63 protein-coding genes and 1 tRNA gene (2 of these 64 only partly in view) are annotated in these 54,592 nt (G+C 70.7%); 8 read left to right on the top strand and 56 right to left on the bottom strand.

Going from position 1 to position 54,592, the window contains the following annotated elements; translation table 11 throughout:
* The 36 genes from rplQ to rfbB all read right to left on the bottom strand — a co-directional run.
* Window positions 1–301, bottom strand: the 5' portion of a protein-coding gene (rplQ, locus tag ABT093_RS08975; protein ID WP_350561935.1) for a 50S ribosomal protein L17. 182 nt of this gene lie to the left of the window's left edge; the window shows 301 of its 483 coding nt (coding positions 1–301); it begins with the start codon at window positions 299–301; its stop codon lies off the left edge, out of view.
* A gap of 127 nt (window positions 302–428) precedes the next feature.
* Complete coding sequence (locus ABT093_RS08970) at window positions 429–1,451, bottom strand: DNA-directed RNA polymerase subunit alpha (protein WP_030055844.1); 1,023 nt, start codon at window positions 1,449–1,451, stop codon at window positions 429–431.
* A 131-nt stretch (window positions 1,452–1,582) separates the two neighbouring features.
* On the bottom strand, window positions 1,583–1,990 hold the full coding sequence (gene rpsK, locus ABT093_RS08965) for a 30S ribosomal protein S11 (RefSeq protein ID WP_030232513.1): 408 nt from the start codon (window positions 1,988–1,990) through the stop codon (window positions 1,583–1,585).
* 72 nt (window positions 1,991–2,062) lie between these two features.
* Window positions 2,063–2,443, bottom strand: coding sequence for a 30S ribosomal protein S13 (gene rpsM / locus ABT093_RS08960; protein ID WP_344338008.1), 381 nt, complete (start codon window positions 2,441–2,443; stop codon window positions 2,063–2,065).
* Window positions 2,444–2,616: 173 nt separating this feature from the next.
* Window positions 2,617–2,730: a 50S ribosomal protein L36 gene (gene rpmJ, locus ABT093_RS08955; protein WP_003956441.1), complete on the bottom strand. Its 114-nt coding sequence runs from the start codon at window positions 2,728–2,730 to the stop codon at window positions 2,617–2,619.
* Window positions 2,731–2,763: 33 nt separating this feature from the next.
* Window positions 2,764–2,985 carry a translation initiation factor IF-1 gene (gene infA / locus ABT093_RS08950; protein ID WP_003956442.1) on the bottom strand — a complete coding sequence of 74 codons (222 nt, stop codon included), beginning with the start codon at window positions 2,983–2,985 and terminating at the stop codon, window positions 2,764–2,766.
* A 172-nt stretch (window positions 2,986–3,157) separates the two neighbouring features.
* Window positions 3,158–3,583: a large conductance mechanosensitive channel protein MscL gene (gene mscL, locus ABT093_RS08945; protein ID WP_350561933.1), complete on the bottom strand. Its 426-nt coding sequence runs from the start codon at window positions 3,581–3,583 to the stop codon at window positions 3,158–3,160.
* Window positions 3,584–3,726: 143 nt separating this feature from the next.
* Entirely contained in the window at window positions 3,727–4,566 is an 840-nt protein-coding gene (gene map, locus ABT093_RS08940; RefSeq protein ID WP_350561931.1) for a type I methionyl aminopeptidase, read from the bottom strand.
* A gap of 129 nt (window positions 4,567–4,695) precedes the next feature.
* Window positions 4,696–5,349: an adenylate kinase gene (locus ABT093_RS08935; RefSeq protein ID WP_350561929.1), complete on the bottom strand. Its 654-nt coding sequence runs from the start codon at window positions 5,347–5,349 to the stop codon at window positions 4,696–4,698.
* Entirely contained in the window at window positions 5,349–6,659 is a 1,311-nt protein-coding gene (secY, locus tag ABT093_RS08930) for a preprotein translocase subunit SecY (RefSeq protein WP_350561927.1), read from the bottom strand. The genes ABT093_RS08935 and secY overlap by 1 nt, the downstream gene beginning before the upstream one ends.
* Window positions 6,660–6,988: 329 nt before the next feature.
* Window positions 6,989–7,441: a 50S ribosomal protein L15 gene (gene rplO / locus ABT093_RS08925; protein WP_255752515.1), complete on the bottom strand. Its 453-nt coding sequence runs from the start codon at window positions 7,439–7,441 to the stop codon at window positions 6,989–6,991.
* A gap of 2 nt (window positions 7,442–7,443) precedes the next feature.
* On the bottom strand, window positions 7,444–7,626 hold the full coding sequence (rpmD, locus tag ABT093_RS08920) for a 50S ribosomal protein L30 (protein WP_030055835.1): 183 nt from the start codon (window positions 7,624–7,626) through the stop codon (window positions 7,444–7,446).
* Window positions 7,626–8,249 (bottom strand): 30S ribosomal protein S5, encoded by a 624-nt coding sequence (rpsE, locus tag ABT093_RS08915; protein WP_350542294.1) that lies wholly within the window; start codon window positions 8,247–8,249, stop codon window positions 7,626–7,628. Before rpsE ends, rpmD begins: the two co-directional genes overlap by 1 nt.
* A gap of 48 nt (window positions 8,250–8,297) precedes the next feature.
* Entirely contained in the window at window positions 8,298–8,681 is a 384-nt protein-coding gene (rplR, locus tag ABT093_RS08910; RefSeq protein WP_350561925.1) for a 50S ribosomal protein L18, read from the bottom strand.
* A 3-nt stretch (window positions 8,682–8,684) separates the two neighbouring features.
* Window positions 8,685–9,224, bottom strand: coding sequence for a 50S ribosomal protein L6 (rplF, locus tag ABT093_RS08905; protein ID WP_350561923.1), 540 nt, complete (start codon window positions 9,222–9,224; stop codon window positions 8,685–8,687).
* A gap of 22 nt (window positions 9,225–9,246) precedes the next feature.
* Complete coding sequence (gene rpsH / locus ABT093_RS08900; RefSeq protein ID WP_030055831.1) at window positions 9,247–9,654, bottom strand: 30S ribosomal protein S8; 408 nt, start codon at window positions 9,652–9,654, stop codon at window positions 9,247–9,249.
* A gap of 272 nt (window positions 9,655–9,926) precedes the next feature.
* The gene (locus ABT093_RS08895) at window positions 9,927–10,112 is read right to left on the bottom strand and encodes a type Z 30S ribosomal protein S14 (RefSeq protein ID WP_030055830.1); all 186 of its coding nucleotides are present in this window, start codon (window positions 10,110–10,112) and stop codon (window positions 9,927–9,929) included.
* A 4-nt stretch (window positions 10,113–10,116) separates the two neighbouring features.
* Window positions 10,117–10,686, bottom strand: a complete 570-nt coding sequence (gene rplE, locus ABT093_RS08890; protein ID WP_350561921.1) for a 50S ribosomal protein L5 — start codon at window positions 10,684–10,686, stop codon at window positions 10,117–10,119.
* Window positions 10,686–10,997 carry a 50S ribosomal protein L24 gene (rplX, locus tag ABT093_RS08885; protein WP_100892787.1) on the bottom strand — a complete coding sequence of 104 codons (312 nt, stop codon included), beginning with the start codon at window positions 10,995–10,997 and terminating at the stop codon, window positions 10,686–10,688. Before rplX ends, rplE begins: the two co-directional genes overlap by 1 nt.
* A 15-nt stretch (window positions 10,998–11,012) precedes the next feature.
* On the bottom strand, window positions 11,013–11,384 hold the full coding sequence (gene rplN, locus ABT093_RS08880; RefSeq protein WP_030232481.1) for a 50S ribosomal protein L14: 372 nt from the start codon (window positions 11,382–11,384) through the stop codon (window positions 11,013–11,015).
* A 102-nt stretch (window positions 11,385–11,486) separates the two neighbouring features.
* Window positions 11,487–11,759: a 30S ribosomal protein S17 gene (gene rpsQ, locus ABT093_RS08875; RefSeq protein ID WP_014136278.1), complete on the bottom strand. Its 273-nt coding sequence runs from the start codon at window positions 11,757–11,759 to the stop codon at window positions 11,487–11,489.
* A complete protein-coding gene (gene rpmC / locus ABT093_RS08870) occupies window positions 11,759–11,983 on the bottom strand; it encodes a 50S ribosomal protein L29 (RefSeq protein WP_350561919.1) in 225 nt (74 codons plus the stop codon). Before rpmC ends, rpsQ begins: the two co-directional genes overlap by 1 nt.
* Complete coding sequence (rplP, locus tag ABT093_RS08865; protein ID WP_030232476.1) at window positions 11,983–12,402, bottom strand: 50S ribosomal protein L16; 420 nt, start codon at window positions 12,400–12,402, stop codon at window positions 11,983–11,985. Before rplP ends, rpmC begins: the two co-directional genes overlap by 1 nt.
* A gap of 5 nt (window positions 12,403–12,407) precedes the next feature.
* Window positions 12,408–13,232, bottom strand: a complete 825-nt coding sequence (rpsC, locus tag ABT093_RS08860; protein ID WP_097237487.1) for a 30S ribosomal protein S3 — start codon at window positions 13,230–13,232, stop codon at window positions 12,408–12,410.
* The gene (gene rplV, locus ABT093_RS08855; RefSeq protein WP_095874452.1) at window positions 13,232–13,579 is read right to left on the bottom strand and encodes a 50S ribosomal protein L22; all 348 of its coding nucleotides are present in this window, start codon (window positions 13,577–13,579) and stop codon (window positions 13,232–13,234) included. Before rplV ends, rpsC begins: the two co-directional genes overlap by 1 nt.
* A gap of 57 nt (window positions 13,580–13,636) precedes the next feature.
* Complete coding sequence (gene rpsS, locus ABT093_RS08850) at window positions 13,637–13,918, bottom strand: 30S ribosomal protein S19 (RefSeq protein WP_035848164.1); 282 nt, start codon at window positions 13,916–13,918, stop codon at window positions 13,637–13,639.
* 11 nt (window positions 13,919–13,929) lie between these two features.
* Window positions 13,930–14,766 carry a 50S ribosomal protein L2 gene (rplB, locus tag ABT093_RS08845; protein WP_030232466.1) on the bottom strand — a complete coding sequence of 279 codons (837 nt, stop codon included), beginning with the start codon at window positions 14,764–14,766 and terminating at the stop codon, window positions 13,930–13,932.
* A 36-nt stretch (window positions 14,767–14,802) separates the two neighbouring features.
* A complete protein-coding gene (rplW, locus tag ABT093_RS08840) occupies window positions 14,803–15,120 on the bottom strand; it encodes a 50S ribosomal protein L23 (protein ID WP_030300381.1) in 318 nt (105 codons plus the stop codon).
* Window positions 15,120–15,797: a 50S ribosomal protein L4 gene (rplD, locus tag ABT093_RS08835; protein ID WP_350561916.1), complete on the bottom strand. Its 678-nt coding sequence runs from the start codon at window positions 15,795–15,797 to the stop codon at window positions 15,120–15,122. The genes rplW and rplD overlap by 1 nt, the downstream gene beginning before the upstream one ends.
* Window positions 15,798–15,801: 4 nt before the next feature.
* The gene (rplC, locus tag ABT093_RS08830; protein ID WP_350561914.1) at window positions 15,802–16,449 is read right to left on the bottom strand and encodes a 50S ribosomal protein L3; all 648 of its coding nucleotides are present in this window, start codon (window positions 16,447–16,449) and stop codon (window positions 15,802–15,804) included.
* A gap of 14 nt (window positions 16,450–16,463) precedes the next feature.
* Window positions 16,464–16,772, bottom strand: a complete 309-nt coding sequence (gene rpsJ / locus ABT093_RS08825) for a 30S ribosomal protein S10 (protein ID WP_012785157.1) — start codon at window positions 16,770–16,772, stop codon at window positions 16,464–16,466.
* Window positions 16,773–17,169: 397 nt separating this feature from the next.
* Window positions 17,170–18,975, bottom strand: a complete 1,806-nt coding sequence (locus tag ABT093_RS08820) for a hypothetical protein (protein ID WP_350561912.1) — start codon at window positions 18,973–18,975, stop codon at window positions 17,170–17,172.
* Window positions 18,976–19,029: 54 nt separating this feature from the next.
* The gene (locus ABT093_RS08815) at window positions 19,030–19,422 is read right to left on the bottom strand and encodes a DUF2304 domain-containing protein (protein WP_350561910.1); all 393 of its coding nucleotides are present in this window, start codon (window positions 19,420–19,422) and stop codon (window positions 19,030–19,032) included.
* Window positions 19,419–20,108 (bottom strand): glycosyltransferase family 2 protein, encoded by a 690-nt coding sequence (locus ABT093_RS08810; RefSeq protein WP_350561908.1) that lies wholly within the window; start codon window positions 20,106–20,108, stop codon window positions 19,419–19,421. Before ABT093_RS08810 ends, ABT093_RS08815 begins: the two co-directional genes overlap by 4 nt.
* A 75-nt stretch (window positions 20,109–20,183) precedes the next feature.
* A complete protein-coding gene (locus ABT093_RS08805; RefSeq protein WP_350561906.1) occupies window positions 20,184–21,533 on the bottom strand; it encodes a lipopolysaccharide biosynthesis protein in 1,350 nt (449 codons plus the stop codon).
* Window positions 21,530–22,507 carry a dTDP-glucose 4,6-dehydratase gene (gene rfbB, locus ABT093_RS08800; RefSeq protein WP_350561904.1) on the bottom strand — a complete coding sequence of 326 codons (978 nt, stop codon included), beginning with the start codon at window positions 22,505–22,507 and terminating at the stop codon, window positions 21,530–21,532. Before rfbB ends, ABT093_RS08805 begins: the two co-directional genes overlap by 4 nt.
* A gap of 117 nt (window positions 22,508–22,624) precedes the next feature.
* Between rfbB and rfbA the strand changes: the two genes are divergently transcribed.
* The 4 genes from rfbA to ABT093_RS08780 are packed head-to-tail and all read left to right on the top strand — an operon-like array spanning window position 22,625 to window position 26,056.
* Window positions 22,625–23,500 carry a glucose-1-phosphate thymidylyltransferase RfbA gene (gene rfbA / locus ABT093_RS08795; RefSeq protein ID WP_350561902.1) on the top strand — a complete coding sequence of 292 codons (876 nt, stop codon included), beginning with the start codon at window positions 22,625–22,627 and terminating at the stop codon, window positions 23,498–23,500.
* Window positions 23,497–24,096, top strand: coding sequence for a dTDP-4-dehydrorhamnose 3,5-epimerase family protein (locus ABT093_RS08790; protein ID WP_350561900.1), 600 nt, complete (start codon window positions 23,497–23,499; stop codon window positions 24,094–24,096). Before rfbA ends, ABT093_RS08790 begins: the two co-directional genes overlap by 4 nt.
* A 47-nt stretch (window positions 24,097–24,143) precedes the next feature.
* Window positions 24,144–25,040 carry a glycosyltransferase family 2 protein gene (locus ABT093_RS08785; RefSeq protein ID WP_350561898.1) on the top strand — a complete coding sequence of 299 codons (897 nt, stop codon included), beginning with the start codon at window positions 24,144–24,146 and terminating at the stop codon, window positions 25,038–25,040.
* A gap of 50 nt (window positions 25,041–25,090) precedes the next feature.
* Window positions 25,091–26,056 (top strand): NAD-dependent epimerase/dehydratase family protein, encoded by a 966-nt coding sequence (locus ABT093_RS08780; protein WP_350561896.1) that lies wholly within the window; start codon window positions 25,091–25,093, stop codon window positions 26,054–26,056.
* 104 nt (window positions 26,057–26,160) lie between these two features.
* On the opposite strand, the gene ABT093_RS08775 is transcribed toward ABT093_RS08780, so the two are convergent.
* The 10 genes from ABT093_RS08775 to ABT093_RS08730 form a co-directional block, all read right to left on the bottom strand.
* Window positions 26,161–26,640 carry a GtrA family protein gene (locus ABT093_RS08775; protein WP_350561894.1) on the bottom strand — a complete coding sequence of 160 codons (480 nt, stop codon included), beginning with the start codon at window positions 26,638–26,640 and terminating at the stop codon, window positions 26,161–26,163.
* 11 nt (window positions 26,641–26,651) lie between these two features.
* Window positions 26,652–29,015, bottom strand: a complete 2,364-nt coding sequence (locus ABT093_RS08770) for a hypothetical protein (protein ID WP_350561892.1) — start codon at window positions 29,013–29,015, stop codon at window positions 26,652–26,654.
* A gap of 86 nt (window positions 29,016–29,101) precedes the next feature.
* On the bottom strand, window positions 29,102–30,115 hold the full coding sequence (locus tag ABT093_RS08765) for a glycosyltransferase family 2 protein (RefSeq protein ID WP_350561890.1): 1,014 nt from the start codon (window positions 30,113–30,115) through the stop codon (window positions 29,102–29,104).
* A 60-nt stretch (window positions 30,116–30,175) separates the two neighbouring features.
* Complete coding sequence (locus tag ABT093_RS08760; RefSeq protein ID WP_350561888.1) at window positions 30,176–31,324, bottom strand: acyltransferase family protein; 1,149 nt, start codon at window positions 31,322–31,324, stop codon at window positions 30,176–30,178.
* A 176-nt stretch (window positions 31,325–31,500) separates the two neighbouring features.
* Window positions 31,501–33,576: a hypothetical protein gene (locus tag ABT093_RS08755; protein ID WP_350561886.1), complete on the bottom strand. Its 2,076-nt coding sequence runs from the start codon at window positions 33,574–33,576 to the stop codon at window positions 31,501–31,503.
* Window positions 33,577–33,758: 182 nt separating this feature from the next.
* Window positions 33,759–34,952 carry an elongation factor Tu gene (gene tuf / locus ABT093_RS08750; protein ID WP_030280743.1) on the bottom strand — a complete coding sequence of 398 codons (1,194 nt, stop codon included), beginning with the start codon at window positions 34,950–34,952 and terminating at the stop codon, window positions 33,759–33,761.
* 199 nt (window positions 34,953–35,151) lie between these two features.
* Window positions 35,152–37,257: an elongation factor G gene (gene fusA / locus ABT093_RS08745; protein WP_350561884.1), complete on the bottom strand. Its 2,106-nt coding sequence runs from the start codon at window positions 37,255–37,257 to the stop codon at window positions 35,152–35,154.
* 39 nt (window positions 37,258–37,296) lie between these two features.
* Window positions 37,297–37,767 (bottom strand): 30S ribosomal protein S7, encoded by a 471-nt coding sequence (gene rpsG, locus ABT093_RS08740; protein WP_030055803.1) that lies wholly within the window; start codon window positions 37,765–37,767, stop codon window positions 37,297–37,299.
* Window positions 37,768–37,769: 2 nt separating this feature from the next.
* A complete protein-coding gene (gene rpsL, locus ABT093_RS08735; protein WP_014144289.1) occupies window positions 37,770–38,141 on the bottom strand; it encodes a 30S ribosomal protein S12 in 372 nt (123 codons plus the stop codon).
* 420 nt (window positions 38,142–38,561) lie between these two features.
* A complete protein-coding gene (locus tag ABT093_RS08730) occupies window positions 38,562–39,155 on the bottom strand; it encodes a DUF1707 and DUF4190 domain-containing protein (RefSeq protein ID WP_350561882.1) in 594 nt (197 codons plus the stop codon).
* 292 nt (window positions 39,156–39,447) lie between these two features.
* Between ABT093_RS08730 and ABT093_RS08725 the strand changes: the two genes are divergently transcribed.
* From ABT093_RS08725 to ABT093_RS08710, 4 genes are all read left to right on the top strand, one after another.
* Window positions 39,448–40,257: an ABC transporter ATP-binding protein gene (locus ABT093_RS08725; protein WP_350561880.1), complete on the top strand. Its 810-nt coding sequence runs from the start codon at window positions 39,448–39,450 to the stop codon at window positions 40,255–40,257.
* Window positions 40,254–41,894 carry a GumC domain-containing protein gene (locus ABT093_RS08720; RefSeq protein WP_350561878.1) on the top strand — a complete coding sequence of 547 codons (1,641 nt, stop codon included), beginning with the start codon at window positions 40,254–40,256 and terminating at the stop codon, window positions 41,892–41,894. The genes ABT093_RS08725 and ABT093_RS08720 overlap by 4 nt, the downstream gene beginning before the upstream one ends.
* A 247-nt stretch (window positions 41,895–42,141) precedes the next feature.
* Window positions 42,142–43,443, top strand: coding sequence for a DUF2786 domain-containing protein (locus ABT093_RS08715; protein WP_350561876.1), 1,302 nt, complete (start codon window positions 42,142–42,144; stop codon window positions 43,441–43,443).
* Between the two features lie 65 nt (window positions 43,444–43,508).
* The gene (locus ABT093_RS08710) at window positions 43,509–44,612 is read left to right on the top strand and encodes an ADP-ribosylglycohydrolase family protein (RefSeq protein ID WP_350561874.1); all 1,104 of its coding nucleotides are present in this window, start codon (window positions 43,509–43,511) and stop codon (window positions 44,610–44,612) included.
* 21 nt (window positions 44,613–44,633) lie between these two features.
* On the opposite strand, the gene ABT093_RS08705 is transcribed toward ABT093_RS08710, so the two are convergent.
* From ABT093_RS08705 to ABT093_RS08660, 10 genes are all read right to left on the bottom strand, one after another.
* Window positions 44,634–45,947 (bottom strand): serpin family protein, encoded by a 1,314-nt coding sequence (locus ABT093_RS08705; RefSeq protein ID WP_350561872.1) that lies wholly within the window; start codon window positions 45,945–45,947, stop codon window positions 44,634–44,636.
* A gap of 88 nt (window positions 45,948–46,035) precedes the next feature.
* Window positions 46,036–47,250, bottom strand: coding sequence for a cytochrome P450 (locus tag ABT093_RS08700; RefSeq protein ID WP_350561870.1), 1,215 nt, complete (start codon window positions 47,248–47,250; stop codon window positions 46,036–46,038).
* Between the two features lie 77 nt (window positions 47,251–47,327).
* Window positions 47,328–48,317, bottom strand: a complete 990-nt coding sequence (locus tag ABT093_RS08695) for a hypothetical protein (protein ID WP_350561868.1) — start codon at window positions 48,315–48,317, stop codon at window positions 47,328–47,330.
* Window positions 48,314–49,585, bottom strand: coding sequence for a protein phosphatase 2C domain-containing protein (locus ABT093_RS08690; protein WP_350561866.1), 1,272 nt, complete (start codon window positions 49,583–49,585; stop codon window positions 48,314–48,316). Before ABT093_RS08690 ends, ABT093_RS08695 begins: the two co-directional genes overlap by 4 nt.
* Before the next feature lie 14 nt (window positions 49,586–49,599).
* The gene (locus ABT093_RS08685) at window positions 49,600–50,259 is read right to left on the bottom strand and encodes a vWA domain-containing protein (RefSeq protein WP_350561864.1); all 660 of its coding nucleotides are present in this window, start codon (window positions 50,257–50,259) and stop codon (window positions 49,600–49,602) included.
* Between the two features lie 33 nt (window positions 50,260–50,292).
* Window positions 50,293–50,808, bottom strand: a complete 516-nt coding sequence (locus tag ABT093_RS08680; RefSeq protein ID WP_350561862.1) for a hypothetical protein — start codon at window positions 50,806–50,808, stop codon at window positions 50,293–50,295.
* A complete protein-coding gene (locus tag ABT093_RS08675) occupies window positions 50,805–52,196 on the bottom strand; it encodes a methyl-accepting chemotaxis protein (protein ID WP_350561860.1) in 1,392 nt (463 codons plus the stop codon). The genes ABT093_RS08680 and ABT093_RS08675 overlap by 4 nt, the downstream gene beginning before the upstream one ends.
* Window positions 52,197–52,415: 219 nt before the next feature.
* Entirely contained in the window at window positions 52,416–53,156 is a 741-nt protein-coding gene (locus tag ABT093_RS08670) for an SIR2 family NAD-dependent protein deacylase (RefSeq protein WP_350561858.1), read from the bottom strand.
* 156 nt (window positions 53,157–53,312) lie between these two features.
* Window positions 53,313–53,386: transfer RNA gene (locus ABT093_RS08665), tRNA-Met, on the bottom strand.
* A 136-nt stretch (window positions 53,387–53,522) separates the two neighbouring features.
* Window positions 53,523–54,592, bottom strand: partial view of a DNA-directed RNA polymerase subunit beta' gene (locus ABT093_RS08660; protein WP_350561856.1) — the end only. It continues 2,824 nt past the right edge of the window; only the last 1,070 of its 3,894 coding nucleotides appear in the window; the start codon falls outside the window, past its right edge; it ends in the stop codon at window positions 53,523–53,525.

Genomic DNA, 54,592 nt, shown 5'->3' with positions numbered 1-54,592 from the left:
CGATCTTGGTGATGCGGGTGTAGCCACCCGGGCGGTTCTCGTAGCGCGGCGCGATCTCGGTGAAGAGGGTGTGCAGCACCGAGATGTCGGTGATGGTCTTGCGCACCAGGCGACGGTTGTGGATGTCGCCCTTCTTCGCCTTGGTGATCAGCTTCTCCGCCAGCGGGCGCAGGCGGCGGGCCTTGGCCTCGGTGGTGGTGATGCGGCCGTACTGGAACAGCTCACGGGCCAGACCGGCGAGCAGCAGGGGCTCGTGGGACGGGCCGCCGCCGAGGCGGGCACCCTTGGTGGGACGCGGCATGGAATTACTCCTCGAATCTCCGACTGCGGCCGTACCAGGTACCGCAGCGGGCGTACGGGCACGGTGCCCGCACGGCTTTCACGACGACGGGGGCGGTTCCGGGGAACCGCCCCCGCGGTCAAGTCTTTCAGTACTGCTCGGTCTCCGCGTAACCCGCGTCGTCCAGGTCGTCGGCGCCGAAGGCGTCGGCGGCGGCGGTCGGGTCGAACCCGGGCGGGCTGTCCTTGAGGGCCAGGCCCATGCCGGCCAGCTTCGCCTTGACCTCGTCGATCGACTTCGCGCCGAAGTTGCGGATGTCGAGCAGGTCGGCCTCGGAGCGGGCGACGAGCTCACCCACGGTGTGGATGCCCTCGCGCTTGAGGCAGTTGTAGGAGCGGACGGTGAGCTCCAGCTCCTCGATCGGCAGCGCCAGGTCGGCGGCCAGGGCGGCGTCCGTCGGGGACGGGCCCATGTCGATGCCCTCGGCGTCGATGTTCAGCTCGCGGGCGAGGCCGAACAGCTCCACCAGGGTCTTGCCGGCCGAGGCCATGGCGTCGCGCGGACGCATGGCGGGCTTGGTCTCGACGTCGACGATCAGCTTGTCGAAGTCGGTCCGCTGCTCGACACGGGTGGCCTCGACCTTGTAGGTGACCTTCAGCACGGGGCTGTAGATCGAGTCGACCGGGATGCGGCCGATCTCCTGGCCGGAGGCCTTGTTCTGCACGGCGGAGACGTAGCCGCGACCGCGCTCGACGGTCAGCTCCATCTCCAGCTTGCCCTTGCCGTTCAGGGTGGCGAGGACCAGCTCGGGGTTGTGCACCTCGACACCGGCCGGCGGCGCGATGTCGGCGGCGGTGACCACACCCGGGCCCTGCTTGCGCAGGTACATCACGACCGGCTCGTCGTGCTCCGAGGAGACGACCAGCTGCTTGATGTTGAGGATGAGGTCGGTGACGTCCTCCTTGACGCCCGGCACGGTGGTGAACTCGTGCAGGACACCGTCGATGCGGATGCTGGTGACAGCGGCACCCGGGATCGACGACAGGAGCGTGCGACGCAGAGAGTTGCCGAGGGTGTAGCCGAAGCCCGGCTCCAGCGGCTCGATCACGAACCGCGAGCGGAACTCGTCGACGACCTCTTCGGTCAGCGAGGGACGCTGAGCGATCAGCATGTTTTCAGATCCTCCAGTGATCTTCGGCACCCACTATTTGATGCCGAACAGAACCAGCGTACGGGGTCCCGCACGAAACGGGACCCCGTACGAGGTTTAAAGCAGAACCCAGCGTGCCCGAAGGCGCTGCGTCAGACGCGGCGGCGCTTCGGCGGACGGCAGCCGTTGTGCGGGGTGGGGGTGACGTCCTGGATCGAGCCGACCTCGAGGCCGGTGGCCTGGAGCGAGCGGATCGCGGTCTCGCGGCCGGAGCCCGGACCCTTCACGAAGACGTCGACCTTGCGCATGCCGTGCTCCTGCGCGCGACGGGCAGCGGCCTCGGCGGCCATCTGCGCGGCGAACGGGGTGGACTTGCGCGAGCCCTTGAAGCCGACGTGGCCGGCGGAGGCCCAGGAGATCACGTTGCCCGCGGGGTCGGTGATCGAAACGATGGTGTTGTTGAACGTGCTCTTGATGTGCGCGTGGCCGTGAGCGACGTTCTTCTTTTCCTTGCGGCGGATCTTCTTCGCGCCGGCAGCCTGACGACCCTTGGGGGGCATAAGTCTGTTCTCCTACTGAGGTGGTCGGTCCGCTGACCCGCGGGCCGGAGGGATGTCCGGTTACGGGACGGACTACTTCTTGCCCGGCTTCTTCTTACCGGCGATCGCGCGACGCGGGCCCTTGCGGGTACGCGCGTTGGTGTGGGTGCGCTGACCGCGGACCGGCAGGCCGCGGCGGTGACGCAGACCCTCGTAGCAGCCGATCTCGACCTTGCGGCGGATGTCGGCGGCCACCTCGCGGCGGAGGTCACCCTCGACCGTGAAGTTGGCGTCGATGTACTGGCTCAGCTTGACCAGGTCTTCCTCGGCGATGTCGCGAACGCGGACATCCGGGTTGACGCCGGTCTCGGCGAGGGTCTGCTGGGCGCGGGTACGGCCGATGCCGTACACGTAGGTGAGGGCGATCTCGATCCGCTTCTCACGGGGGAGATCAACGCCGGCGAGGCGTGCCATTCAAGGCTCCTGTGGTTCTTCAGAGGTCTGGCGTGCCACCTACTCCGACACCTCACGGTGAGGGAGCCCCGGCCTCTGACCGGGGGCGGCAGTCCGTCCGGGGGACGGATCGGGTGGCCCGCTTATGACGTTTTCGCGTCGCGCGAAGTACTACGAGAAATGCTGGGGGACGATCAGCCCTGGCGCTGCTTGTGGCGCAGGTTGTCGCAGATCACCATGACCCGGCCGTGACGGCGGATCACCTTGCACTTGTCGCAGATCTTCTTGACGCTCGGCTTGACCTTCATGCTTCAGGTTCTCCGGGTCTAGATCTGACGTTCTTACTTGTAGCGGTAGACGATCCGGCCGCGCGTGAGGTCGTAGGGGCTGAGCTCCACCACGACCCGGTCGTCCGGCAGGATGCGGATGTAGTGCATGCGCATCTTGCCACTGATGTGCGCGAGGACCTTGTGACCGTTCTGCAGCTCGACCTTGAACATCGCGTTCGGAAGAGACTCGATCACGGTGCCCTCGATCTCAATGGCGCCTTGCTTCTTAGCCATGAACTGCGAGATCCACCTTCCGGGACCGGCTACCGTATGCGGAACGCTCGTGCGAACCTGGGTCCACCCCGACCCCGGCGAGGGGGAAGAGGGCGTGCTGGAGCACGCTACGAGTGAGCCGACGGTCCATCCTACGCCAGCGCCCGGGCTGCTCCAAAACGGGGGTACCCGATCAGCGGGCGACCGGAACGGTCAGCGGCTCCACGTGGGCGGTGCAGGCCGAGCAGCGGCGGGCGGCCTCGGGGATCTCGGTCAGGCACTCGGGGCACGGGCGCTTCGGGGTCTTCGGCTTCTTCGGCATGTAGCGGGCGGTGGCCTTGGTCACCGGCAGGACGACGCAGAAGTACAGCACGGCCGCGGTCATGAGGAACGCGATCAGCACGTTGAGGAACTGCCCGTACGGGAAGGTCACGCCGGCGATGGTCGCCTTGTAGGAGCCGAAGTCGCCCGCGGCGCCGACCACCACGCCCACCAGCGGGGTGAGGAAGGCGGAGACGAAGCCGGTGACCACCGCGGTGAACGCGGCGCCGATCACCACACCGACCGCCATGTCGACGACGTTGCCGCGCATCATGAAGTCGCGGAATCCCTTGAGCACTGCTCTCTCCTGCTCGCTCGTAGCCACTGCCGGCGCATAAAAATAGGACAAAAGCCCTGGAAGTCCAAACTCCCAGGGCCCTGATCCCTTGTCAGCAGCGGCAGTTGATCACGTCGAGCCGCTCCCGCGCGAGTCCCGCGCGACTACGCCAGCGGGTCCGGCGCGGCCGTCACACCCAGCCTGGCCAGCATCTCCTTGCCGCCGTCGAAGGCGGTCAGCACGACCGGTCCCTGCTCGGTGACGGCCACCGAGTGCTCCCAGTGCGAGGCCCAGGTGCCGTCGTTGGTGACGACGGTCCAGTCGTCCTCCAGCACGCTGGTGTGCGGGGTGCCGAGCGAGACCATCGGCTCGATCGCCAGCACGGTGCCGGGGATCAGCTTCGGGCCCTTGCCCCGGCCGCGCTCGACGTAGTTCAGCACGTGCGGCTCCATGTGCATCGCGGTGCCGATGCCGTGGCCGCCGTAGCCCTCGGTGATGCCCCACTTGCCCTTCGGCGGCAGCGGCTGGCGGCGGATGTAGCCCTCGATCGCCTTGGAGACGTCGACCAGGCGGTTGCCCTTCTTCATCTGGGCGATGCCGGCCCACATGGAGCCCTCGGTGACCTTGCTCAGCATCTCGACCTCGGGGGCGACCTCGCCGACCGCGACGGTGATCGCCGCGTCGCCGTGCCAGCCGTCCAGGATCGCGCCGCAGTCGATCGAGATGAGGTCGCCCTCCTGCAGCACCCGCTCGCCGGGGATGCCGTGCACGACCTCGTTGTTCACCGAGGCGCAGATCACGCCCGGGAACCAGAGGCCGCCGTGGTGGGCCCGGAAGTTCGAGGTGGCGCCGTGGCCGGTGATGACCTTGTCGGCGATGTCGTTGAGCTCCTGGGTGGTGATGCCCGGGGCGACCGCCTCCCGGCATGCCTTGAGCGCCTCGGCGACGACCAGCCCGGCCGCTCGCATCTTCGCGATCTGCTCGGGGGTCTTGATCTCCACCATCTGGTCACGCCTTCCTTGGGTACCCGCCCGGTCCTTGCCGGGCGGCCGTGCACTCGTTCCACCGTACGACGCCGTACGGCCGCGCTGCCCTGGAGCGGGCAGCGCGGCCGTACGGACGTCGCTAAGAAATCAGCTGTCCTGCTTCAGCGCCTCGATCGCGCGCCGGGTGACCTCGTCGACCTTGCCGAGGGCCGGGATCGTGGCGATCAGGCCCTGCTGGCGGTAGTAGTCGATGATCGGCTCGGTCTCCGTGTGGTAGACCTCCAGCCGGGTGCGCACGGCCTCCTCGGTGTCGTCCGAGCGCTGGTACAGCTCGCCGCCGCACTCGTCGCAGACGCCCTCGGTCTTCGGCGCGTTGTAGTCCACGTGGAAGACGTGGCCGCCGTCGTTGCGGCACAGCCGGCGGCCGGCGATCCGGCGCACGACCTCGTCCTCGGGGACCTCCAGGTCGAGCACGCCGTCGAGCTTGATGCCCTGCTCGGCGAGGAACTCGTCCAGTGCCTTGGCCTGGCCCAGGTTCCGCGGGAAGCCGTCCAGCAGGAAGCCGTGGGCGGCGTCCTCCTGGAGCATGCGGTCCTTGGCCATCCCGATCGTGACCTCGTCGGGCACCAGGCGGCCCGCGTCCATGTAGCTCTTGGCCTCGACACCCAGCGGGGTGCCCTGACCGATGTTGGCGCGGAACAGGTCGCCGGTGGAGATGTGGGGGATGGACAGGGTCTTGGCGAGCAGGTGCGCCTGAGTACCCTTCCCGGCCCCGGGGGGTCCGACGAGGACGATACGCATCAGCGGAGGAACCCTTCGTAATTGCGCTGCTGGAGCTGGCTCTCGATCTGCTTCACAGTTTCGAGTCCGACGCCGACGACGATGAGCACGCTGGTGCCGCCGAACGGGAAGTTGGTCTGCTGTCCGAAGGCGACCAGGGCGATCATCGGGATCAACGCGATCAGGCCCAGGTAGAGCGAACCCGGCCACGTGATTCGGGTGAGCACGTAGTTCAGGTACTCGGCCGTCGGGCGGCCGGCCCGGATACCCGGGATGAACCCACCATACTTCTTCATGTTGTCGGCAACTTCTTCGGGGTTGAAGGAGATGGCGACGTAGAAGAAGGCGAAGAAGACGATCAGCAGGAAGTAGGTGGCCATGTAGATCGGGTGGTCACCGCGCACGAAGTGCTGGTTGATCCACACCGCCCAGCCTGCCTGGCTGTTGGTCAGCTGGACCACGAGAGCCGGGATGTACAGCAGCGACGAGGCGAAGATGACCGGGATGACACCGGCCTGGTTCACCTTGAGCGGGATGTAGGTCGACGTCCCGCCGAACGCCCGGCGCCCGATCATCCGCTTCGCGTACTGGACCGGGATCCGGCGCTGGGCCTGCTCGACGAAGATGACCAGCATCACAACGATGACGCCGATCGCGATGACCGAGAGGAACTCGACCCAGCCGCCGCCGATGGTGCCGGACTGCTTGATCGCCCACATCGAGGTGGGGAACTGCGCCGCGATCGACGTGAAGATCAGCAGCGACATGCCGTTGCCGATGCCGCGGTCGGTGATGAGCTCGCCGAGCCACATGATCACCGTGGTGCCGGCGGTCATGGTCAGGACCATGACCGCGATCCGGAAGACGCCGGTGTCCGGCACGATCTGGTTCGCGTAGACACAGCCCGAGAACAGGGCGCCGCTGGACGCGGTCGCCACGATGCCGGTGCCCTGGAGCACCGCCAGCGCGATGGTCAGGTACCGGGTGTACTGGGTGATCTTCGCCTGGCCGGCCTGGCCCTCCTTCTTCAGCGCCTCGAGTCGTGGGATCACGACGGTGAGGAGCTGGAGGATGATGCTCGCCGTGATGTACGGCATGATGCCGAGGGCGAAGATCGTCAGCTGGAGCAGTGCGCCACCGGAGAACAGATTCACCAGCCCGAACAGGCCGTTGTTCTTGGTCTCCTTGATGCAGGCGTGAACCGCCTCGAAGTCGACCCCTGGTACGGGAACGTGCGAGCCCAGCCGGAACAGCACCATGATGCCCAGCGTGAACAGCAGCTTCTTGCGCAGGTCGGGCGTCTGGAACGCCCGCGCGAACGCACTGAGCACGGTGCCTCCTGCGCCTCCCGCGCGTCGTCGGCGGGAGGGTCGGTCCTGAATGGGGAGTTTGCGGTTCGGGCTCCCGTACAGACGGCACAGGCGAGCCTACGCGCAGCCTACAAGGGAACTCCACGGACTCTAACAGTGCACGGCCACTCGAAAGAAGCGCGTACGGCCGCTCCCCCACTCACGGGGTACGGGATGCCCGGATTTGCCACACAAAAGAACGAGAGCCCCGCCACCGCATTCCGGCCGTCCGCGCACGGAAACACCGGGAAACGACGCGAGCCCCGCGCCTCCCGGAACGGGAGACGCGGGGCTCGCTCGGGTCAGCGGGCTCAGACGAGCTCGGTGACGGTACCGCCGGCGGCGGTGATCTTCTCGGCGGCCGAGCCGGAGACGGCGTCGACCGTCACCTGCAGGGCAACCGAGATCTCGCCGGTGCCGAGCACCTTGACGAGGGAGTTCTTGCGAACCGCGCCCTTGGCGACCAGGTCCTCGACGGTGACCTCGCCACCCTGCGGGTAGAGCTCGGCCAGCTTGTCGAGGTTGACAACCTGGAACGTGATCTTGAACGGGTTCTTGAAGCCCTTCAGCTTCGGCAGACGCATGTGGAGCGGCATCTGGCCACCCTCGAAGCGCTGCGGAACCTGGTAGCGGGCCTTGGTGCCCTTGGTACCACGACCGGCGGTCTTACCCTTGGAGCCCTCACCACGACCCACACGGATCTTGTCGGTCTTGGCACCCGGGGCGGGACGCAGGTTGTGGATCTTGATCGGGTTGTCGCCCATGATCAGTCCACCTCCTCAACCGTCACCAGGTGACGGACCGTGTGGGCCATCCCGCGGATCTCGGGACGGTCCTCCTTCACCACGACGTCGTGCATCCGCTTGAGGCCAAGCGAGCGCAGGGTGTCGCGGTGGTTCTGCTTGCTGCCGATGTACGACTTGGTCTGCGTGATCTTCAGGCGAGCCATCAGGCGCTCACCCCGGCAGCGGCACGGGCACGCAGCAGACCGGCCGGAGCCACGTCCTCGAGCGGCAGGCCACGGCGGGCCGCGACCTCCTCGGGACGCTGGATCTGCTTGAGCGCGGCAACGGTGGCGTGCACGATGTTGATCGCGTTGTCCGAGCCGAGCGACTTCGACAGGATGTCGTGAACGCCGGCGCACTCCAGGACGGCGCGCACCGGACCACCGGCGATAACACCGGTACCGGGGGCGGCGGGCTTCAGCAGCACGACGCCGGCGGCCTTCTCACCCTGGACGGGGTGAGCGATGGTGCCCTGGATACGGGGAACCTTGAAGAAGTTCTTCTTGGCCTCCTCAACGCCCTTGGCGATGGCGGCCGGAACCTCCTTCGCCTTCCCGTAACCGACACCCACGGTGCCCTCGCCATCGCCCACCACGACCAGCGCGGTGAAGGAGAAGCGACGACCACCCTTGACAACCTTGGCGACGCGGTTGATCGCGACGACGCGCTCGACGTAAGCGGTCTTCTCGACGGCGGGGGCGTTGCCCCGGTCGTCGCGCTTACGGTCGCGCCGCTCGCCACCGGTGCCGCCGCCGGCGCCGCTACCGCGGCGCTGGGGTCCAGCCATTGGAATTACCTCTCTCGATTACGTCCGCCGACAGAGTCGACGAGCGGCTTAGAAGTCGAGCCCGGCCTCACGGGCCGCGTCCGCCAGGGCGGCGATGCGGCCGGCGTACCGGTTGCCCGCGCGGTCGAAGACGACCGACTCGATGCCGGCGGCCTTGGCGCGCTCGGCGACCAGGCTTCCGACCTTCTTGGCCAGCTCGGTCTTGTCGCCCTCGGTGCCCTTGATGGACACGTCGAGGGTGGACGCCGACGCCAGGGTGTGACCCTTGGCGTCGTCGATGACCTGGGCGACCATGTGGCGGTTCGAGCGCGTCACGACGAGACGCGGACGCACCTCGGTGCCGACGATGCGCTTGCGAACGCGGATCGCGCGGCGCTTGCGAGCGGCGCTCTTGTAGGCGTTGCCCTTGCCGATCTTGACAGAGACGCTCATCGCTTACTTACCACTCTTTCCGACCTTGCGGCGGATGACCTCGCCCGCGTACTTGACGCCCTTGGCCTTGTACGGGTCGGGCTTGCGCAGCTTGCGGATGTTCGCGGCGATCTCGCCGACCTTCTGCTTGTCGATGCCGTCCACGTGGAACTTGGTGGGGGACTCGACGACGAAGGAGATGCCCTCCGGCGCGGTGACCAGGATGGGGTGGCTGTAGCCGAGCGAGAACTCCATGTCGGAGCCCTTCGCCGCGACGCGGTAGCCGACACCGCTGATCTCCAGCGACTTGCGGTAGCCCGCGGTCACGCCGGTGATCATGTTCGCCACCAGCGTGCGGGTCAGGCCGTGCAGGGCCTTCGAGCGACGCTCGTCGTTCGGGCGGGTGACGACAACGGTGCCGTCCTCGCCCTTGCCGATCTCGATCGGCTCGGCGACGAAGTGGGTGAGCGAGCCCTTCGGGCCCTTCACCGAGACCGCCTGGCCATCGATGGTGACGTCCACACCAGCGGGAACCTGGATGGGCAGCCGTCCAATGCGCGACATTGCTGTACCTCCCTTTCCCGAATTACCAGACGTAGGCGAGAACTTCTCCGCCTACGCCCTTCTTGGCGGCCTGCTTGTCAGTGAGGAGACCCGAGGACGTGGAGATGATCGCCACGCCCAGGCCGCCGAGCACCTTCGGCAGGTTGGTGGACTTTGCGTAAACGCGCAGACCCGGCTTGCTGATGCGCTTGATGCCGGCGATGGAGCGCTCACGGTTGGGGCCGAACTTGAGCTCGATGGTCAGCTTCTTGCCGACCTCGCCCTCAACGGGCTCCTCAACCTTGTAGGAGGAGATGTAACCCTCCTGCTGCAGGATCTCGGCGACGTGCGCCTTGATCTTGCTGGCCGGCATCGCCACGGAGTCGTGGTACGCCGAGTTCGCGTTACGCAGACGCGTGAGCATGTCTGCGATGGGGTCGGTCATGGTCATGATGGCCTCAGGCCTCTCTCGCCGTGGTTTCTCCGCACCAGGTCCCCCTGCCGCACTCCGAGGAGTCCGACAGGGGCACAAGCGCAGGGGACCTGCGACGTAGTAAGACTGGGATGCGAGCCCTCCCCCGGGGGGAAGGCCACGGTCGCCCATGGAGACGCCGTGACAGGGGGCCCGACCCCACAACCTTACGGGATTCCGTACGGCAGCCCAAAAATGAGCGGTGTGGGATCGGGCACCTCTGTGTCGCTGGTGTGCCTAGGGCTGCTGGATTACCAGGAGCTCTTGGTCACGCCCGGCAGCTCGCCGCGGTGCGCCATCTCACGGAGGCAGACACGGCACAGGCCGAACTTGCGGTACACCGAGTGCGGACGGCCGCAGCGCTGGCACCGGGTGTAGGCCCGGACGCCGAACTTCGGCTTGCGCTCGGACTTCGCGATGAGGGACTTCTTCGCCATTGGCTCACGCCTCCTTGAACGGGAAGCCCAGGGCGCGCAGGAGCGCCCGGCCCTCGTCGTCGGTCTGAGCGGTGGTCACGACGGTGATGTCCATACCGCGCTGACGGTCGACCTTGTCCTGGTCGATCTCGTGGAACATAACCTGCTCGGTCAGACCGAAGGTGTAGTTGCCACGGCCGTCGAACTGCTTCGGGGAGAGGCCACGGAAGTCACGGATACGCGGCAGGGCCAGCGACACCAGACGGTCCAGGAACTCCCACATGCGGTCACCACGGAGGGTGACGTGGGTGCCGATCGGCTGGCCCTCGCGCAGCTTGAACTGCGCGATGGACTTACGAGCCTTGGTCACGGCCGGCTTCTGACCCGTGATGGCGGTCAGGTCGCGGATCGCGCCCTCGATCAGCTTGCTGTCACGGGCGGCCTCGCCGACACCCATGTTGACGACGACCTTGACCAGGCCCGGCGTCAGCATGACGTTCTCGTACGAGAACTGCTCCTGCAGCTGGCCCTTGACCTCGGAGTTGTACTTCTCCTTGAGGCGGGGGGCCACCTTCTCAACAGACGTCTCAGACATCAGATGTCCTCACCGGTTCGCTTGGCAACGCGGATCTTGTTGCCCTCGTCGTCGAAGCGGTAGCCAACGCGGGTGACGACCTTCTTGCCGTCCTTCTCCACGACCAGCTGGACGTTGGAGACGTGCACCGGGGCCTCGACGGTGACGATGCCACCCTGAGTGCCCGGACCCGGCTTGGTGTGCTTCTTGACCCGGTTCACACCCTCGACCAGGACCTTGTTCTCGGCCGGCAGGGCCTGGATGACCTTGCCCTGCTTGCCCTTGTCCTTGCCGGTGATGACCTGAACCAGGTCACCCTTCTTGATCTTCATGCTGTTCGCCATGGGTTAGAGCACCTCCGGCGCCAGCGAGATGATCTTCATGAACTTCTTGTCGCGCAGCTCGCGGCCCACCGGGCCGAAGATGCGGGTACCGCGGGGGTCACCCTCGGTGTTCTTGAGGACGACGGCGGCGTTCTCGTCGAACCGGATGTAGGAACCGTCCGGACGACGGCGCTCCTTCACGGTGCGGACGACGACGCACTTGACGACGTCACCCTTCTTCACCGAACCACCGGGGATCGCGTCCTTGACGGTCGCGACGATGACGTCCCCGATGCCGGCGTAGCGGCGACCGGAGCCACCGAGAACACGGATGCAAAGGATCTCCTTGGCACCAGTGTTGTCGGCAACACGCAGTCGCGACTCCTGCTGGATCACAACGTTCTCCTGATCGTCAACGAGAGTCGACGGGCCGGCCGCTGCTCACACCGGCGCCCGCGCGGGGCCCGCTGCACATACGGCCGTACCTCATCGGCTTCGTTACTTGGCCTTCTCGAGGATCTCGACGACGCGCCAGCGCTTCGTCGCGGACAGCGGCCGGGTCTCCATGAGGAGGACACGGTCGCCGACACCGCACGCGTTCTGCTCGTCGTGCGCCTTCAGCTTGTTCGTACGGCGGATGACCTTGCCGTACAGAGCGTGCTTGACGCGGTCCTCGACGGCGACGACGACGGTCTTGTCCATCTTGTCGCTGACGACGAGACCCTCACGGGTCTTGCGGAAACCGCGCGTCTCGTTGGTGTTCTCAGTCATCAGGCGCTCTCCACCGTCTCGATGCCCAGCTCGCGCTCGCGCATCAGGGTGTAGATCCGCGCGATGTCCTTACGGACGAGCTTGAGCCGTCCGTGGTTGTCGAGCTGCCCGGTCGCCGCCTGGAAGCGGAGGTTGAACAGCTCCTCCTTGGCCTCGCGCAGCTTGGCAACGAGACCCTCGTTGTCCAGCTGGCGGAGGTCAGCAGCCTTGGTAGCGGCCGACATCAGCTCTCACCGTCCTCGCGCCGGACGATCCGGCACTTCATCGGCAGCTTGTGGGCGGCGCGGGTGAGCGCCTCACGAGCGACCTTCTCGTTCGGGTACGACAGCTCGAACATGACCCGACCCGGGTGCACGTTCGCGATCCACCACTCCGGCGAACCCTTACCGGAACCCATGCGGGTCTCGGCCGGCTTCTTGGTCAGCGGACGGTCCGGGTAGATGTTGATCCAGACCTTGCCGCCACGGCGGATGTGACGGGTGATCGCGATACGAGCGGACTCGATCTGACGGTTCGTCACGTAGGCCGGGGTCACGGCCTGGATGCCGAACTGGCCGAACGCCAGCTCGGTGCCACCCTTGGCAGCGCCACGGCGCTTCGGGTGGTGCTGCTTGCGGTGCTTGACCCGACGGGGGATCAGCATTGCGGTCAGGCCTCCGTTCCGGTGTTCTCGGCAGCCGGAGCCTCGACGGCCGGGGCCGCGGGGGCCTCGGCGGCGGCGGGACGACGGCCACGGCCACCGCGCTCGCCACCACGGCGCTCGCCACCGCGGGCGGGACGACCACCCTCGGGACGGGCCGGGCGGTTGCCCGAGCGGGCAGCGGCGTTCTCAGCGCGGACCTCGGCGATGTTCTTGACGTCGCCCTTGTAGATCCAGACCTTCACGCCGATGCGGCCGAAGGTGGTCTTGGCCTCGAAGAAGCCGTAGTCGACGTTCGCGCGCAGGGTGTGCAGCGGCACACGGCCCTCGCGGTAGAACTCCGAACGGCTCATCTCGGCGCCGCCGAGACGACCGGAGCACTGGACCTTGATGCCCTTGGCGCCGGACTTCATGGTGCCCTGCATCGACTTGCGCATGGCACGGCGGAAGGAGACGCGGGAGGACAGCTGCTCCGCGACGCCCTGAGCCACGAGCTGGGCGTCCAGCTCGGGGTTCTTGACCTCGAGGATGTTCAGCTGGACCTGCTTGCCGGTCAGCTTCTCGAGGTCGCCGCGGATGCGGTCGGCCTCGGTGCCACGGCGGCCGATGACGATGCCGGGGCGAGCGGTGTGGATGTCGACGCGGACGCGGTCGCGGGTGCGCTCGATCTCGACCTTGGAGATGCCGGCGCGCTCCATGCCCTTCGTCATCATGCGACGAATGGCAACGTCTTCCTTGACGTAGTCCTTGTACAGCTTGTCGGCGTACCAGCGGGACTTGAAGTCCGTGCTGATGCCGAGGCGGAACCCGTGCGGGTTAACCTTCTGGCCCATTACCGGGTCCCTTCCTTGCTGCTGACGACCACGGTGATGTGGCTGGTCCGCTTGCGGATCCGGTAGGCACGGCCCTGGGCACGCGGACGGAACCGCTTCAGGGTCGGGCCCTCGTCAACGTACGCCTCGGAGATGTAGAGGTCGTCCACGTTGGAGTGGTTGTAGTTGTGCGCGGCGTTGGCGATGGCGCTGTCGAGCACCTTGCCGACCGGCACGGTGGCGGCCTGCGGAGCGAAACGCAGGACCGCCTGGGCCTCCGTGGCCGGCAGGCCGCGGATGAGGTCCACCACGCGGCGGGCCTTCATGGGCGTCACGCGGATGTACCGCGCCTGTGCCCTGGCTTCCATGGTTGTCCCCTTAATGGAGTAAGTCATTGAGTCGATCTGGCGGTGAAGCTCAGGCGACTAGCGACGCTTCGACTTGCGGTCGTCCTTGACGTGGCCGCGGAAAGTGCGGGTCGGAGCGAACTCGCCCAGCTTGTGGCCGACCATCGACTCGGTGACGAACACCGGGACGTGCTTGCGACCATCGTGAACCGCGATCGTGTGGCCGAGCATGCTCGGGGAGATCACGGAGCGGCGGGACCAGGTCTTGATGACGTTCTGCGTGCCGGCCTCGTTCTGCGCGTCCACCTTCTTGATGAGGTGGCCGTCGATGAAGGGGCCCTTCTTAAGACTGCGCGGCATCTGACCTGCTCCTAGCGCTTCTTGTTGGTCTTGCGGCGGCGCACGATGAGCTTGTCCGACGCCTTGTTCGGGCGACGGGTACGGCCCTCGGGCTTACCCCACGGCGAGACCGGGTGGCGACCACCGGAGGTCTTACCCTCACCACCACCGTGCGGGTGGTCGATCGGGTTCATGGCGACACCACGCACGGTCGGGCGGACGCCCTTCCAGCGCATACGGCCGGCCTTGCCCCAGTTGATGTTCGACTGCTCGGCGTTGCCGACCTCGCCGACGGTCGCACGGCAGCGCGCGTCGACCAGGCGGATCTCACCGGAGGGCATGCGCAGGTGCGCCATCTTGCCCTCACGCGCCAGCAGCTGGATGCCGGAACCGGCCGAGCGGGCCAGCTTGGCACCGCCACCGGGACGCAGCTCCACCGCGTGGATGGTGGTACCGACCGGGATGTTGCGCAGCGGCAGGTTGTTGCCCGGCTTGATGTCGGCGCCAGCGCCGTTCTCGATCCGGTCACCCTGCGCGATGCCGCGCGGCGCGATGATGTAGCGCTTCTCGCCGTCCGCGTAGTGCAGGAGCGCGATGCGCGCGGTGCGGTTCGGGTCGTACTCGATGTGCGCGACCTTGGCCGGCACGCCGTCCTTGTCGTGACGACGGAAGTCGATCACACGGTAGGCGCGCTTGTGACCGCCACCCTGGTGGCGAGCGGTGACACGACCGGCGTTGTTACGGCCGCCCTTGCTGTGCAGCGGGCGAACCAGCGACTTCTCCGGCGTGGACCGCGTGATTTCGACGAAGTCGGCCACGCTCGAGCCACGACGGCCCGGCGTAGTCGGCTTGTACTTGCGGATACCCATTTTCGTCCTCGTCTTGATCGACGATCACGGCCTCCGTCAGGAGGTCGGACCACCGAAGATGTCGATGCGGTTGCCCTCGGCCAGCGTCACGATGGCGCGCTTGGTGTCCTTGCGCTTGCCAAAGCCCGTCTTGGAGCGCTTGCGCTTGCCCTGACGGTTGATCGTGTTGACAGCCTCGACCTTGACCGAGAAGACGGCCTCGACGGCCTGCTTGATCTGGGTCTTGTTGGCGCCCGGCGACACGATGAACGTGTACTTGTTCTCGTCGAGAAGGCTGTAGCTCTTCTCGGAGATAACCGGCTTCACCAGGACGTCACGGGGGTCCGTGAACGTCTTGCTCGTAACGTCGCTCATCAGGCGGCGCTCCCTTCGAGCTCGCCCTCAGCGGCAACGGCCTTGGCGGACGCGGCCGGACCGGCCACGAAACGCTCGAAGGCGGCCTGGGTGAAGACCACATCGTCGGAGACGAGCACGTCGTAGGTGTTCAGCTGACCGGCGTCCAGGATGTGGACGTTCGGCAGGTTGCGAGCGGACTTCAGGCCCAGCTCGTCCGCACGCTCGACGACCAGGAGGACGTTCTTGCGCTCGGTGATCTTGCCGAACAGGCTCTTGGCGGCCTTGGTCGACGGCGCCTCGGTCGCGGTCACGTCGGTGATGACGTGAATGCGGTTGTGGCGGGCCCGGTCGGTGAGCGCACCGCGCAGGGCGGCGGCGATCATCTTCTTCGGGGTCCGCTGCGAGTAGTCGCGCGGCACGGGACCGTGCACGACGCCACCGCCGGCGAACTGCGGCGCGCGGGTCGAGCCCTGACGGGCGCGGCCGGTGCCCTTCTGGCGGTACGGCTTCTTGCCGCCACCGCGGACCTCGCCACGCGTCTTGGTCTTGTGGGTGCCCTGACGGGCCGCAGCGAGCTGCGCCACGACGACCTGGTGCATCAGCGGAACGCTGACCTTCGCGTCGAAGATCTCGGCCGGGAGCTCAAGGCTGCCGGTCTTGTCGCCAGCCGGCGACAGGATGTCAATGGTGGTCATTTCCTCACAGCCCCTTCGCCGCGGTGCGGACGAGGACGAGGCCGCCGTTCGGGCCCGGGATCGCGCCCTTGATGAGGAGCAGACCCTTCTCCGCGTCGACCGCGTGAACGGTCAGGTTCTGGGTGGTCACACGCTCGTGGCCCATCCGACCCGCCATGCGCAGGCCCTTGAACACGCGGCCCGGGGTGGCGCAGCCACCGATGGAACCGGGCGAGCGGTGCTTGCGCTGGGTGCCGTGACCGGCGCCGAGACCACGGAAGTTGTGGCGCTTCATGACACCGGCGAAGCCCTTGCCCTTGGAGGTGCCGGTCACGTCGACCTTGACACCCGCCTCGAACACCTCGGCGGTGAGCTCCTGGCCCAGGGTGTACTCGGACGCGTCCGAGGTACGGATCTCGACCAGGTGGCGGCGCGGGGTGACGCCGGCCTTGGCGAAGTGGCCCGCGAGGGGCTTGTTCACCTTGCGGGGGTCGATCTCGCCGAAACCGAGCTGGACGGCGTCGTAGCCGGCCGAGCTGTCGGCGGTGTGGACCTGGGTCACGACATTCGGCCCAGCCTTGACGACGGTCACCGGGACGACCCGGTTGTTCTCGTCCCAGACCTGGGTCATGCCGAGCTTCTCGCCCAGGATGCCCTTAATCTGCTTAGCCATCTTCGGTGCGCCTCTCAGAGCTTGATCTCGATGTCGACGCCCGCCGGCAGGTCGAGACGCATGAGCGAGTCAACCGTCTTCGGCGTGGGGTCGAGGATGTCGATCAGACGCTTGTGAGTACGCATCTCGAAGTGCTCGCGCGAGTCCTTGTACTTGTGCGGCGAGCGGATGACGCAGTACACGTTCTTCTCAGTGGGCAGCGGCACCGGGCCCGCGACCTGCGCACCAGTACGGATCACCGTCTCGACGATCTTCTTCGCCGAGGAGTCGATGACCTCGTGGTCGTAGGCCTTGAGCCGGATGCGGATCTTCTGTCCCGCCATGGCTACTTTGTAGTCCTTCTGTCTTAGTCACTGCACGACCCCCGCCGACCCCCGCGCTCGGGCGTGTCGCACTCGCGCTTGCAAAAAACCGGCGATCAAATCGTCGGTTTCGAACTTTCGGGGAGGGGGGAACCGGGCCGAGGCCCCGCACACGCTTCCCGGAAGATTCCCGTACTTTCGCCCCGCAGCTGCCGTGGCGTAACACTCACGCTTGACGGCCATCACGGGAACGACGAGTACGTGGGACTCGCTTCCGGTCCTCCCGGCGGGAGGCGCGCAGCATCGGCACTCAACCGAGCAACTTGGACATACTGCCACAGGCGTGAGCCGGAAAGCCAATCGGGGCCGGTGAGGCGCACCTCACCGGCCCCGACGCGCTCGCGCGGGCTGCTCCCGGCTACTTGGCCGGGCCGTTGTCCCAGGGAGCGCGGCGGCCGCAGACCGCCTTCCAGTCCTCGGTCGGGACGCCGGCGCACCAGACGAACTTCTTGTCGTCCTTGTCCGGGGTCCAGTCCTTGATGATGATGTCCGCGCAGGTCGAGACGGGCGCGTACCGCGGGCAGCTGCCGTCGGCCTTCTTGATGGTGTGCGCGCGCCAGGCGTCGAGCCCCATCGTCCCGGCCTTCTCGTCCTCCGGCATGTACCGGTTGACCGACCAGGAGGCGCCCATGGTGCCGAACAGCGCGAGGGCGCAGACCAGGCCCGCGGCGAACTGGCGCAGCATCCGGCCGGAGAGCACCGACGAACCGGCCGGCGCGTCGTCCTTGCGCAGCACCCGCTCCAGCCAGCCGCTGCCGCGGTGGTAGGCGGCCATCAGGCCCAGCACGGCGAGGATCATCAGGCAGTACAGGATGATCCAGGTGGTCCGGGGGTACAGCGCGACGGTCCCGGTCTGCGCCATCTTCCCGGCGAAGGTGAACCGCATCAGCCAGGCGCCGGCCAGCACGGCGGCGGCCGTGCGCACCGCGAGGCTGCGCAGCCCCAGCCCGAGGCCGAGCCCGACGCCGACGATCAGCAGCACGGCGAAACCGCTCTGGCCGGCCAGCTCGCCCGAGACCGGGTAGTTGTGGTAGGTGGTCTGGCCGACCCGGTCGGACATCCAGCCCATGATGTAGGTCGGGTCGGTGTAGACCATGATGTAGCCGTACCGGTCCGGGACGTCCGCCCCGATCGTGGCCAGCTGGTAGAGCAGCGGCGAGCCGACGATCCCGGCGCTCACCACGGTGGTGCCGATCAGCGCGAGCCCGTTGCGCACGGCCGTGCGCCCCCCGCGCCAGGGGAAGACGAAGAGCGTCAGCACGGCGATGCCGGGAGCCGACCACAGGTACCAGCCGGAGTACCAGAGGAACAGCAGGCCGAAGACCACGCCGAAGCCCAGACCGCGCAGCAGCGCCGTGCGGGTCGACATCTCGCCGGCCCGGCGGACCTCGCGCAGCACCGCGGTCAGCAGCGGCACCAGCATGATCATCACGACGTGGCTGTACGGGCGGATCGGGTCCAGGAAGACCACCGCGGCCGGCAGCGCGATCAGCAGCGCCCAGAACGGCCGCAGCAGCAGCCGCCAGGCCAGGTAGCTCATCGGCCCGACCAGCGCGCTGAAGAGGATCTGCAGGTCGTGCAGGGCGAAGCCCTCACCGCCGACCCCGTGGTAGCGGATCTTCGCCCAGAGCGCGATCAGCGCCGGGAAGCCGGGCGGGTAGACCCCGGGCAGGCCCTTGTCGTCCAGCATCCCGGTGGCCATGTGGACCAGGACGCTCGGGTCGCCCTCCTGGCCGCCGAGCGGCCAGGGGGTCCCGTTGAGGGCGACGACGACACCGCCGGCGATCACGCCGGTCGACAGGCCGGCCAGCGCGGCGCAGACCAGCCGCTGGGTGAGCCGGTGCCGGCGCAGGGTGCCCCGGTAGGCGGTGAACAGCAGCACCGCGAGCAGCGGCAGGCCGACGATCGCGACGTACTGCTGGATCTTCGCCAGCCCGCTGACCTGGCCGATCCGGTTCAGCGGGTTGACGTCGATCCGGCTGCAGAGCAGCGTGAAACCGAGGGCCGCGACGACGCTGACCACGACCTCGGCGGTGATCTGGGCCCAGCGCCGGGTCAGCAGGCCGGGCCTGGCCTCCCCCGCCGGAGCGACCGGGGCGGCCGCGCCGGCGGGTTCGAGCTCCGGACTCTCGGTACTGACCGTTCCGGCGGCCAGGTTCGTCATCTCAGTCCCTTTTCCGTCGGACGGGTTGTACGGGTGCGCCCCGCGGGGTGCGGACTACCGCTCGGAGCCGACCGGGAGGACGGCGTCGTCCTCGGCGAAGCGCTCCTTGTTGACCCGCTGGCCGTCGTTGACGGCGACGGTGCGGGCCAGGTCGGTGAGCTTCTTCTCCAACGAGCGGAAGCGCATGAAGGTGTTCAGCGTCATGAAGGCCATCGCCACCACGAGCAGGTAGAGCACCAGGTCGGTGCCGCGCCCGACGCCCAGCTTGTTGGCGATCCAGGTGACGTCCTGCGGCCGGAGGACGGCGTACACGTTGGCGATCACGAAGGCGAAGAACGCCATCCGCTTCCACGCACGGGTGTGCGCGGCGTCCCAGCGGCGGATGAAGGCGTACACGAGCACGCCCGTGCCGGCCATGAGGAGCAGCTGGATCCAGAGGTACTTCACTTGCGGCCACGCTCCCTGAGCGAGATGTCGAAGAGGATGTTGACGCCGTTGATCAACGACTGGCCCTTGGAGCGGGAGTACTCGGTGTACAGGATGTCCACCGGGACCTCCATGACGCGCAGGTCCGAGGAGGCCAGCGTGGCCACGATCTCGGAGGCGTGAGCCATGCCGTTCATGGTGATGCGAAGCGCGGACGCGGCCTTGCGGTTGATCACCCGCAGGCCGTTGTGCGAGTCCGTCAGGTTGAGCTTGCGCGCGGTGGGACTGATCGTCGCCGCGGTCCGCAGGACCACGCGCTTGATCCACGGCACCTCGCCGGTCTGCTCGATGAAGCGGGAGCCGAGGACCACGTCGGCCTCGTCGGCCCGGAGCAGGGCGACCATCTTCTCGACGTCGTGCGTCTGGTGCTGGCCGTCCGCGTCGAAGGTGGCGAAGTACTTGGCGCCCGGCTGCTTGAGCGCGTAGTTGAAACCGGTCTGCAGCGCGGCGCCCTGGCCGAGGTTGACCGGGTGCTGCACGAGGTGCGCGCCGGTGGTCATGATGGTCTCGGCCGAGTTGTCGGTCGAGCCGTCGTCGATCACGACGATGTTGGGGAACGTCTTGCGCGCGTTCTCGATCACATCGGCGATGACGGTTCCCTCGTTGTAGGCGGGGATGACCAGCCACACATCGTCATAGTCGGACATCGTGACTCCATGCCGCGTCGTGCAGCCGCGGATCGCGGCGGGATCGGATGATGGTGGGGAGCTGCGCCTTGACGGTCATACCGAATCCACGAGCGAGGGGCGGACCGGGCCGCCCTGGTCGGCCGGCGCGCCGGGCGACCGCCGCAGGAAGGTCAGCCACAGTGCGGCGAGCATGCAGCAGACCGCGGCCAGCGAACCCATAGTGTAGGCGAGGCAGACCCGGGTCGCGATCGGTCCGGGCAGCAGGGTGGTGACGATCAGGGCAACGGTTCCCACCGCCCAGCCGAGCAGTTGGAGACGGTGGCGGTGCAGGACGAGCAGCGCCTGGCCGAGCACCATGGCGAGCATGTAGCACAGCGTGCCGGCCGACATCCAGAGGAAGTCCAGCGAGCCGAGCACGTCGTCGGCCTTGAAGAGCACCTGGATCAGCCACGGCCCGAGCAGGGTCGCGGGGATGCCGCCCGCCACGCCGAGCACGGTGACCACACCGCAGGTGCGCGCGAGCAGCTTGGAGAATCCGGCCCGGTCGCCGGCCGCCGCCGCGGTGGACAGCCCGGCCAGCAGCGAGGCCTGGAGCGAGCCGAAGACGAACAGCGGCACCCGGGCGAGGACGACGGCGTTCAGCAGGCCGGCCACCAGGGCGGCGTCGTCCGGCGCGAGCAGCTTGGTGGAGACCACCGCGACGTTCACGACCACCTGGGACAGCAGGGTGGAGGCGATCAGCGGGGCCAGGCCCGAGGTGAGGGTGGACCACTTGACCGCCGGTCCGGCCTGGACCCCGGCGAGCAGCGGCCGGAGCGTGGCCACCACGCCCACCAGCGGCGCGACGGTGAGGATCAGCGCGAAGGCGAGCGGCGAGCGGACGCCGGCCAGCGCGCAGCCGACCGCCAGCGCGATGCGCAGCGCGCCGTCCACCGCGAGCTGGGTGCCGTACGCGCCGAACCGGTCGAGGCCGGCCAGCACGCCGCGGCTGACGTTGCTGACCGCCATCGCGCCGAAGGCCGCGGCCAGCGCCACCACCATGCTGCGGTGGCCGTCGAAGAAGGTGTCCGCGAGCGGGCGGGCGGCGACCGCCATGCCGGCCACCAGCACCACCAGCATCCCGGCGGTGAGCAGCAGGATCCGGCGGACGACCGGCGCGGTGCCCTGGCCGCCGGCCCGGCGGGCGGCGACGATCCGGGTGAGCTCCTGCTCGACCGGGAAGAAGAGCCCGAGGCCGACCCACATGAGGATCGTCCAGAGCAGCGAGACCAGGGCCATCTCCGGCTTGCCGAGGCTGTAGCCGGCCGCCATCAGGTGGACGTAGGAGGCGGCGCCGAGCAGCACCGTTCCCCCGATCACCAGCTGGGTGCCCGGGGGAAGAGCGCTGACGACCTTGGCCAGCGGGGAGCGGCGCGCGGGCGCCGCACTGCCCTGTTGGTTCACGACTGCTGCGCGGCCCTCACCTTGAGCGGCTCCCACCAGGCGCGGTTCTCGCGGTACCAGGCGATGGTCGAGGCGAGGCCCTCCTCGAAGGTGACCTGCGGCTCGTAGCCGAGCTCCTCGCGGATCTTGCTGATGTCCAGCGAGTAGCGCAGGTCGTGGCCCTTGCGGTCCTCGACCCGGTCGACCATGTCCCAGCCCTGGCCGGCGGCCTCCAGCAGCAGGCCGGTGAGCTCCTTGTTGGTCAGCTCGACGCCCCCGCCGATGTTGTAGACCTGGCCGGCCCGGCCCTTGCGCAGCGCCAGGTCGATGCCGCGGCAGTGGTCCGAGACGTGCAGCCAGTCGCGGATGTTGCCGCCGTCGCCGTACAGCGGGACGCGCTTGCCGTCGATCAGGTTGGTGGTGAAGAGCGGGATGACCTTCTCGGGGAACTGGTACGGCCCGTAGTTGTTGGAGCAGCGGGTGACCACCACGTCCATGCCGTGGGTGCGGTGGTACGCCAGCGCGAGCAGGTCCGAGCCGGCCTTCGAGGAGGAGTACGGGGAGTTCGGCGCGAGCGGCCACTCCTCGGTCCAGGAGCCCTCGGTGATGGAGCCGTAGACCTCGTCGGTGGAGACGTGCACGAAGCGGCCGACGCCGTGCTTGCGGGCCGCGTCCAGCAGCACCTGGGTGCCGACGACGTTGGTCATCACGAACGGGCCGGCGCCGGCGATGGAGCGGTCGACGTGCGACTCGGCCGCGAAGTGCACGACCGCGTCGTGGCCCGGCATGGCCTGGTCGACGGCGTCGATGTCGCAGATGTCGCCGCGGACGAAGGAGTAGCCCGGGTGGTCCGCGACGGGCGCGAGGTTCTCCTCGACGCCGGAGTAGGTCAGCTTGTCGAAGACGGTGACGCGCGCCGCGGGATCCGCCGACAGCAGCGCGCGGACGAACTGGGACCCGATGAATCCGGCGCCGCCGGTGACGAGGATACGCATAGTGCGGCTGAGTATAGTGCGCGCGCGCAGACCCTCTTCCCGGGGTCCGGGACGGTGATGCGTGGGCGTCCGAAGGCGGTTGTGGCCGGGGACGGCAGGCCACGTAAGGTGTGCGCCATGCGCGGCATTCTTCTTGCGGGCGGCACCGGTTCCCGCCTCTGGCCCCTCACCCGGGCAGTCTCGAAGCAGCTCCTCCCGGTCTTCGACAAGCCGATGATCTACTACCCGCTCTCGACGCTGATCATGGCGGGCATCCGCGAGATCCTGATCATCACGACGCCCCAGGACAGGGAGCAGTTCGAGCGCCTGCTCGGCGACGGCTCGCAGCTCGGACTGGACCTCCAGTACGCCGTCCAGGAGCGCCCCGAGGGCATCGCCCAGGCCTTCGTGCTGGGCGCCGACTTCATCGGCGACGAGCCGGTCGCGCTGATCCTCGGCGACAACATCTTCCACGGCAGCGGCCTGGGCACGCGGCTCGCGCAGCGGACCGACCCCAAGGGCGGCATGGTCTTCGCGTACCCGGTGGCCGACCCGACCGCGTACGGCGTGGTCGAGTTCGACGAGTCCGGCCAGGTCATCTCCATCGAGGAGAAGCCGGTCCGGCCGAAGTCCCGCTACGCGGTGCCCGGCCTGTACTTCTACGACAACCGCGTGGTGGAGATCGCCCGCTCGATCACCCCGAGCGCCCGCGGCGAGCTGGAGATCACCGCGGTCAACGAGGCCTACCTGCAGCGCGGCGAGCTCCAGGTGACCGTCCTGGACCGCGGCACCGCGTGGCTGGACACCGGCACCTTCGTCTCGATGGTGCAGGCCTCGGAGTTCGTCCGGGTCATCGAGGAGCGCCAGGGCTTCAAGATCGGCTGCGTCGAGGAGGCCGCCTGGCGGGCCGGCTTCGTCTCGTCCGAGCAGCTGCGCGAGCTGGCGGAACCGCTGCTGAAGAGCGGTTACGGCCAGTACCTGGTGAACCTGCTCGACGAGGAGGCCGCCCGATGAAGTTCCGCGAGCTCTCGATCGAGGGCGCCTGGGAGATCACCCCGCAGCTGCACGGCGACCCGCGCGGCCTGTTCATGGAGTGGTACCGCTTCGACCGGCTGTCCGAGGTGGTCGGCCACCCGCTGCGGATGGCCCAGGGCAACCTCTCGGTGTCCGCCAAGGACGTCGTCCGGGGCGTCCACTTCGCCGACGTCGCGCCCGGCCAGGCCAAGTACGTCAGCTGCGTGCGCGGCGCCGTGCTGGACGTCGTCGTCGACCTGCGGGTCGGCTCGCCGACCTTCGGCCGCTGGGAGTTCGTCCGGCTCGACGACGTCGACCGCCGCTCGGTGTACATCTCCGAGGGCCTCGGCCACGGCTTCTGCGCGCTGAGCGACGACGCCACGCTCTCCTACGTCTGCTCCGAGACCTACAACCCGACCGGCGAGCACGCGGTGCACCCGCTGGACCCCGACCTGGCGATCGAGTGGCCGGCCGGCACCCCGCAGCTGTCCGCCCGGGACGCCGCCGCCCCGACCCTGGCCGAGGCCATCGAGACCGGCCTGCTGCCGGACTACGAGGAGTGCCTGCGCTACCGGCGTTCGCTCGCGGGCCAGTAGCCTTCTCGCCGTCCCCTCCTACCCGGAAAACACCAGGTGCGCCGCTCATGACAACTCTTGACATCATGCTGCCCTACTACGGCAACGTCGCCCTCATGCAGGCGGCCGTACGCAGCATCCTGGCCCAGAGCGACCCGAACTGGCGGCTCACCGTGGTGGACGACGGCAAGGAACCGGACGTCCCGGGCTGGTTCGCCGAACTCGGCGACGAGCGCGTCTCCTACCAGCGCAACGAGCAGAACCTCGGCGTCACCGGCAACTACCGCAAGTGCCTCGGCCTGGTGCGCGAGCAGCACTTCGTCATGATGGGCACCGACGACATCATGCTGCCGGACTACGTGGAGAACGTCCGCGCCGTCCTCAAGGACAACCCGGACATCGGCATGGTCCAGCCGGGCGTCCAGGTCATCGACGGCGAGGGCAGGCCCACCGACGGGCTGGTGGACCAGGCCAAGAAGCGGATCTACGCGCCCAAGGTGAACGGCCGCAAGCAGATGAGCGGGGAGGAGCTGGCCACCAGCCTGCTCCGCGGCAACTGGCTGTTCTTCCCCTCCATCTGCTGGCGCACCGAGGCCGTGAAGGCGGTCGGCTTCCGGGACAACCTGGAGGTCACCCAGGACCTGGCGCTGGTCATCGACCTGCTCCAGGCCGGCGAGCAGATGATGATCACCGACAAGGTCATCTTCCAGTACCGCCGGCACGCGGTGAGCATCTCCTCCGCTCAGGCCTTCACCGGCGTCCGCTTCGAGGAGGCCAACCGCTTCTTCCGGGACGTCGCCGACCGGCTGGACGCGCACGGCTGGCCGCGGGCCGCCAAGGCCTCCCGGCTGCACCTGTCCTCCCGGATCCACGCGCTCACCATGGTGCCGGGCGCGGTCAAGAGCCGGCACAGCGAGGGCACCAGGACCCTGCTGCGGCACGTCGCCGGCAACGACCGCTACTGAGCCACCCTCCGCCCCACCGTCCCGTACCCGACCTACCGGAACCAGAGGCCATGGCCGCCACCAGCTCAGCTCTCCCCCGGGTCGCCGTTCTCGGCGGCACCGGCTTCATCGGCCGCACCATCCTCGCCACCCTCGCCGAGCGGGGCCACCACCTGCTCACCGTCGCCCGCAAGGAGCCGGCCGACGCCCTGCCCGGCGACTTCGCCCGGCTGGACCTGACCGACGACCCGCCGGCCGCGCTCGCCGCGCTGCTGGAGGAGCACCGGATCGACGTGGTGGTCAACGCGGCCGGCGGCATGTGGGGCCTCACCGACGAGCAGATGGTCGGCGCCAACGTCGGCATGGTCACCGGCCTGCTGGAGGCGCTGCGGTCGATGGCCGCTCCCCCGCGCCTGGTCCACCTCGGCACGGTGCACGAGTACGGCCTGTGCCCGATCGGCGTCAGCCTCGCCGAGGACTCCGAGCCCCACCCGTCCATGGCGTACGGGGAGCTCAAGCTCAAGGCCACCGAGCTGATCGCGGACGCCGTGCGCCGGGACGGGCTCGACGCCGTCGTGCTGCGGCTCGGCAACGTCGTCGGCGCCGGCCAGCCCTCGCACAGCCTGCTCGGCGTCATGGCGGGCAAGCTGGCGGCCGCCCGGGCCGCCGGCACCGAGGCCGAGCTGTCCCTGCAGCCGCTCACCGCCCAGCGGGACTTCGTCGACCTGCAGGACACCGTCGACGCGATCGTCGCCGCCCTGCCGTCCGCCCCGCAGGCTCCGGCCGTGCTCAACGTCGGCCTCGGCCGGGCGAGTTCGGCGCGCGAGCTGGTCGAGCTGCTGATCGAGGTCAGCGGCGTCCCGACGAAGATCACCGAGGTCCCGGCGCCGGAGGGCACCGGCCCGGAGACCGAGTGGCAGCAGCTGGACGTCACCGCGATCGCGAAGGCGCTGGGCTGGACCCCCCGGCGCGAGCTGCGCGAGGCGGTGCGCACCCTCTGGGAGGACGAGGTGCGCCGCACCCCGGCCCTCGGCTGACCCCGTACCGACGGCGATCGCCCCCGGTCCGCTTCGGCGGGCCGGGGGCGATCGCGTTCCCGCGCCGGGCCGGGGCGCGCGCGGGATGAACTCCTGGTGAATCCCTACCTGGTGCGGAACACCCAGATCTTCATCAGCACGAACCGGGCGACGGTGGCCAGGCCGTTGGCGACGATCAGGCCGCCCACCTCGACCACCTTGGAGGCGTCCGGGACGGCGACGTCGAGCAGGGCGAGCACGCCGGCGCTCAGCGCGAGGCCGATGAGGAAGGCCACGGCGCCCTGGAGCTGGTGGCGCAGCGCCCCGTCCGAGCCGGTGATGCCGAAGGTGAACCGCCGGTTGGCGGCGGTGTTCGCGACGGCGCTGACCGCGAGGGCGATCAGGTTGGCGGCCTGCGGGTCCACGAAGCGCCGGGCGACCACGTAGAGCAGCAGGTAGAACAGCGTGCTCAGGACCCCGATGATCAGGAAGGACGGGATCTGGCGCTTGGCGGTGGTGGTCGCCCCCGGTCCGCCGGCGGCGGTCTCCGGCGCCACGGTGGGCTCGGCGGTCGGCGGCATGTTGGCTCCCCTGGGCTCGTTCATCGGCAGGTCGATCAGGACAACTCGAACACGGCCACGCGGCCGTTGTCGTACACGGGCCTGGCCAGCGCGCCCAGCGCGGCGGTGTCGGCCCCGGCCTTGCGGTCGGCCACCAGGTAGCGGACGTGGTGCTCGTCCCGGAGCCGGCCGACGTTCTCCGCGGTCGGCCGGTGGAAGACCTCGTCGTTGAGCCGCAGCAGCGGCTCGTCCCAGAACGCGCCGTTGCCGGCGGCCATGACGCGCGGCGAGTACGCCCAGCCCTCGACCAGCACCGAGCGCTCGGAGTAGCCGCTGAGCCAGAACGAGAGCGCGTTGCCGCAGCCCCGGTTGGGGTCGGCGTAGTCGTCCTCGGGCCGGCAGTGGGTGTTGGTGGCCAGGACGTCGTCCGGCTCGCTGTGCTCGCGGACCCAGCGGGCCGCCTGCACCTGGCCGGCCGGCATCGGCCAGGCGCTCTCCCAGACGTGCTCACGGGTCTGCAGGCCGTCCAGCAGCAGGGTCGGCGCGCCGGCCACCAGCACGCCGGTGAGCAGGACCAGCCCGCCGCGACGGCGCAGCCCCGGCACCGCCCGGCGGCCGAGCGCCCACCAGAGCAGCCCTCCCACCAGGGCGATCCCCGCCAGCGCCGCGGCGGCGGCCACCGCCGGCAGCAGCGCGGCGTAGGTGCGCGGCTGGGTGAGGTCGCCGGTGTTCCGCAGCACGAACTCGGCCCAGTCCCGCGAGTACCGCTGGATGCCCCAGGTCAGCAGGGCGACGAAGAGCACCGTGCCGGCGGCCAGCGCGATCGCGGCCCGCCGCGACAGCCGGGCCCGCTCGACGCTCTCCGCGTAGCCCCAGGCCGACAGGAGGATGCCGAACGGCAGCCCGGCCAGCGTGAAGTAGCTCGCGTTGAAGCCGTTGACCACGAAGTAGAGCGCCGGACCGGCCAGCGCGCCGCCGAGCAGGAACCACTGCACCGGCTGCAGGGCCAGCCGGCGGCGCCACAGCAGCGGCACCAGGCCGGCCACCCGCAGCTGGTGGTTGAGCACGAACGCGCCGACGGTCAGCAGCACCACCCCGGCCTGGACCGGGGCCGAGCGCAGCTGCTGCGGGTCCGCCCAGTACCCCTTGATGTTCCCGAAAGGGACGACTTCCAGGCCGTAGCTCTCGAAGCGGAAGATCACCGCGGTGGTGAACACCTGGGCAGCGCCGAGGACCGCGCCGAGACCGACGATGTTCCACGGGATCCGCCGCTCGACCAGCAGCACCACCGCGCCGGCGAAGGCCAGACCGGCCAGGGTCACCGGCAGCGAGCTGGCCTTGGCCGCGCTGGAGGCCAGGGCGAACAGCCCGGCCAGGACGAAGGCGCCGCGGCCGAAGCCCGGGACGGCCGCGTCCGCGTCCGCGCCCCGCAGCCGGTCCCCCACCGCGGCGATCAGCGCCAGCAGCAGCGGCAGGCTGTAGGTGAGCGAGAGGCTGGCCCAGGACATCAGCGGCACCGAGAGCGCGCCGAAGACCCAGCTGTTGACGTCCGCCGGGTAGTTGACCGTGAACTCGCCGATCGCGAAGACCAGCGCGGCGGCCACCGGGCCGCTCCACGGCCGGGCGGTGAGCCGCCAGGCGGTGACGGCGGCGACGACCATGGCGAGCGCCGAGAGCGCCGGCACCATGAGGCGCATCTGGACCACGGCCAGGTCGATGTCGCCGACCATGCTGGTCATCGCCATGTGGGCGAAGGTGAACCAGTGGTAGTTCAGCGGCTCGCCCGCCGCCTGCGGGAAGGTCAGCGGGACGTGGTGCTTGGCGTTGCCGGCCAGCGACAGCAGGTACGGCAGGTCGATGTACTGCCGGGTGGTCTCGCTGTCCGGGACGATCGGGTTGGTCCGCAGCGCGACGACGTACAGGTAGAGGCTGGTGAACGCGACCGTCGCGGCGACCGCCCAGGACCAGGCCGTGGACGGGATCCGGTAACCGCTCGGGCGCCAGTGCCGGCGCAGGGCCGGGACGGCCGCGAAGGGCACCACGACGGCGAGCGGCCAGGCCAGGGCCAGCGACTGCAGGCCGAGCGAGACCAGCAGCGCCCAGGCGGCGAGCTCCAGCACGAGGCCGACGACGGCGCCGAACGCGAGGTCCTCGACCAGGGTGTGCGGCCGGCGGCGGAGCGCGCGGAACACCAGCGTGCCGGGCAGGACGACCGCCCAGACCGCGTAGCCGGTGTACTTGGCGACGTCGAGCGGCGCGGTGCCGGACTTCAGCAGCACGGCCACCAGCACCAGGTACGCCGCGCCGGCGGGCAGGAACCGCAACGCCGCGGACGGACGCCGCCCGGGGGTGCCGGGCGCGTCGACGCCCTGCTCCGGGCTGCGGAGCGGCGCGGAGGCGGTGCTGTCAGTGGTACCCATCGCTCTTCTCTTCCTGTGGCCGCGTGCCGGCCTGCGGCGGGGCCCGGGGCCCGTCCCGCGGCGGACGGCCGCGGGACGGGAGGGGGTCACGCCACGTACTCGGGGGCCTTCGAGGACCGCGTACGGGGGTCCTCCGCCGAGTCGTAGCCGATGAAGTAGGCCGGGCGGGACTGGGCGGCGGAGTAGATCCGGCCCACGTACTCGCCCAGCAGACCGATGCAGACCAGCTGCACCGCGCCGAGGAAGAGCATGCCGATGAACAGCGAGGACCAGCCGGGGACGGTCTCGCCGAGCGCGTACTCGACCGTGGTGTAGACGCCCAGGCCGAAGCAGAGCACGAAGCTCAGCAGGCCCAGCCAGGTGGCCAGCCGCAGCGGGCTCGCGGAGAAGTTGGTGATGCTGTCGATGGCCAGCCGGATCATCTTCGACAGCGGGTAGTGGGTGCTGCCGGCGACCCGCTCCTCGCGGACGTAGACCACCTCGCCGCTCGGGAAGCCCAGCCACGGCACCAGCAGGCGGTACACCGGCTGGTGCTCGGGCAGCGACTTGAGCGCGTCGACGGCGGCGCGGCTGAGCAGGCGGTAGTCGCCGGCCTGGTTCGGCATCTTCTTGCCGACCAGCTTGCGCATCAGCCAGTAGTAGGCGCCGGCCGTGCGGCGCTTGAAGAAGGTGTCGGTGCCGCGGTCGCCGCGCACGCCGTAGACGATGTCCAGGTTCTGCTCCCGGGCGAGGGAGAGCATCTCCGGGATCTTCTCCGGCGGGTCCTGGAGGTCGGCGTCGATGGAGACGACGTAGTCGCCGAAGGCCCGGTGGATGCCCGCGGTGAGCGCGGCCTGGTGCCCGGAGTTGCGGGCGAACCGGACGATGCGGAACTCCGGCCAGTCCTGGTGGATCTTCTGCATGATCGCCGGGGTGGCGTCGGTGCTGCCGTCGTCGATGCCCACGACCTCGTAGGTGACGGACAGACCGTCCAGGATCGGCCGCAGCCGCTGGACCGTCAGCGGCAGGGCCTCCTGCTCGTTGTAGATCGGGATGACCACCGACAGCAACGGGGGAGCCGAGTCCCCCGGCCAGGCCGCCGGCACTACTGCATTGTCCATCGTTGTTCGCCTATTCCATGAAGATCTGTGCGGTAGACCGGGCGCCGGCTGGGGGGCCGGTCAGCTCGGGGTGCGTCCGGGCTCGTCGGAGGCCCGGCGCAGGGTGAGCATCGAGCGGTCCAGGCCCTTCTTCAGGGCTCCGGAGAGCGGCCGCTCGACCAAGCGATGGATCAGCCACGCGGTGACCAGGATGACCGTCAGTGCCACCGCCAGGGCCCCGCGGACCCCGAGGCCCTGGGTCTGGGCGAAGTGGATGATCGTCCAGCCGATCTCCTGGTGGATCAGGTAAACGGGATAGGTGAGCGCACCGGCGACGGTGAGCCACTTCCACGACGCCCAATTGAACCAGCCCAGGGCGGCGGCGAGCACCAGTGCGAACGCCAGGGTCATCACGCCCGCGATGACGTTCCAGGACAGGTGGTAGCCGAGGACGCTCTCGTACAGGACCTTGATCGAGTTGATCCGGGAGAGGGCCAGCATCCAGCTGAAGCCCACGATCCCCCAGAGCAGCAGGTTCTGGCCGAAGCGGTACATCAGGAACATCGCGATGCCCGCGATGAAGAACGGCGCCTGGTCCGGCATGGCCAGGGTGGTCAGCAGCGGTATCTGCGCCGGGACGGAGAGCGCGCCCGCCACCGCCCAGATCCCGCAGAACGCCACCACCCGGCGGTAGGTCAGGCCCCTGACCACCACGACGGAGAAGAGCAGGTAGAACTTCATCTCCGCCCACAGCGTCCAGTACACGCCGTCGACGTGGTGGACGCCGAAGGGCTCCTGGAGCATGGTGAGGTTGGCCAGCACCCGGGAGGCGTCCAGCCCGTCCGCCGCACCGGACCGGGCGTACTCGGTGAACGTCAGCAGGACGACCGTGGTGAGCGCGACGCCGGTCCAGTAGGCCGGGTACAGCCGGATCACCCGGGAGACGAAGAAGTCGCCGGGCCGCTTGCCCCAGCAGCTCATGCAGATCACGAAGCCGCTGATGACGAAGAACAGCTCCACGCCCAGCCAGCCGTAGGACGCGAACTGGTTGAGCGTGGGCAGCACCTCCCGCGGGGTCTTGCCCGGCCAGACCCCGTCGATCCCGACGTACGCCGTCCAGTGGAAGGACACCACGGTGAGCGCGGCGATCAGCCGCATGCCGTCGAGGGCGTAGAGCCGGGGCCGGCGCTGGCGGGCCGCGGAGCGCGCTCCGGCGGGAGCGGTGGGCACGGCATCACTGTGCCCGGGACGCGACGGCTGCGTCAGGGCAGGGGCATCAGTCATACGGGAGACGCTTTCGCGAGTGGGCTCGAAGCCGAACCGGTCCCCGCGCGCGGGGGCGCGGGGACGACAGGGCGTCAGTGTAGCCGGGCGGCACGAGATCCCCCTTTGACGGGGGTGGTGGCTCAGTCGCCGGGGAAGCTCTTGTTCCACGGGTGGATCCACTGGTTGTCCGGCATGGCGACGACGGTGGCCTTCAGGCCGGCGGCGGCGAGTTCGCGGCCCATCCGGTCGGCCAGCCCGCGGTCGACCACGACGATGGTCAGCGGCTGCCCCACCTTGGTGATGGCCAGCCGGACGTGCTCCATCGCCTTCTGGTACTCGTTCTCCGGACGCGGGGCCGCACCGATGTTGATCCAGTGGGTCTCGTACAGCGGGAGCATGTCGCCGCCGCGCTCGCGCAGCAGCGCCGCGAGCCAGGTCGACTTCAGGTTCTTGTAGTCGTCGTTCGAGTACAGGGCCATGACCGGCCCCTCGATGTCCTTCAGGTCGGCCAGCACGGTCGCGCCGTCGCGGGGGCCGATGTCGCTCCAGGCGTCGCCTCGGCTCCAGCCGACCAGCGAGTTGGCGTGCCAGGCCACCGGGCCGCCCTTGAAGGAGTGGACGTTCCACTGCACGCCGGCGAACAGGCTCAGCGCGGCCGCCACCGCGAGGCCGGAGAGCACGCCGTCGCTCGCGAGCCGGCGGCCCCGCCGGGAGGCGGCCGGGGCCGGGGCCGGGGTGCCCAGCAGGGTGCCGACCGCGCCGAGCGAGATGAGCGCGACCACGATCGCGCAGCCGGCCAGCTTCTCGAAGTAGTAGGAGTACTCGCCTATGGTGCTGATCTGGTACCAGCCGAAGCCGAAGACCACCGTTCCGGTGCCGAGCACCACGGCGAGGTGCGCCCGCCCGGAGCCGGTCCGGCGGTTGGCCGGGGCGGCGGCCGCGAGCAGGGCCAGCAGCATGCCGCCGACCAGCAGCGTGCGGTCCGCCTCGACGCTCGGGCCGCCCAGGCTCGCGGTGCTCGCGACGTCCAGCTCGGACAGGACGGACACCGCGCTGGGGAGACCGGCCAGGCCGAGGCCCACCGCCCCCATCAGCGCGTAGCGCAGCCACCGGCGGGTACCGCCGGCGAACCTGCGGCGGTGCACCAGGACGGAGAGCACCACGGCGAGGCCGACCACGGCGCCGAACAGGTTGTAGACGTAGGTGACGGTGATCAGGCCCGCGAGCGCGACCAGCGCGTACTCGGTCCGGCCCATGGCCGGGCGGATCAGCAGGGCCAGCGTCACGGCGAGCATCAGCAGGCCGATGACCGTCGAGTCGAAGCCGTGGATGACCAGGTAGGTGTAGTTGCTGGCGAGCATCAGCGCCAGGACCGTGCCGCAGACCGCGGCGGTGCGCCAGCCGCGCAGCCGCGGGCCGCCGATCCAGCGGGCCGCCCAGACCAGGGCGGTGGCCAGCAGGGTGTACGCCACGAGCACGTACAGCAGGTACCGGTTCATCACGCCGAGCATGGCGCCGGGGTCGGCGGAGGAGTGGACCAGCGAGTCCACCCAGGCCAGCAGGAAGTGGGTGCCCTGCGGGTAGGTCACCTCGGCCGGGGACATCATGTACGCCCGGGCGGCGTCCTGGTGCAGGAAGTTGTAGCCGCCGACGTGCTGGATCCCGGAGAAGTACGAGAAGTGGTTCAGCCGGTCCTCGGCGGTGCTGAAGAAGGAGAGCCGCTCGGCGGCGGACTTCCCGGCCAGCGGGTGGTGCAGGTAGCGCCAGAAGACGGCGGCGGTACCGAGCACCAGCAGGTCGGAGGGGCGGAAGCGCAGCGGGATCCGCGGCCGGCGGCGGGCGAGCCAGCCGGTCACCGCGACGGCGGTGAGCAGGGTGCCGGAGGTGGCGACGGGCGAGAGCCCGAACGGCCAGAGCGAGAAGAGCAGACCGGAGACCAGCACCGAGCCGACCACGATCAGACCGGCGACGACCAGGCGGTCGAGGAGTCCTCCGCCGACCCGGATGATCGCGGCGACCGCGAGCAGCAGCACCGGGAGCACCACGATGCCGAGCCCGAGCGGGACGAGCACGGCCGGCACCAGCCAGGCGGCCGCCACGGCGGCGGCCAGCACCGGCAGGCTGCGGCGCGCCGGCGCCTCACCCGGAGTCTTCGGCCCCTCGTCGGCGGCACGGCCCGGCCGCACCGCTTCCGTCGCGGGGGAGGTGGTTGCCACGAACGTTGCCCTTCGATCGACCTGGACAGCACAGTGGTTGTCCGAGTACTGACGAACGCCAGAGCCCCCCGGCAACACTGGCCGATCATAGAACAAACACAATCGTGGAAAAGCCGAGGGCCCGGTAGACGTGAGTCCACCGGGCCCTCCTCACCCGGGGGGTGAGCGATCAGAGCGTCGAATTACTTGACGATCTTGGTGACCTGGCCGGCGCCGACGGTGCGGCCACCCTCGCGGATGGCGAACTTCAGGCCCTCCTCCATGGCGACGGGCTGGATCAGCGCGACGGTCATGGCGGTGTTGTCGCCCGGCATGACCATCTCGGTGCCCTCGGGGAGGGTCACGACGCCGGTCACGTCCGTGGTACGGAAGTAGAACTGCGGGCGGTAGTTGTTGAAGAACGGGGTGTGGCGGCCACCCTCGTCCTTCGACAGGATGTAGGCCTGGGCCTCGAAGTCGGTGTGCGGGGTGACCGAACCCGGCTTGATGATGACCTGGCCGCGCTCGACGTCCTCGCGCTTGATGCCACGGAGCAGCAGACCGACGTTCTCACCGGCCTGGCCCTCGTCGAGCAGCTTGCGGAACATCTCGATGCCGGTGACCGTGGTGGTGGTCTTCTCGGTCTTGATGCCGATGATGTCGACGGTCTCGTTGACCTTGAGGATGCCGCGCTCGATACGACCGGTGACGACGGTGCCACGACCGGTGATCGTGAAGACGTCCTCGATCGGCATCAGGAACGGCTGGTCCACGGCGCGGGCCGGGGTGGGGATGTTCTCGTCGACGGCGTGCATCAGGCCGAGGAGCTTCTCGCCCCACTCCTTGTCGCCCTCCAGCGCCTTCAGCGCGGAGACGCGGACGACCGGCAGGTCGTCGCCCGGGAACTCGTACTCGGAGAGCAGCTCGCGGACCTCGAGCTCGACGAGCTCCAGGATCTCCTCGTCGTCCACCATGTCGGCCTTGTTCAGGGCGACAACGATGTAGGGGACGCCGACCTGGCGGGCCAGGAGGACGTGCTCCTTGGTCTGCGGCATCGGGCCGTCGGTGGCGGCGACCACCAGGATGGCGCCGTCCATCTGGGCGGCACCGGTGATCATGTTCTTGATGTAGTCCGCGTGACCCGGGCAGTCGACGTGGGCGTAGTGGCGCGCCTCGGTCTGGTACTCGACGTGCGCGATGGAGATGGTGATACCGCGCTGCCGCTCCTCCGGCGCCTTGTCGATCTGGTCGAACGGCGTGAAGGGGTTGATCTCCGGGTACGCGTCGTGCAGCACCTTGGTGATGGCCGCGGTCAGCGTGGTCTTACCGTGGTCGATGTGACCGATGGTGCCGATGTTGACGTGGGGCTTCGTCCGCTCGAACTTCGCCTTCGCCACTGAGTCCTCCTGAGGACAGTTCCTGTACGCCGTGCTGACGCCAGTTGGTCTTTGATCGGTTTTGGTGCGGGCTGTCCGGAGGACACCCCGTGCCGTCCCGCTGGTGGGGGGGCCGGAGGCCCCGGGAGGATCCGACCGGATCCTCCCGGGTTGCCTCCTAATAGCCTAAGGGTTCGTTATCGTCCCGAATGTCGGGACGTCACTCGCCCTTGGCCTTGGCGATGATGTCGTCCGCCACGTTCTTCGGAACCTCGGCGTACGAGTCGAACTGCATCGAGTAGCTCGCGCGACCGGAGGTCTTGCTGCGCAGGTCACCGACGTAGCCGAACATCTCGGAGAGGGGCACCAGCGCCGTGACGACGCGGGCACCGTGACGCTCGTCCATGGACCGGATCTGGCCACGGCGAGAGTTGATGTCGCCGATCACGTCGCCCATGTAGTCCTCGGGCGTGGTGACCTCGACGGCCATCATCGGCTCGAGGAGGACCGGCTTGGCCTTCCTCGCGCCTTCCTTGAAGGCCATCGAGCCGGCGATCTTGAACGCGAGCTCGGAGGAGTCGACGTCGTGCGCCTGGCCGTCGAGCAGCTTCACGCGGACACCCTGCAGCGGGTAGCCGGCGAGGATGCCGAACTCCATGGCCTCCTGGCAGCCGGCGTCGACCGACGGGATGTACTCGCGCGGAACGCGGCCACCGGTGACCTGGTTGACGAACTCGTAGCCCTCGGCCTGCTCGAGCGGCTCGATCGCGATCTGCACCTTGGCGAACTGACCGGAACCACCGGTCTGCTTCTTGTGGGTGTAGTCGATGCGCTCGACCGCCTGGCGGATGGTCTCGCGGTACGCGACCTGCGGCTTGCCGACGTTGGCCTCGACCTTGAACTCACGGCGCATACGGTCGACCAGCACCTCGAGGTGCAGCTCGCCCATACCCGCGATGATGGTCTGGCCGGTCTCCTCGTCCGTGTTGACCTGGAAGGACGGGTCCTCCTCGGCGAGACGCTGGATGGCGACACCCAGCTTCTCCTGGTCACCCTTGGACTTGGGCTCGATCGCGACGCGGATGACCGGGGCCGGGAAGTCCATGGACTCCAGGATGACCGGGTTCTTCTCGTCGGACAGCGTCTCACCGGTGGTGGTCTGCTTCAGGCCCATGACGGCGATGATGTCGCCGGCGCCCACCGACTCGATCTCCTCACGCTTGTTCGCGTGCATGCGGTAGATCTTGCCGATGCGCTCCTTCTTGCCCTTGACGGCGTTCAGCACCGAGGTGCCGGACTCCAGGCGGCCCGAGTAGACCCGGACGAAGGTGAGCTTGCCGAGGTGCGGGTCCGACATGATCTTGAACGCGAGCGCGGCGAGCGGCTCGTCGTCCGAGGCCTTGCGGGAGATCTTGACGGTGTCGTCGCCCGGCTTGGTGCCCTCGATGGACTCGATGTCCAGCGGGGACGGCAGGTACTTGACGACGGCGTCGAGCAGGGGCTGAACGCCCTTGTTCTTGAACGCGGTGCCGCAGAAGATCGGGGTGAAGTCCGAGTTCAGCGTGCCCTTGCGGATCGCCGCCTGCAGCAGCTCGACCGGGATGTCCTCGCCCTCGAGGGCGAGCTCCATGATCTCGTCGCTGACGTTCGAGACGGTGTCGATCAGCGCCTCGCGGTACTCGTCCGCCTGCTCCTGCAGCTCGGCCGGGATGTCGACGATGTCGTACATCTCGCCCTTGGCGGCCTCGGCGGACCAGACCAGCGCCTTCATGCGGACCAGGTCGACAACGCCCTGGAAGTCCGACTCGGCACCGATCGGGAGCTGCATGACCAGCGGGGTGGCGCCGAGGCGGTCCACGATGGTCTGGACGCAGAAGAAGAAGTTGGCGCCCGTGCGGTCCAGCTTGTTGATGAAGCAGATGCGCGGGACGCCGTAGCGGTCAGCCTGCCGCCACACGGTCTCGGACTGGGGCTCGACACCGGCGACACCGTCGAACACCGTCACGGCACCGTCGAGGACGCGCAGCGAGCGCTCCACCTCGACGGTGAAGTCGACGTGCCCCGGGGTGTCGATGATGTTGATGGTGTGGTCGGCATCGTCGACGGTCCAGTGACAGGTCGTCGCGGCCGACGTGATCGTGATGCCGCGCTCCTGCTCCTGCTCCATCCAGTCCATGGTGGCAGCGCCATCGTGGACCTCACCGATCTTGTACGACACACCGGTGTAGAACAGGATCCGCTCGGTGGTGGTGGTCTTGCCCGCGTCGATGTGCGCCATGATCCCGATGTTGCGGACCTTGGCGAGGTCAAGGGAGGTTGCAGCCATGGTGGCTCGTTCTCTCTCTGTCTAGTGACGGGGTACGGACTACCAGCGGTAGTGCGCGAAGGCCTTGTTGGACTCGGCCATCTTGTGGGTGTCCTCGCGACGCTTCACGGAAGCGCCCAGGCCGTTGCTGGCGTCGAGGATCTCGTTCATGAGGCGCTCGGTCATGGTCTTCTCGCGACGGGCGCGGGAGTAGCCGACCATCCAGCGCAGCGCCAGGGTGCTGGCGCGGCCCGGGCGGACCTCGACCGGAACCTGGTAGGTCGCGCCACCGACACGGCGGGACTTGACCTCGAGGGCCGGCTTGACGTTCTCCAGCGCGCGCTTCAGCGTGACGACCGGGTCCGAGCCGGTCTTCTCGCGGACGCCCTCGAGGGCGCCGTAGACGATCCGCTCGGCGGTGGAGCGCTTGCCGTGCAGCAGGATCTTGTTGACCAGCTGGGTGACGACCGGGGAGCCGTAGACCGGGTCGATGATGACCGGGCGCTTCGGGGCGGGGCCCTTACGAGGCATTCTTACTTCTCCTTCTTGGCGCCGTAGCGGCTGCGGGCCTGCTTGCGGTTCTTGACACCCTGGGTGTCGAGCGAACCGCGGATGATCTTGTAGCGGACACCAGGAAGGTCCTTCACACGACCACCGCGCACCAGCACGATGGAGTGCTCCTGCAGGTTGTGGCCCTCGCCCGGGATGTAAGCGGTGACCTCGATCCCGCTGGTGAGGCGCACACGGGCGACCTTACGAAGCGCCGAGTTCGGCTTCTTCGGGGTGGTCGTGTACACACGCGTGCAGACCCCACGGCGCTGCGGGGAGCCCTTCAGCGCGGGAGTCTTGTTCTTCTCGACCTTGTCCTGCCGGCCCTTTCGGACCAGCTGCTGGATCGTAGGCACCGTTTCTCCGTTTTCTGTGTGCCAAGGCTTGGTGGAACTAACCTGCGGTGATTCCCTCGCACACGGCCCCGTGGTCGACCCACGCGGTCGGGTGTGTTGGGTTTTTTCCGGCACGGAATCCCGTGAGCTGATGTACAGCGACGGCGCTCAACGCGCGGCGCGCTGGGAGGCGCTCCGGCTCGGCGCGGCGACCGGTGTGCATGCACGCACAAGGACCCGGGGACACCCCAGGCACAAGGTCAGAGCGTACCTAGCGCATCGGGCGCGGTCAAAACAAATGCAACGCCGCAGGTGACGGCCATCGGCCGGGTGTCGCGCGGGTGTCCCGCGCACGGCCGCCCGGTGTCGGACCGTCCTCCTGCCGCTCTACCACACCGGGGAGGCCGCCGCCACTCGAACGCCTCCCCGCGGCGGGCCCGGTCAGCCGGCGGACGCGATCAGGACGAACACGAAGAGGGTCCACATCACGCACTCCAGGTAACCGAGGACCAGGCCGACGGTGGCCATCGCGTCGCCGTCCTCGTTGCGCCGGCGGATCTGGTTCTTGGCGACGTGGCCTGCGACCACCGCCGGCAGGCCCATGCCCAGCAGGCCGAGCACCAGGGAGGCCACGGCCGCGCCGTTGGTCGGCCGCGGCGGCGGCACCAGGACCGGCGGCGGCAGGAAGGTCGGCGGCACCGGCATCGCCATCTGCGGCGCCATCATCGGGGGCGCCACCATCGGTCCGGCCGGCAGGTCGGCGACCAGCCGGGCCAGCTGGCCGTAGGTCTGCGCGGTGCTCGCCGCCTCGAACCGCTCGCCGTACTCGGTGGCGCTCAGCCGGCCCTCGGCGAACGCGGCCTTCAGCACGTCCACCGTGCGCTCGCGGTCCGTGGTCGCCGCGCGCATCGCCGACTGCGGCATCGCGACGTGCTGCGCGGCGTGCGGCGCCGGAGCGTACGGGGGCGCGGGCGGGGTGGACGCGGGCGGCTTGGCCGTCCCGTAGCCCTGCTCACCCCACGGCTGAACGGCCATCCGCCACCTCCCGGTACCCCCGCGCGCACACGGTTCTCGCCCGTTCCCTGGGCTCTCATAGTGCAGGACGAACGGGAGTCCTGAGTAGTTGCCAATTCCCTCGATCCGCCGACTTTTCGGTGCCCTCCGGCCGTGCCCACCGCCGCAACCACCCGTTTGGCCCTGACGCACCCGGGGCATCGCCCCTGCAGACAGGCCCGGCCGGGCGGTGGCAGGCTGTCGTTCGGGCCCGTACCGATCATGGAATCTCCACCGGCCCCGACCGGTCCGACCACCAGCAGAGAGAGCCGCCATGCAGGCGTCAGCGCCACCGCCGTTCCCCGTCCCCGCCGCTCCCGTGCCCTCGGCCGTCTCCATCCAGGGCCTGTGGAAGCACTTCGGCACCCAGGCCGCCGTCGCCGGGCTCAGCCTGGAGCTGCCGGCCGGGGCGTTCGTCGGACTGGTCGGCCCCAACGGCGCCGGCAAGACCACCACCCTGTCGATGGTCACCGGCCTGCTCCGGCCCGACCAGGGCACCGTGCTCGTCCACGGCGCCGACGTCTGGGCCGACCCGGTCGCCGCCAAGGCGCGGATCGGCATCCTGCCCGAGGGCCTGCGGATGTTCGAGCGGCTCAGCGGCCGCGAACTGCTGCGGTACAACGGCCGGCTGCGCGGCCTGCCCGGCGCCGAGGTCGACCGCCGCGCCGAGGAGCTGCTCGCCGTCCTCGACCTCGCCGGCCACGCCGACAAGCTGGTCGCCGACTACTCCACCGGCATGCGCAAGAAGATCGGCCTGGCCGCCGCGCTGCTGCACAACCCGGACGTGCTCTTCCTCGACGAGCCCTTCGAGGGCGTCGACCCGGTCTCCGCCCAGACCATCCGCGGCGTGCTCAAGCGGTACGCGGCGGCCGGCTCCACCGTCGTCTTCTCCAGCCACGTCATGGAGCTCGTCGAGCAGCTCTGCGACTGGGTCGCCGTCGTCAGCGCCGGCCGGGTGATAGCCCAGGGCCCGCTGGACACCGTCCGCGGCGGGCGCAGCCTGCACGAGGCGTTCCTGGAGCTCATCGGCGTCCGCGAGGACGACGGCCAGGCGCTCGGCTGGCTCGGCGGGGGCGACCGGTGAGCGCCTCCACGGCGCTGGGCTCCGGCGTGCCCGACGACCGCACGGTCGTGCGCACCCTGGTCTCGCTGAAGCTGCGGCTGCTCCGCAACGGCCTGCGCCGCAGCCGCGGCCGCGCCGTCCTCTACGCGCTCGGCGCCGTCGTCGGCCTGCTGTTCGCCGGCGGGATCGCGCTGGCCATGGCCATGCTGGAGCACGCGGTCGACACCGGGTCCGCCGCCGACGCGGGCGTCGTCCTCACCGGCGCGCTCACCCTCGGCTGGGCGGCGCTCCCGCTCTTCCTGTTCTCCAGCGACGAGAGCGCCGACCCGACCCGGCTGACCATGCTGCCGCTGCGGCCCGGCCCGCTGCTGCGCGGCTCGGTGCTGGCGGCCCTGCTCGGGCCCGGGCCGCTGATCAGCCTGGTCCTGCTCACCGGCGCCGCGCTCTCCGGCGCGCGGGGCGGCGCCTCGGCGGCGGCCGGGGTGCTCGGTGTGCCGCTCGCGGTGCTCACCGTCGTCGTGCTGTCGCGCGCGGTCGCCGCCGGCAACGCCCGGCTGCTCTCCAGCCGGCGGGGCAAGGACTTCGCCATCTTCGGCGGCCTGCTCTTCGCGCTGCTGGTGCAGATCGCCAACGTCGGCTCGCAGAGCGTCTTCGGCAAGCCCGGTGCCAACGGCCTGGACCTCGAACCGCTGGGCCCGATCGCCTCCGTGCTGCGCTGGGTGCCGCCGGTCTCCGCCGTCGACGCCGTCCGCACCGCCGGCGAGGGCCGGTACCCGCTCGCACTGCTCCAGCTCGCGGCGACCGCGGTGCTGCTGGTCGTCCTGCTGCGCTGGTGGCGGGCGAGCCTGCAGCAGCTGATGGTGACGGCCGACGCCTCGACGCTGGAGGTGGTGCGCGGCGTCCAGGACTCCGGGCGCGGCTGGCGCTTCCTGCCGGACGGCCGGGTCGGCGCCGTGATGCAGCGCCACCTGCGGTACGCCTGGCGCGAACCGCGGGCCAAGGCCGCGGTGTTCACCAGCATCGGCATGACGCTGGTGATCTGCGTGCTGTCGATCGTCCAGGGCTGGTCCACGGTCTACCTGGTGGCGATGACCGGGTTGTTCCTCGGCCTGCAGATGCTCAACCTGTTCGGCATGGACGGCTCCGCGTTCTGGATGGTCGCCGCCACCCTGCTGACCCCGACCGACGCCCGCGACGAGTTGCGCGGCCGGGCGTTCGCCCTGCTCTCGTACGCCGTGCCGGTCACCCTGGTGCTCGCCGTGGTGCTGGCCGCCGCCAGCGGCGACTGGTCCGGTCTGCCCTCGGCCGTCGGCCTCGCCTTCGCCCTGCTCGGCAGCGGCATCGCCATCGGCGCGGTGCTCAGCGTGCTCGCGCCGTACACCATGCCCGCTGACAACAACCCGATGCGCAACGCCGCCCCGGGCCAGGGCGGCCTGGTGATGCTCAACAGCTTCGGTTCGATGTTCGGCAGCGTCATCGTGGCCTCCCCCGCCGTCGGCTACCTCGCCTGGGCCCTCGCCGCCGACGCCCCCACCTGGCCCCTCCTCCTCGCCGGCCCCCTCTACGGCGCCCTCGTCGCCACCCTCGGCCTGCGCCTCGCCGCCGGCCGCCTGCTGGAACGCCTCCCCGAGATCCTCGCCAAGGCCGTCGAACGCTGACAACGGCGGCCCCTCGCTCGCGCCGGGCGAGGGGCCGCCCACATCGCCATGCGGCTCCTCCGGAGCGGGAAGTCGGAACGGCCGACCTCCCACTCCGCAACCGGCCGGTGAAAGAAGGCTGCTCGGGCATCCCGCTCACCTGATCGGCCACAGCCCCCGATGCGATAGCGGCGAGGCGAAGCCGAAGCCGCCCGACGAGGTGGTCCGGCATCATGGGTGGGAGGTATGGAACCCGGAGGTAGGCGGCGTGGGTAGGCGGAAGCAGGACGGCGGCGGCAGCGGCGGGGACGCCGGGGCGCTGCTGGAGACGGCGGTGCGGGGGGTGGTGACGGCGTCCGAGGAGGGGCTGGACCTCGCGCTGGACACCGGGGCCTCACTGCTGGCGGCCTCCGCCGGGCAGTGGCCGGCGGTGAGCCGGGCGGTGCTGGGGTACGCGGACACGGCGGTCGGGCGGTGCTGGTCGGCCGGGTGGCGGCCGGCGGACCTGGCGCGGGTGGTGCGCCGCGAGCTGAAGCCCGTGCACCTGGCGCTCGCCGTGGACCTGATCGCCGCCGAGGGCCGCCGCCACCCCGCGGCCGCGACGGACCGCCGCTGGCAGGAGCAGCTGCGCGAGCTGGAGGCGGAGGTCTGGTGGACGTCCGACGAGGCGCACCTCCCCGCGTTCGCCCACCGGCACCGGCTGGACCGCTTCGCTCTCGCCACCGCGCTGCTGGAGCTGCTGCGCAGCTGGGGCCGGCTGCCCCCGATCGCCCCCGTGGGCCCCGCCCCGGGACAGAGCGCGCGCCGGGAGACCGGCCCGCGCGGCCCGGTGACGGGCGAGCCGCGGATGCTGTCGCGGATCCGCGCCCTGCTGGCGAAGGCCGAGTCCACCGACTTCCCCGAGGAGGCCGAGGCGCTGACCGCCAAGGCCCAGCAGCTCATGGCCCAGCACAGCATCGACGAGGCCCTGCTCGCCGTCGACGGCGCCGACCCGCACGCGCCGGGCGCGCTGCGGATCGGCGTCGACAACCCCTACGAGGGCCCGAAGACGATGCTGCTGGACGCCGTCGCGGCCGCCAACCGCTGCCGGGTGGTCTGGGCGAAGGAGTTCGGCTTCTGCACCGTGATCGGCTTCGACGCCGACCTGGACGGCGTCGAGCTGCTCTACACCTCGCTCCTCGTCCAGGCGACGCACGCGATGCAGCAGGCCGGCGCCCGCCAGCACCTGGACGGCGCCTCCCGCACCAAGGCCTTCCGGCAGTCCTTCCTGGTGGCCTACGCCGCCCGGATCCGCGAGCGGCTGGCCGAGGCCACCGAGCGGACGACCAGCGCCGCCGCCGCCGGCCGGCACCTGCGCGAGGACGGCACGGCGGAGCAGCTGGTCCCGGACGCGCGGCTGCTGCCGGCCCTGAAGGCCCGCACCGAGGCGGTGGACCAGGAGGTGGACCGGATGTTCCCCAAGCTGGTGTCCCAGCGCGTGCGGGTGAGCGACGGCGAGGGCTGGGCGGCCGGCCGCGCGGCGGCGGACCGGGCCTCCCTGCGCGGACGCTCGGGCGAGATCAGGCGCTGAGGTCCCGGACCGGGGCCCGGGCGCCTGGTAGAAACGGGTCGCGGGGACTACGAGGGGTGGGCGATGTGAGTACGGAGACGGGCTACCGGGACCGGGTGCGCGGGGCGCTGCTCGGCGGCGCGATCGGGGACGCCCTGGGCTGGCCGGTGGAGTTCCTCCAGCTGCGGCAGATCCGCGAGCGCTACGGCCCGGACGGCGTGGCCGGCCTGCCGGGCGGCGGCCTGGTGGCCGAGGTCACCGACGACACCCAGATGACGCTGTTCACCGCCGAGGGCCTGATCCGCGGCTTCGTCCGCGGCTGGTCCGGCGGCGGCGGTTCGGTGCCGGAGGCGGTGCACGGCGCCTACCGCCGCTGGCTGCTCACCCAGCAGCAGGGCGCGCCGGACCGCGAGCCGCTCCCCCGCCCGTACGACGGCTGGCTGCTGCGCGAGCCGTTCCTGTACGCGCAGCGGGCGCCGGGCAACGCCTGCATGACCGGCGTGCAGTACCACCCGGTGTTCGAGCCGCCGGTGGCGCTGGGGCAGCCGGGCCCGATCAACGCGCATTCCAAGGGCTGCGGCACGGTGATGCGCTCCGCGCCGTTCGGGCTGGCCCGGCTGGGGGCGGAGCAGTCGTTCGGGCTGGCCGCGCAGTGCGCGCAGCTGACCCACGGGCACCCGACCGGCTACCTGGCGGCGGGCGCGTTCGCGGCGCTGGTGGAGCGGCTGGCGGCCGGGACGGAGCCCTGGGCGGCGGTCGGCGAGACGGTGGAGCAGACCCGGGAGTGGCCGGCCTCCAAGGAGACGGTGCAGGCGCTGGCCCGGGCGGTGCGGGTGGCCCAGGAGTCCGAGCCGTCGGCCGAGGCGGTGGAGCGGGTGGGACTGGGCTGGATCGCCGAGGAGTGCCTGGCGATCGCGGTGTACTGCCTGCTCGCGACGTCCGCCGAGCCGCGGCCGGCCCGTTCGGCGCTGCTGCTGTCGGTGAACCACTCCGGTGACAGCGACTCGACCGGCGCCGTCTGCGGCAACCTGGTCGGCGCGGCGTACGGCGCCTCGGCGCTGCCGGCCGACTGGGCGGAGGCGGTGGAGGGCCGGGAGGCGCTGCTGCGGACGGCGGACGACCTGCTGGTGCTGTTCGGCAGCCGCGAGCCGGGCCACCCGGCGCTCGGGGACCGCTACCCGGCCGGGTGACGCGCCGCGCCGCCTCCCGCGCTACTTCGCCGCCGGGTCGGTGACCTGCCCGAGGAAGAGCGGCCGCCCGGTGGCGGTGTCCCGGATCAGGAAGAGGAACGGCCGGTCGATGTGCAGCTGCACCGGGCTCGCGGGCACCGGCGCGGCCATCGCCTCCACGCCGACGCCGCTGCCGGCCGCCGCGACCGTGCCCTGCTCGTCGACCTGCACGGTGGCCTTCTGCACCACCGTGCCGATGGTGAGCGCCCCTTCGGCGCCCGGCCCGGGGATGCCGGAGAGGTCGGCGGCCGGCCCGAAGGCGGCCCTGACGCCCAGGGCCTGCAGGGCGGGCGAGAGCTCGTTCGCGGTGTCGAAGTGGAACTTCGGCAGGGTGAGGTCGACGGTCCGCTCGGCGAGCGAGCCGAGGATCCGGTCCAGCTCGGCCTGGTCCAGGCCCTTGCGGAACGCCGCGAAGCCGCCCTGCGCGGGCACCACCAGGTCCATCGCCAACGTGCTTCCCGCGTACGGGAGTTCGACGGCCTGCCAGGGTTCGCCGAGGATGCCGCCGGAGCCCTCGGCGTAGCGCAGGCCGGTGGTCTGGGCCATGGTGGGCACGGCGGTTTCGGTGCCGTCGAGGCGGTGGAACGGCCGGCCGGTGGTCTTCCCGGCCTTGAACGGCTCGGCCCAGTCGGCCTTGAGGTAGAGCGCGTCGGTCAGCGCGAGCCGGGTGTTCGGGTTGATCTGCCCCTCGGCGAAGAGGTTCTTGATCCGCCCCTCGGTGGCCTTCTCGACGACGCCGTTGACGGCCTTGCGGGCACCCTCCGGATCCTTGCGGAAGTCGGCGGTGTGCACGCCGGTGCCGAAGGCGGCGGCCAGCACGCCGAGGTAGCGCTGGTCGAGCGGGTAGTCGCGCTGGGCCCAGAGGTCGTCGGACTGCCGGAGGACCGGTCCGTCCTTGCCGGCCGGGGCGCCGGACCGGTTCAGGGTGCCGGTGGCGAGCGCGTACTGCTCGGGGGTGAGCCCGGTGTGCAGCGCCTTGGCGAGTTCCTCGGCGGTGGTGCCGCGCGCGCCGGGCAGCACCATGGCGAGGGCGGTGGCCAGGCCGGACGGCGAGAGCACCAGGTTGCGGCCGGCCGCGCCGGGGGCGGCGGTGAGGGTGTGCAGCAGGTCGAGCCCGAAGGCGCCGGTGGCCGAGGCGGTGGCGGCGACCTGGGCCGGGTCGGCGGGCGGCAGCGTCGCGGGGTCGGCCCGGACCACGGCCGTGCTGCCGCCGGAGGAGCCGCAGGCGGTGAGCAGGGCCGCACAGCAGAGCAGGAGCACCGCCGGACGGCGGGTGCGGGCGGACGTCGCGGACATGGCCGGCCTCGCCTCTCGGTCACGGCGCGGGCCGGTGCCCGCGCCTGGCTGCCGATTCGACGCGGCCGGCCCGCGTCCGGTTCCCCCGTCACACCTCGACCAGCAGCTCCTTCAGCCCCCGGATCACGTAGCCCGGCTGCCACTCGGGCTCGCGGACCAGCCGCAGGCCCGGGGCGCGGCGCAGCAGGGTGCCGTAGGACTCGGTGAGCTCCAGTCTGGCGAGCGGGGCGCCGAGGCAGAAGTGGATTCCGGCGCCGAAGGTGATGTGCGGGTTGTCGGTGCGGCCGAGGTCCAGGCGGTCGGGGTCGGCGAAGCGCTCGGGGTCGCGGTTGGCGGAGCCGAAGAGCAGGGCGACCTCGGAGCCGCGCGGGATGGTGACGCCGCGGACCTCGATGTCCTCCAGCACCCAGCGCTCGAACATCTGCAGCGGGGTGTCCCAGCGCATCAGTTCCTCGACGGCGGTGGGCAGCAGTCCGTCGACGTCGGCGCGCAGCCGGGCCAGCTCCCCGGGGTGGCGGAACAGCGCCCACCAGCCGTTGCCGGTGGTGTTGACGGTCGCCTCGTGGCCGGCGTTGAGCAGCAGCACGCAGGTGGAGATCATCTCCTGCTCGCTGAGCGCGTCCGAGCCCTCCTGGGCCTGGATGAGCGCGCTGATCAGGTCCTCGCCGGGGGTGGCCCGGCGCTCGCGGATGAGGGCGCGCAGGTAGTCGGAGAACTCGGTGCTCGCGGTGACGGCCCGGCGGGCGGCGTCCTCGGTCGGGTTGAGCTCGTACATCCCGGTGATGTCGGCGGACCACGGGCGCAGCAGGTGCCGGTCGGACTCCGGGACGCCGAGCATCTCGGCGATCACCGCGACCGGCAGCGGCTCGGCGACGGCGGCGATGAGGTCGCCGCCGCCGTCGGCGAGCAGGCCGTCGACGAGTTCCCCGGCGAGCCGGTGGACGGTGGGCCGCAGGCCCTCGACCATGCGCGGGGTGAAGGCCTTGGAGACCAGCCGGCGGATCCGGGTGTGGTCCGGAGCCTCCAGGTCGAGCAGGCCGTTGTCGTTGAGGGTGTGGAACGGCTCGTGCGCCGGGTCGGGTTCGGGGCGGCCGAACTCCTGGTGGCTGAACCGGTGGGTGTATGTGCGGCCGAGCCTGCGGTCGCGGAGCAGCGCGCTGACGTCCTCGTGCCGCGAGACCAGCCACTGGTCGGTGGGTTCGAAGTACGTCACGGGGGCCTGCTCGCGCAGGGCGGCGTACGCGTCGTAGGGGTGGGCCACGAACGCCGCCGACCAGGGGTCGAACTTCGCCGTCGTCGTCATCGGTCGATCACTCCAGGCCATGAGGGGGAGCCGGAAGGATCATCGTACGCATGCGCTCCGTCCGGCCCCCGCTGCGGTCAGCTCGGCCGCTGCAGCCGGATGCTTCCCCGTGCCGCCCGGCCGTCGAACAGCCGCTGGTCGACCGGCCGGGCCGGGGGCCGCGGCGGAGGGGCCAGGCCCGGGGCGAGCGGGATGCTGCCGCGGCCGCCGAGCGCCAGCAGCCAGGCGGTGAGGTCCGGCCGGCTCCCGTACGGTCCGGCGGCCTGCTCCCAGACCCGCCGGACCATCGCCAGCTGCCGGTCCGTCAGCACGCCCGGCACCGGCTCCAGCGGCGTGCCCGGTGCCACGTACGGGTCCTGCGCCAGCGTCCGGCCGATCAGCAGCGCCGCCTTGTAGCGGTCGCTGTCCACCGAGGCGGCGCTGCCGTGCGGGGAGCGCGGATCCGCCCAGTTGGGCGTGTCCGCCTGCTCCAGCACCGGGGCCGCGCCGACCTTGCGGATGCCGTCGCAGTCCAGCAGGTGCACCGCCGGCTCGGGCCGCACCGTCCAGAGCACGTTGGCGTGCGAGAGGTCCCCGATCACCAGCCCCCAGCGGTGCAGCCGGTCGATCAGCCCGACCAGCTCCAGCACCAGGGCCAGCCGCTGCTCCGCGTCCGGGCGGACGATGCCCTGGGTAGCGGGCTTCTCCGGGTAGAGCAGGTACTGCGCCTCGGTGAGCTTGCGCGCGCCGGTGGCCGTCTGCCAGGTCATCGCCGGCGGGGCCTCCCGCATGAGGAAGCCGACGCAGCGCGGGCCGTCCACCACCCGGCAGAGCGGCCAGGCGGCCTGGGCGTCGAGGCGGTCGCGGTCGGCCTGCGGCAGCGTGAGCCGCAGGCCGACCAGCTCGACCAGCGCCCGGCCGTTGACCCGGCCGGCCTCCAGGTAGCGCTTGAACAGCAGGCCGGGGTAGCCGTCCAGGCGCTGCACCAGGCCCTGGCCGCCCCGGCCGGCCTCGGCGCCGACGGGCAGCAGCGCCAGGCCGGCGTCCCCGCCGCCGGCCAGTGCGGTGGCGATGTCCGGCGCGGTCACGGCGCGGCCTCCCAGAGGCAGACCACCGAGCGGTCGTCGTCGTAGCTGCGCACCCGGACCTGGGCCTGCCAGAGGAACTCCGCGAGGCCGGGCACCTCGCGGCCCCAGCGCTCGCCGAGCCACTGCTGCAGCTCGGGCTCCTTGAGTAGCGGGAGCGCGAGGCCGTCGGTGCAGAGCACCAGCACGTCGCCGGGGCGGGTGTCGGTGATCAGCCGGGCCCGGGCGTGCTCGTACGCCTCGGGGAGGCAGTCGGTCCGGGTGCTGATCAGCGTGCCGCCCTCGTCGCCGCCGTCCGTTTCGAGGTTCTGCCAGCCGCCCTCGCGCAGGCGCAGCAGCCCGCCGTCGCCGACCGACACGAAGCCCCGGAACGGGACGGCCGGGTCGGCCGGCACCAGCAGCGCCCGCAGCGTCGTCGAGTAGGACTTCGGCGGGTGGCCGGCGCGCTCGGCCTCCTGGGCGAGTTCGATGGCCGCCGCCGCGATGAGCCGGCTCATCAGGCTGGCGAAGTCGAGTTCGGCTCCGGAGCGCAGGAAGGCCAGCAGGGTCTCCGCCTTCGGCACGACCTGCTTGGTCAGCAGCCGGACGATGCCGTGCGAGCCGTGGTGGGAGCGCGGCTGGGAGCCGACGCCGTCGGCGACCGCGAGCAGCAGCAGCTCGCCGGTCCGCACGACCAGGACGGCGTCCTGGCGGCACTCGGCCGCGTAGCGGTGGCCGTCGCCGCGGACGGAGGCGGCGCGGACGGTGGTCCGGCCGAGGACTCCGCCGTCCACCACGGTGTCGGGCAGCAGCGCGCCGACGAGGTCGCCGCCCTGCAGGGCGGGGATGTCGGTCGGCTCGGCGGGGTAGGCGGGGGGCTTGCGGCCGATGTGCGGCAGCGGGCCGGGCTCCTCGGCGGAGGCCGGCGTGACGGCCGGACCGGTCGGCGCGAACGGTCCGGCCGGCGCGAAGGGACCGGCGGCGGGAGCGGCGGCAGCGGGAGCGAAGGGGCCGGCGACGGCCTCGGGCGGCACGACGCCCGGGCCCTCGGCGCTCCAGGGCCCGCGGACCGCCGACGGCCCCGGCCCGATCGGCCGCGGCAGGAACCCCTCCGGGACCACCGGCCCGGAGGGGACGGTCGGCGGCGTCCCCGTCGTCGCGGGCTCCGGGCCCCAGCCGTGCTCGTACACCGAGGCCGCGAGGTCGATCGGGTCGCCCTTGCGGGTGGGCACGTGCTCCGGCCCGGGCTCCGGCGCGCGGCCGGCCGGCAGCTGGTTGTCGTACGCGTTCATCCGGCGGCCCGGCCTCAGAGCTTGTCGAGCGAGACGGAGGTGAACCCGGGCACGTGGTCGTCGACCTGCAGGCTCATGCCCTGGCCGGCCTCGGTCGCCCCGCTCACCGAGCGGACGATCGAGCGGGTCAGACTGGCCGCGAACTCCCGCAGCGCGACCGCCACGTCGGCGTTGCCGTCCTCCTGCATGAACGCCTTGAAGGTCGCGACGTGCGCGATCACGCTCCGGTCGGCCTGGCCGATGCCGAAGGCGATGATGTGCGGCCGGAAGGCGGCGGCCAGCAGGTCCTGGTACGGCCGGTCCCAGTCGGAGTCGGTCGGCACGCCGTCGGAGAGGAAGAAGACCACCGGGCGGTAGACGTCGTGGCCGTCCGCCTTCAGCGCCTGCACGTCCCGCTCGATCGCCTGGCGGAGCAGGCCGAAGGCGTTGCCGAAGGAGGTGAGGCCGGAGGCCTCCAGGGCGGGCAGTTCGTCGAGGTCGCTGAGGTCGACCAGCGGCTGCAGCTCGTGGGCGTCGGTGGAGAAGCCGATCAGCCCGAACCGGGTCTTGTCGGCGATGGTCGGGTTGGTGCTGATCTCCTGGTGGAGGTCGAACAGGGCCTTGTTGAGGGTGTCGATGTCGGCGCTCATCGACCCCGACTCGTCGCACACGGCGTAGAACGGGAGGATCTGCACGGAACTTCTCCTTGGATTGGCCGGCGGGCAGGGTCAGCCGGTGTAGAAGTAGATCTCCAGCGAGGCGTGCCGGGGGTTGTCCGCCAGCGAGATGAAGTCCCGCGTGGTGGTGCCCCGGAACATCTCCGGACGGGCCTGCGCCAGCAGGCCGTTGACGGTGTGGGCGTAGGCCTGGCCGGCGCCCGGGTCGCGGTTGCTGCCGAAGGTGAGGACCACGGCGGCCTGCCGGCCGGTGTACCGCTCGGTGGCCGCGCGGATCTGCGCGGCCAGGCCGGCCGTGTCCGAGGAGTCTCCGGAGACGTCGACGGTGACCGGGTCGTGCTCGACGCCGCGCGGCCCGGTCGGGGTGGGCGTGGCGCTGGGCGCGGCGGTGGCGGTCGCGGTGGCACTCGGGGTGGCGGTGGGCGCGGCGGCCCGCTCGGCGGCCACCGGGTCGCCCTGGTCGCCCATCGCGACCAGGGCGAGCACGAGCAGCATGTCGGCGAACAGCCAGCCGGCCAGGTGCACGCCCCGGATCCGCGGCCGGGCCGTCCGGAAGCGGCCCCTCATCGGCCCTGCCCGTGCACCGGCACCTCGTCCAGCTCCAGCAGGGTCCGGTCGTCGGCTTCGGCGGCCGAGGCGGCGGTGGCGGCCGCAGCCGTGCCCCGGGACCGCGCGGTGCCCCCGTCGGGACCGGACCCGGACGCCGTCTTCACCATGACGACGCCCGCCTCGCCGGGGTGTCCGGCCGGCCCGGCCCCCTCCGGGCGGGCCGCCGCCGCGGTGGCCGCCGAGGCCGCCGCCGCGACCCGGTCGGCCAGCATCGCGACGTCCCGGGCCAGCCCGTCGAGCCGCTCCAGCACCTGCCCGCTGACGTCGGCCACGGTCTCCGCGCCGGTGGTGAACCCGCGCTGGGCGACCGCGAGATCGCGCACCGCCTCCTCCACCCGTTCGCCCGCGCCGGCGAGTTCGGCGCCCACCCGGTCGGCGGCCCGCCGGACCAGCTCGGCCGCGTCGGTGAGCTGCTTCCCGCCCCGGTGGACCAGGTTGTCGGTGGCCGCCGCGCCGTCCCGGACCGTCTCGGCGAGCCGGTCGCCGCTGTCCCGCACCGCCCGGCCGACCCCGTCGACCGCCTGGCCGATGCCGTCCACCGCCTTCTCGACGCCGTCGACGGCCCGGCGCAGCGGGTCGACCGCCTCGCCCGCCTCGGCGAGGCGCTGCTCGGCCCCGGCGACCGAGCGCTCGACGGCCAGCGCGGCCTCGCTCAGCTCCCGCTGGGTGTCCGCGGCCTGGCGGCCGAGCCGCTCCAGGGTCTGCGCCGCGCCGGTCAGCTCGGCCGCGAAGCGCTGCGGCGTGGAGCGGCGGCGCTCGTTCAGCACCAGCTGGGCGCGGGTGAGCACCGGCGCCAGCTCCGCCAGCAGGTCCTCCGCCTCGCCCTCGGCCGCGGCCTCGCGGCGCTCGGTGCCGGCCCGGCGCACGCCGTGCGCCACCGAGAGCGCGAGCAGCAGCGTGATGAACAGGGTGGCGGACAGCGCGACGTCGCCGAAGGTGGCCCATCCGGGCAGCCGGCCCTCGAAGCCGGTCTGCCAGAGCTGGAGGAACGGGCGCTCGGCCTGCCGGGCGTCCGCGCCGATCAGCGCCCGGTAGGCGCTGGTGGCCTGCATCAGTCCGCCCCAGGTGACCAGCAGAGGGACGAACACCAGGGCGCCCAGGGCGACTTCGGCCCAGGACCAGAACCTCGGCTCGGGGCGCGGCCGCACCGCGGCCCGCACGCTCTCCGGCCGCACGAAGCTGTGCACCAGGTCGAGTTCGGCCCACGGGTCGAGGTCACCGGCGCCCGAGAGCGCCAACCCCAGCTCACGGAGCTCCTCCTGACGACCCACCAGGCCGGGCCGGTCCGCCAGCGCGCGCAGCTCGCCCCCGATCGCGTGGCGGTCCAGCAGTCGGCCTGAGGTCATGAGGGCTCCTTCGTACGCGCCGCCGCGGAGCGGGGGACGCCCCTGGCCGGTGCGGCGCTCAGGCGCGTGCGCCCGTGCGGCCTCCCCCGGTGGCCGGAAACCGGCCACGCCGCTCCGCGCGGCAGCGTAGCGCAGAACAGGCCACCGGGAGCGGTGAGTTCGGAACCCGGTCGGCGATTCGTCCGCGAACCCGGCGCCCTCCCGAGGGCCCGGACGGCCTCAGGCGTACCGGGCGACCAGCCGGCGGACCAGGGCCGGCAGGGCGGCGGAGATCGGTTCGCGGACGACCTCCTCGGCGGCCTCGTCGAACGGCGTCGGCTCGCCGTTCACGATGATCAGCCGGGAGCCGGTCTTCACCGCGTTGTACGGCAGCGCCGCCACCGGGAACACCTGCAGGCTGGTGCCGACCGCGATGAACAGCTCGCAGGCCTGGCTGATCGCGTCCGCCCGCCGCAGCACCTCCGGGTCCAGCTGCTCGCCGAACATCACGGTGCGCGGCCGCAGGATCCCGCCGCAGGCCCGGCACGGCGGATCCGCCTCGCCCGCCGCGACCCGCTCCAGCGCCTCCTCCATCGGCGCCACCGCCCGGCACTCCACGCACTGCACCTCCCGTGCGGTGCCGTGGAGTTCGAGCACCTTGCGGGGCGTCTGCCCGGCCCGCTGGTGCAGCCCGTCGACGTTCTGGGTGGGCACCCGCACCGGCAGCCCCGAGTGCTCCAGCCCGACCAGCGCCCGGTGCCCGGCGTTCGGCTCGGCGGCCAGGGCGCCCGTCTCGGCGCGCAGCCGCCAGGCCCGCCGGCGGACCTCCGGGTCGGAGAGGTAGGGGCCGATGGTGACCAGCCGCTGCGCGTCCGGGTCGCGCTGCCAGAGCCCGTTCGGGCCGCGGTAGTCGGGAATGCCCGAGTCGGTGGAGATCCCGGCGCCGGTGAGGACGGCGATCAGCGGGCGCTTCGCGTTCATGCCCCGGACGGTACGGCCGGCGCGCTCCGGCCGCCACCGATAGATCGACCGTCCCGCGGCTGTCCCGCCGGACCGGTTTCCGGCCCTCCCCCGCACGGGGAGCCGGGGAACGCCGAAGGGCCCGGAGGCTAGATGCCTCCGGGCCCTTCGATGCAGTAGCGGGGACAGGATTTGAACCTGCGACCTCTGGGTTATGAGCCCAGCGAGCTACCGAGCTGCTCCACCCCGCGTCGGTAAACACGATCTTACGCGACCTCGGCCGGAATCCCTAATCGGCTTCCGCCCGCCCCGGAACGCCGCCCCCGCAACGCCGCAGGGCGGCCACCCCGGGAGGGGGTGGCCGCCCTGCGGACGGGAACCTTCGACTCAGCCGGTGTACGGGCCGTAGTCGTAGTCGTCCAGCGGGACCGCCTGGCCGGAGCCGGCGCCGAAGGGCGACAGGTCGTAGTCGTCGTAGCCGACGGCCGAGTACATGGCGGCCTTGGCCTCCTCGGTCGGCTCGACCCGGATGTTGCGGTAGCGGGGCAGACCCGTACCGGCCGGGATGAGCTTACCGAGGATGACGTTCTCCTTGAGGCCCAGCAGCGGGTCCGACTTGGCGTGGATCGCCGCGTCGGTGAGCACCCGGGTCGTCTCCTGGAAGGAGGCGGCCGACAGCCAGGACTCGGTGGCCAGCGAGGCCTTGGTGATACCCATCAGCTGCGGACGGCCGGAGGCGGGGTGACCGCCCTCGGAGACCACGCGACGGTTCTCCTGCTCGAAGCGGCCGCGCTCGACGAGCTCGCCCGGGAGCAGCTCGGCGTCGCCCGACTCGATGATCGTCACGCGGCGGAGCATCTGCCGGATGATGATCTCGATGTGCTTGTCGTGGATCGACACACCCTGCGAGTTGTAGACCTTCTGGACCTCGGCGACCAGGTGGACCTGGACGGCACGCTGGCCCATGATGCGCAGGACGTCGTGCGGGTTGGTGGCACCCATGGTCAGCTTCTGGCCGACCTCGACCGCCTCGCCCTCGCTCACCAGGAGCTTGACACGCTTGGAGACCGGGTAGGCGATCTCGTCGGTGCCGTCGTCCGGGGTGACGACGATCTTGCGGGTCTTCTCGGTGTCCTCGATGCGGACCCGGCCCTGCGCCTCCGAGATCGGGGCCACACCCTTGGGGGTACGGGCCTCGAAGAGCTCGACGACACGCGGCAGACCCTGGGTGATGTCGTCACCGGCCACACCACCGGTGTGGAAGGTACGCATGGTCAGCTGGGTACCGGGCTCACCGATGGACTGGGCGGCGATGATGCCGACCGCCTCACCGATGTCGACCAGCTTGCCGGTGGCCAGCGAACGCCCGTAGCACATGGCGCAGGTGCCGACGGCCGACTCACAGGTCAGGATCGAGCGGGTCTTGACCTCGGCGATGCCGTGGCGGATCAGCTCGT

Source organism: Kitasatospora sp. NPDC002551 (assembly GCF_040296005.1).
Classification (GTDB): domain Bacteria; phylum Actinomycetota; class Actinomycetes; order Streptomycetales; family Streptomycetaceae; genus Kitasatospora.
The sequence above is the reverse complement of the archived record's forward strand: the minus strand, read 5'-3'. Positions and strand labels throughout refer to the sequence as shown.

Bases quoted from the DNA above. Each gene is read 5' to 3' on its own strand.
- ABT093_RS08970 (WP_030055844.1), bottom strand. From the start codon at position 1,451: ATGCTGATCGCTCAGCGTCCCTCGCTGACCGAAGAGGTCGTCGACGAG.
- rpsK (WP_030232513.1), bottom strand. From the start codon at position 1,990: ATGCCCCCCAAGGGTCGTCAGGCTGCCGGCGCGAAGAAGATCCGCCGC.
- rpsM (WP_344338008.1), bottom strand. From the start codon at position 2,443: ATGGCACGCCTCGCCGGCGTTGATCTCCCCCGTGAGAAGCGGATCGAG.
- rpmJ (WP_003956441.1), bottom strand. From the start codon at position 2,730: ATGAAGGTCAAGCCGAGCGTCAAGAAGATCTGCGACAAGTGCAAGGTG.
- infA (WP_003956442.1), bottom strand. From the start codon at position 2,985: ATGGCTAAGAAGCAAGGCGCCATTGAGATCGAGGGCACCGTGATCGAG.
- map (WP_350561931.1), bottom strand. From the start codon at position 4,566: ATGGTGGAGATCAAGACCCCCGAGCAGATCGCGAAGATGCGAGCGGCC.
- ABT093_RS08935 (WP_350561929.1), bottom strand. From the start codon at position 5,349: ATGCGTATCGTCCTCGTCGGACCCCCCGGGGCCGGGAAGGGTACTCAG.
- rplO (WP_255752515.1), bottom strand. From the start codon at position 7,441: ATGGGCGACAACCCGATCAAGATCCACAACCTGCGTCCCGCCCCGGGT.
- rpmD (WP_030055835.1), bottom strand. From the start codon at position 7,626: ATGGCTCGCCTGAAGATCACGCAGACCAAGTCGTACATCGGCAGCAAG.
- rpsE (WP_350542294.1), bottom strand. From the start codon at position 8,249: ATGGCTGGACCCCAGCGCCGCGGTAGCGGCGCCGGCGGCGGCACCGGT.
- rplR (WP_350561925.1), bottom strand. From the start codon at position 8,681: ATGAGCGTCTCTGTCAAGATCGGCAAGGGCAACGCCTACAAGAGCGCC.
- rplF (WP_350561923.1), bottom strand. From the start codon at position 9,224: ATGTCGCGCATTGGACGGCTGCCCATCCAGGTTCCCGCTGGTGTGGAC.
- rpsH (WP_030055831.1), bottom strand. From the start codon at position 9,654: ATGACCATGACCGACCCCATCGCAGACATGCTCACGCGTCTGCGTAAC.
- ABT093_RS08895 (WP_030055830.1), bottom strand. From the start codon at position 10,112: ATGGCGAAGAAGTCCCTCATCGCGAAGTCCGAGCGCAAGCCGAAGTTC.
- rplE (WP_350561921.1), bottom strand. From the start codon at position 10,686: ATGTCTGAGACGTCTGTTGAGAAGGTGGCCCCCCGCCTCAAGGAGAAG.
- rplX (WP_100892787.1), bottom strand. From the start codon at position 10,997: ATGAAGATCAAGAAGGGTGACCTGGTTCAGGTCATCACCGGCAAGGAC.
- rpsQ (WP_014136278.1), bottom strand. From the start codon at position 11,759: ATGACTGAGAACACCAACGAGACGCGCGGTTTCCGCAAGACCCGTGAG.
- rpmC (WP_350561919.1), bottom strand. From the start codon at position 11,983: ATGTCGGCCGCTACCAAGGCTGCTGACCTCCGCCAGCTGGACAACGAG.
- rplP (WP_030232476.1), bottom strand. From the start codon at position 12,402: ATGCTGATCCCCCGTCGGGTCAAGCACCGCAAGCAGCACCACCCGAAG.
- rpsC (WP_097237487.1), bottom strand. From the start codon at position 13,232: ATGGGCCAGAAGGTTAACCCGCACGGGTTCCGCCTCGGCATCAGCACG.
- rplV (WP_095874452.1), bottom strand. From the start codon at position 13,579: ATGGAAGCCAGGGCACAGGCGCGGTACATCCGCGTGACGCCCATGAAG.
- rpsS (WP_035848164.1), bottom strand. From the start codon at position 13,918: ATGCCGCGCAGTCTTAAGAAGGGCCCCTTCATCGACGGCCACCTCATC.
- rplB (WP_030232466.1), bottom strand. From the start codon at position 14,766: ATGGGTATCCGCAAGTACAAGCCGACTACGCCGGGCCGTCGTGGCTCG.
- rplW (WP_030300381.1), bottom strand. From the start codon at position 15,120: ATGAGCGACGTTACGAGCAAGACGTTCACGGACCCCCGTGACGTCCTG.
- rplD (WP_350561916.1), bottom strand. From the start codon at position 15,797: ATGACCACCATTGACATCCTGTCGCCGGCTGGCGACAAGACCGGCAGC.
- rplC (WP_350561914.1), bottom strand. From the start codon at position 16,449: ATGGCTAAGCAGATTAAGGGCATCCTGGGCGAGAAGCTCGGCATGACC.
- rpsJ (WP_012785157.1), bottom strand. From the start codon at position 16,772: ATGGCGGGACAGAAGATCCGCATCCGGCTCAAGGCCTACGACCACGAG.
- ABT093_RS08820 (WP_350561912.1), bottom strand. From the start codon at position 18,975: ATGACGAACCTGGCCGCCGGAACGGTCAGTACCGAGAGTCCGGAGCTC.
- ABT093_RS08810 (WP_350561908.1), bottom strand. From the start codon at position 20,108: ATGTCCGACTATGACGATGTGTGGCTGGTCATCCCCGCCTACAACGAG.
- rfbB (WP_350561904.1), bottom strand. From the start codon at position 22,507: ATGCGTATCCTCGTCACCGGCGGCGCCGGATTCATCGGGTCCCAGTTC.
- rfbA (WP_350561902.1), top strand. From the start codon at position 22,625: ATGCGCGGCATTCTTCTTGCGGGCGGCACCGGTTCCCGCCTCTGGCCC.
- ABT093_RS08790 (WP_350561900.1), top strand. From the start codon at position 23,497: ATGAAGTTCCGCGAGCTCTCGATCGAGGGCGCCTGGGAGATCACCCCG.
- ABT093_RS08785 (WP_350561898.1), top strand. From the start codon at position 24,144: ATGACAACTCTTGACATCATGCTGCCCTACTACGGCAACGTCGCCCTC.
- ABT093_RS08780 (WP_350561896.1), top strand. From the start codon at position 25,091: ATGGCCGCCACCAGCTCAGCTCTCCCCCGGGTCGCCGTTCTCGGCGGC.
- ABT093_RS08775 (WP_350561894.1), bottom strand. From the start codon at position 26,640: ATGAACGAGCCCAGGGGAGCCAACATGCCGCCGACCGCCGAGCCCACC.
- ABT093_RS08770 (WP_350561892.1), bottom strand. From the start codon at position 29,015: ATGGGTACCACTGACAGCACCGCCTCCGCGCCGCTCCGCAGCCCGGAG.
- ABT093_RS08765 (WP_350561890.1), bottom strand. From the start codon at position 30,115: ATGGACAATGCAGTAGTGCCGGCGGCCTGGCCGGGGGACTCGGCTCCC.
- fusA (WP_350561884.1), bottom strand. From the start codon at position 37,257: ATGGCTGCAACCTCCCTTGACCTCGCCAAGGTCCGCAACATCGGGATC.
- rpsG (WP_030055803.1), bottom strand. From the start codon at position 37,767: ATGCCTCGTAAGGGCCCCGCCCCGAAGCGCCCGGTCATCATCGACCCG.
- ABT093_RS08730 (WP_350561882.1), bottom strand. From the start codon at position 39,155: ATGGCCGTTCAGCCGTGGGGTGAGCAGGGCTACGGGACGGCCAAGCCG.
- ABT093_RS08725 (WP_350561880.1), top strand. From the start codon at position 39,448: ATGCAGGCGTCAGCGCCACCGCCGTTCCCCGTCCCCGCCGCTCCCGTG.
- ABT093_RS08705 (WP_350561872.1), bottom strand. From the start codon at position 45,947: ATGTCCGCGACGTCCGCCCGCACCCGCCGTCCGGCGGTGCTCCTGCTC.
- ABT093_RS08700 (WP_350561870.1), bottom strand. From the start codon at position 47,250: ATGACGACGACGGCGAAGTTCGACCCCTGGTCGGCGGCGTTCGTGGCC.
- ABT093_RS08690 (WP_350561866.1), bottom strand. From the start codon at position 49,585: ATGAACGCGTACGACAACCAGCTGCCGGCCGGCCGCGCGCCGGAGCCC.
- ABT093_RS08680 (WP_350561862.1), bottom strand. From the start codon at position 50,808: ATGAGGGGCCGCTTCCGGACGGCCCGGCCGCGGATCCGGGGCGTGCAC.
- ABT093_RS08675 (WP_350561860.1), bottom strand. From the start codon at position 52,196: ATGACCTCAGGCCGACTGCTGGACCGCCACGCGATCGGGGGCGAGCTG.
- ABT093_RS08670 (WP_350561858.1), bottom strand. From the start codon at position 53,156: ATGAACGCGAAGCGCCCGCTGATCGCCGTCCTCACCGGCGCCGGGATC.